Below are 57,671 nucleotides of genomic sequence, written 5' to 3'. Positions count from 1 at the left end.
CTGGCATAGTCGTATTCAGGTTTGTCGAAATCACGGGTCCAGTAGGCAGGCCTGGCTTTGCTGTTCAACACACCTTCGAGTGTTGGAACGGATCCGTTGTGGAGATAAGGTGCAGTTATCCAGATGCCGTCTAATGGTGGAGCTATGTATCCGTCAAAAGGAACAAGTCTCGCAGGATTGTCGCCGGTTGTGAACCAGCTCTTGTTGAACCAGTCTATAAACTGGGGAAAAGAGGAATTGCTCTTGAACAAGGCAGAGTCGGTCCTGATGATATTTGAGGGGATGAGCAAATTCGGATACTCACCTTTTTCGCCATAAGTGCCATGGCACTTTGAACAGTTGTCGTTGAAAAGCGCCTGGCCGCTCTCTGCAAGTTCTTTATCGATTGGCCGGTCATATTTGGGTGCCTCCAGGCTGTAGACATAAGCAAGTACATCGTTGAAGTGGCCATAAACCTCGCGGGCCTCAGATGAGTCGGAAACGGTCAGCAGGTTCGAAGCCATAAGAAACCTTGAAAAGTCGCCCCTGCCATAACCATTGTAGAACATGGCATTTTTCTTTTTGAGCAACCACCAGGCAGGAAAATCAGTAGGCACCACCTCTTTTGGGATATCCATGATAGGTTTACTGCTCCACTGGAGGGTTTGCGGATCGCGGTGTGCCACCAGCAGTGCAGCCAGTCGCCCTGCCGCATTCACTCCACGCACCTCAGTAGTCATATCCGGCGCAATCGTACGGGTAGCTTGCAAAAAACTCTTTGATGCCTGTAATTGCTTTGGGTTTAGCAGCGAAAGCATTGTATACAGGTTTCCCGCCATGCGACCCACCGACTTATTCTGCGAGAAATCAATGCTGGTATTACCCAGCCCCATCACCAATTTGCCATCAAATACCTGGGCATGGCATTGCATGCAATTGGGCGCAACCACAAGTTCACCATTGGGTGCATTTACCGCGGTGTACTCATAGCTAATTTTTTCGTTATCGCCCGTACGCTTCAGGTGATTGTCGTTGCTGGAGCCAAAACCTTTCAGAAAGAGGTTGTAAGGAATCCCGCTTTTGAGGTAATCGCCGGTAACAACGTATTCGTAGCCTTTCCCGGCATCCCCGGTTCGTTGAACCGATGGTTCGATGTGCACAGGTTTTTCGAAATCGGCAACAAATGCCAGGTAAGAAATACAGGTAGCAAGAAGAAGAAATATGATGAGCGTTTTTTTCATTATTGTTTGTTCCGGTGAAATTAGGCACTATTGTGCCCATAGTGGGGCAGCCAAATGCTAAAGGGTCTTTAAATATTCTATAACGGCATCGCGTTCGGTTTTTGAAAGCTCATCGCCAAACGTATGACCGTAGTTGCCATACCCCGGCAAATTGGTATTGTAAACCCGGTTGCCGCTGGATTGCTTCCGTACCTGGTATTTCCAGCCAAGTTTTTCATAGTCGTAATCGGTCCGGTTGAAGTTACGCGTCCAGTATTCGGGCCTGAGTTTGCTGTTCAGTACGGCCTCGATGGTAGGCACTGCGCCGTTGTGAAAATATGGAGCCGTTATCCAAACACCGTCCAGCGGTGGAGCTATGTAACCGTATTCGGGCTGAAACCAGGCTGGACCATCACCTGAACTAAACCAGCTGTTGTTGTACCACTTGGTATAACCATCCTGAACGAAATATTGTTTAGCCATCAGTGAATCTGTGCCCACAGTTGGCTGCGATACCACGATGTTGGGGTAAGATCCTGCTTTGCCGTAAGTTCCATGGCATCGCGCACAGTTATCATTAAAGAGCGCTTTGCCTTCCAAAACGAGCTTGTTGTTCACCGCTTTGGGATAGGGGGGTGGCTGTAACTGGCGGAGGTAGGCCAATACATCTTTCATTTTTTCGTGGATCCGGTTGGCCGATACGGTGTCGTTAAGGGTAAGCAGGGTTGCAGCCATGATTTGTTTTGCAAAACTGCCCCGGCCGTTTGCGTTATAATACATGGCGTTTTTCTTCTTCAGTAACCACCAGGCGGGAACGTCGGTTGGTATAACAGCTTGCTGGGTGGGGAAGTAACTGGTGTCGCCATTCCACGAGAGGGTCCGCGGATCGCGGTGTACGGCAATCACTTCGGCAATCCGTTCAGCCGGGTTGACCCCCCATGCTTCGGTAACAATAAGGGGAGACACTGCTTTACCCGCCTGCAGTATATGGCGGGAGCCTTTATAATTGCCCGAGTTTTTGCCATATATGGCTTTCACTGCAGCTTCGGCAACCCTTAGGTTAAGCGATGTGTTGGTGGTATAATAGCCAAAAGAGTTGCCAAGGCCGATGATGGTGCTATCGTTGATGATGGTGGAGTGACATTGCAGGCAACCGGGTGCTGCCAGCTTTTTCCCGTGTTCACCGGTATAAACATTGAAGTCGATCAGCATGTTCTGGCTGTATCCCATCAATTGGTAAACCGGACGTTTATCGTCGCGCATGATCCATTTGTAAAGACCCGCGGGGATACCGCTACTGATGTATTCGCCGCTTTTCAGGTATTCGAATCCTTTTACCGGATCGCCTGGGGGTTGATCGTACCGGGGAAGACTGATATATTCATCATCAGCCCGTACCGGCATTGGTGTATTTGCGAGGTCGTGTAATTGCTTACGATTTGTTTTATGCAGCATGCACGCGTAAAGAAAACACATGGCACCTAGCAGCAACAAAACTTTAAATGATTTCATGAGAGGGTTCTAACATAAATTTACGCCCATATTTTGCGGAAACGAATAGGTTGATGTATGCGTTTACATTTTCGTATGGACCTGTTCTCCGGTTTGCAATTACCCTTTTAAAGCAGGAGAAAAAGATGACCAATGGTTTGCCATTGAACTGAGCGTAGCAACGATGAAGCCATAAAAAACTTCAGCTGGTCCAAAAAGAATCCCTGCTTTCGTGAAGCGGTATCCCGTTAGAAAGCAGCAAATGTCACGACTTGGTTCCGTACACCTCGAGCATTTTCTTCAGGTCGTCGAGGGTATTAATCTCTTCAACTTTCTTGTCTTTTCGCCATTTGCTCATGCGTGGAAACCGGAGGGCAACCCCGCTTTTGTGCCGGTTACTTGCTGCAATACCTTCAAAGGCGATTTCGAATACCAGCTCGGGCTTAACAGTTCTTACGGGGCCAAACTTTTCGATGGAATTCCGTTTTACGAACGCGTCGACCTGGGCAAACTCCTTATCGGTTAAGCCGCTGTAAGCTTTGGTAAAGCTCACCAGTTTGTCGCCATCGCGAACCGCAAAAGTATAGTCGGTATACAGGTTGCTTCGTCTTCCGCTTCCCTTTTGCGCATAGATCATTACCGCATCGATTACAAGCGGATCAATTTTCCATTTCCACCAATCGCCAACTTTCCGACCAACCTGGTATGCCGACGATTTCTTTTTGATCATAAAACCTTCAGCGCCCTGCTCTCGTGATGAACGTCGCATTTCGGCAAGTTCGGTCCATGTATTAAACTGCACGACCGGCGAAAGCAACAGGATGGGTGTATTCAGCGGCTGTACAATTTCCTCGAGTTTTGTTCGGCGCTCTGAAAGGGGCCGGTTTCGCCAGTCTTCGCCTTCAAACTCCAGCAAGTCGTAAGCGAAAAAGGTAATGGGTGCATCCTGCAGTTGTTTGCGCGTAATATTCTTTCGGCCAATCCTGGTTTGAAGCAAGGCAAATGGCAGTGGTTTTTCATCAACACTTGGTATGATTTCTCCATCAATGACGGTTCCTTCGGGCAAGAGGTTGTTCAAAATGTGGTACTCCGGAAATTTATCGGTCATCAATTCTTCGCCCCGGCTCCAAACGAAGAGCTGGTTATTGCGTTTGATTACCTGGCCACGAATGCCATCCCACTTCCATTCTACCTGCCAGTCGTTGGGATCACCCAGCGTTTCGGGAGCCTCGTCGAGCGCATAAGCAAGATAAAAAGGGTAGGGGCGTGAGTGATCGATAATGCGCACGTCGTCGTCGAGAAGTTCCGCAAAGCCCACTGTTGAAGGATCCCAGTTTCCACTTATGCGATGTGCAATTACCGAGGCATCTAGCGTGGTTACCCGTGCAAGCGCGTTGACCATTGTTTTTTGCGAAACACCAATGCGAAAAGAGCCCGTAATCAGTTTATTGAAAACATACCGCTCACTTTGGTTCATCTCCTTCCAGCTATCGAGAATGAATTGTTTTCGAATGGCTTCTTCCTGTTTGTCGATTTTTATAAAGTGCTCGATATAATAGTGGAGCGGCTTTGCCGTCGAGGTCAAAGGATCATGCGTTTCGGGCAACAACAGGGAGATGGTTTCGCCAAGGTCGCCAACGGTGTGGTAACATTCGCCAAAGAGCCAGCCGGGTATATTGGCCATTTCGATACACCAGGCAATTAACTGGTTTGAGTTTACCACTCTCCGGGGACGGCGCCCGCTAAATATGGCAATTACCCAAACCTTGTCTTTATCCGGTGCGGTATTAAAATAATTGGCAAGGGCTTCGAGCTTGTCGTTGGTTTTCGTACTCGTTCCGATGACTTTTACCAGGTCAGCAAATAAGCCTATACCGGGTTCCTGTATTTCGGCATGCGCTGAGTCGACACCGGGAATTATATCGTGGCTGGGTTCAGACATTCGCTATTCAACGTTTTCGTTTATGTCTTCTACGGCTGACTCCTCCGGCTCTCCTTCTTTTACGTTTGCCGGTGCATCTTCTTCATCGTTACCGTATTCTGTTTTTACTTCCGCCGCTTCGATGCCATTTTCATTTAAGTAGCGGCTGAATGCAGCCTGGAAACCATGGGTAACAAAAACTTTCTGCGCACCTGTTGCTTTGATGGCATCCATCAATCCATACCAGTCTGCATGATCGCTCAGCGGAAAACCAGCGTCAACATTTCTGCGTCGTGCATTACCCCGCACCTGCATCCAGCCACTGCAGACACCAACGCTGTAGGGTGAAAAGCGTTTCATCCATGGGGTACCATCGGCACTGGGAGGAGCAATAATCACGCTGCCACGATAATCTTCTTTCGGGACCTCCGGGGTAACCCTGCGAACGACCGGCAGCTTCCAGCCCGCCTGAACCAGCACCTCATGGGTGTTCCAGATAGCACCGTGTACGAATATTTTATCGGTTACCTCAGCAATAGCCTGCAAAACGCGCTGGGCCTTGCCGAGGCTGTAAGCGATGATAACACTTGCCTTGTCGTCGGCCTGGTTTTTCCTGATCCAATGCTGGATGTCGGCATAAATCTCAGGCTGTGGTTTCCAGCGGTATATCGGTAACCCAAAAGTTGACTCGGTAATAAAGGTATGGCAGGGAACCGGCTCGAAAGCACTGCTAATTCCATCATTCTCGGTTTTATAGTCGCCACTTACAACCCATACTTCGCCGCGGTATTCGACCCGGATTTGTGACGAACCAATGATATGGCCCGCCGGGTGTAGCGATACGGTTACGCCATTGATAACTATCGGTTCGCCCCAGGGTAGGGTTTGATATGGATTTTCGCCCAGCCGCAATTGCAGAATAGGTTTGGTATCGGTATGGCAGAGATAATTTTTTGAACCCCACCTTGCATGATCGCTGTGCGCGTGGGTGATGATCGCATGGTCAACCGACTTCCACGGGTCAATATAGAAATTGCCCGGTGCACAATAGAGACCTTTGTCGGTGAAGTCGATGAGCGGCATGCGATTGCAGGAGTTAACAGGATTACAGTATAGCTAAAACAATAATGCCAGCCGATGGTTTGATTATCAATGGCTGACACTTTAATATAGTTGCAGTTGAATGTTCTGCTTTGCCTCTGGTTGCTAATAAACGCCTTTGAGGTTTCCTTCCTGCTTTTTTATAAAGTACAATTTTTTGTTTTCGTAATAATCTATGCTGTCCGTTCTGCCTTTTACCGGCTGAATATCGTATTCGTTAAAAACAGAAAACGACTTATCGGTTAGGTTGCTGGAAAGTTGCCCCTGGTGCTTTTGCAAAAGTTTGGTAAAATGATAAACGGCCTCGAAGCCCCGGTAAACCATATCGCTGGGGCGGCTTTTATATTTCGACTTGTAAGTGCGGGCAATATGCTGGGTGAGTTGATTCTGGTTGAAAAAGAATGGTGTTGAATAAACAATATCAACAAACCGGCAATCAGGGTTTCCCAGTTCTTTCATTCCATCCCAGGTAGGCATGCCGACAGCAGTAGTGCGGTATGCTTCATTCGCGCTCATGGTTCTTACCACACGCAAACCGAATTTTTCAAGCGGCGAGGCAACTACCACCACGTTGTTCGTCATACTATCCAGCTTCGAAATCAATTGTCTTGCAGGAAAGGAGTCGCTTAGTTCAAGCCACCTCATCCGTACCGGAACCCCAACAGCTGTTTTATTTAATTGGGTGAAAGTGTTTCTGATATAATCCTCAACGGCTCCCTTTCGCTTTACAAACAGGATATCATCGGTGGGGTGATACTTTTGCAGGTACTTGAATACTCCTTCAACATGGGTTTGAAAAGCAGAGTTGAGCAATACGAAATTCGGATTGTTGGTGACCCCTGTTGTATTTGGATAACTGGCGGAAATAACGGGGATTCCCCGTGTTGCGCCCAGTGTTGCAAAGGCGGTGAGTTCTGACCCACTAGTGATAGAGGCAATGATCAGGTTGGTATTGGCGAACCCTGCAGATGTAAAAACCTGTTCCAGTCTTTTGTAGGGGTTTTTGGTATCAAAAATGCTGATCTCAACAGAAACCCCTTCCTGGTTCAGGCTGTCTACGGCCATCATTACCCCATTATAGAATTCAAGACCGGGCAATATGTTCCTTGGCAGGCTTAATTTTCCCAGCTTGTACTCATCTCCGTCAAAGGCATCCTCCAGGTATAAAGGTGCAAAAACAGCTACTTTGAATGTTTTTAAGCTGTCGATCTGCGCAAATGCAGTTGAGCTGGTAAAAATGGTGAATAGAAAGCAGCCAAATAGTAACCTAAACGTCATGCCGGGTTGAATTTCTGACACAGCGAACAAATTTGGTGCCTATTCCCACTCGATTGTTGCGGGCGGCTTGCTGCTGATGTCGTAAACAACCCGGTTTATACCCCTTACATTATTAATGATTTCGTTGGAAACAAATGCCAGGAACTCATAAGGAAGGTGTGCCCAGTCGGCGGTCATACCGTCAACTGAGGTAACTGCGCGCAGTGCGATGGTATGTTCATACGTACGTTCATCACCCATAACACCTACACTTTTGACGGGCAGTAATATCGCGCCGGCCTGCCAGATACCGGAGTAAAGCTTGTGTTCTTTTAAAGCTCTAACGTAAATGTCGTCGGCCTTCTGCAATAAGGCAACCTTTTCGGCCGTAATCTCACCCAGGATCCTGATGGCAAGTCCGGGGCCGGGAAACGGATGCCTGAATAATTGGTCATGGGGTATGCCAAGTTCGAGTCCTACTTTGCGAACTTCATCCTTAAACAGGAAGCGTAGGGGCTCCACCAGCTTCAGGTGCATTTTCTCGGGAAGGCCCCCGACGTTATGGTGTGATTTTATGGTTGCGGAAGGGCCGTGCACACTTATGCTTTCGATTACATCAGGATAGATGGTACCCTGCCCCAAAAAGTCAATTCCTGATAACTGGTTTGCTTCATCCTGGAAAACGTCGATAAAAAGGCCTCCGATAATTTTCCGTTTTCTTTCCGGGTCGGCGTGCCCGTGAAGCGCCTTATAAAAAAGGTCTTTTTTATCCACCCCTTTTACATTCAGGCCTATTTCGCCGTAGGTCTCCAGTACCTGTTCAAATTCGTCTTTCCTAAGCACACCGTTGTCAACAAAAATACCGTGCAACCTGTCGCCGATCGCCCGGCTGATGAGGGTTGCGGCAACAGTGCTGTCGACCCCGCCACTTAATGCCATGATCACGTGCCCGTCGCCAATCTTTGCTTTTAAGTCGGCAATGGTCTCCTGTACAAAAGCTGCAGGTGTCCAATCCTGCGAACAATGACAGATATTGACGAGGAAGTTCTGAATGATTTTTTTGCCTTCCGTAGAATGGTACACTTCGGGGTGAAACTGAAGTGCGAGCAAAGGCTTGTTGATGGGTTCAACCTGTTTGAATGCCGCAATCGGTATGCTTTCGGTGGTTGCCAATACTTCAAATCCTTCCGGCAATTGCAGGATGGTATCGCCATGGCTCATCCAAACCTGGGAATGAGAGGAAACGTTTTCAAGCAATGGATCGTTTTGCACCACCTGTAGTGTTGCCCGGCCATATTCGCGGGTGTTGCTTTTTTCAACCTTGCCACCAAACATTTTCGCGGTAAGTTGCGCGCCATAACACACGCCAAGCACCGGAACTTCCCTGGTAAATGCAGGAATGTCAACAACCGGAGCCTTTTCATCGTTTACGGAAAATGGCGAACCACTAAGGATAATTCCTTTTATACCTGCCTCCAGGGTGAATGATTTATTGTAAGGGATAATTTCACAAAAAACGTTTGCCTCACGAACTGCACGTGCAATCAACTGGGTATACTGGCTGCCAAAGTCGAGGATCAGAATCTTTTCGGTCATATCGTTGTTGGCGATTAGGGGTAGGTAAAATTGCTGCGAAGGTAATTGAATCGGATATTACTGGTACAAAGCAAACCCCTGTTGCCCAATTAGCCATTGCAGTCGTGTTGTAAAACAAAAAAGCCGCTCCCCCAGGAAACGGCTTTCTTATATGCATGAAGCAACTATTGAACTATAATCGAACTAATTCCGGTTTGGCTTTGTGTTTCGCCAACCACTTTTAAAAGGTAAGTGCCGCGTGCGAGATTTTTAGGCAGGCTATAATTCTGAACCTGCATTTTTCCTGCTATTGAAATTTGCCTGGAGTCAATCAGCTGGCCGCCGATATCCAGCAGCTGCAGGGTGTATCTACCGGCTGCTTGGTTAGAGAAGGAAACCCGCACATCGCTTCCGGACCTTGCAGGGTTCGGGTACACACTAAATGCGGTACGTTGTAGTTTGTTGGTAATGCGCTCTTCTGCGATTACCGGAATGCTAAGCTGTTCAGGCGCTTTGTTGTCCTTTTTTTCTGCAGTTGCGAGTGCGCTGCCGGCAAGATCGGATGCATTGAAAACGGTACCGTCGTTATTGATTTTCTCTGCCTGCAGTGTAACAAGGTCGAAACGATAATATCCTTCGGTTGAGTTTGCACTGCTTACAATGATGCTGGTCCCTTTTTCCACTGTTGCACCGTTGGTGCTAAAGCCCCGGGGCAAACCGGTAATTGCTCCTTTATAGGTTGCTTTTAAAGCCCGAACATCGATTTTAAAAACCGCCCTGTTTGCGGTTATCACATACAGGTCGCCTTTTTCATCTGCGATCATATCGCCACCATGGCTCATGGAGCTGCTGATCGAGTGGGTGTCGTCGGCTTCATCATCCGCGATCGCCCCCAGGTCGGTGATCTCAGCTCTTTTGTTAGTGGTGAAGCGCAGGAGGTGAGCCGCATTATTACTAAGTGCATAGCCGATGCCATCAACAATAACCATCCTTGTTACCTGGTTTTTTACATCCCATTGTCCGGATACAACACCAAAGGGTTCGTCTTCAAAGTAATAAACGGTGGGTGTTTTTGCTTTCAGGTCAATATACCTGAGCTGGTTGATGCCCATAGGCGTAAAGTAGAGCCGATCGTGTTTTTTGTCGTAGGCACATGCCGCAGAATTTGTAGAAAACGGTTTGTCCATTTTTACCGGTGCATAACGATGATATACCTTCCGCTCCATGTATATCGGCCGGCTTTGCGCTCCCTGGGCAGGTGTTCCGTCGCTCTGAATAGGGTTCCGGTAGATGACTATTCTCTTTGTCTCAGGTTCCGCAGCAATTGTCTGGTCTTTTTTCACAACGGGCTTTCCTGTTCGTGCGTTTAAGATTTCGGGGTTATCGGCAGAGCTGAACACCCGTTTAAGCTCCTGCCCCGTGTTCAGGTCGATTAGTCGGACCTCGTTCCACGAGGAATTTCCTTTTTCCGATGCAGTTAGTGCGTATGCTGTTGTTTGTTGGTGCCGCTGGGCGTTAAGTTGCAAGCTGGCAATGGTTAAAACAGAGAGTAGAATTTTACTTTTCATAGCCTTAAATTTTTTTTTCACTTTTAAATTACAATGAATTTCGTAGTAATTAAAAAAATGTTAATGCCAGAGAAAGATTATATTATGAGCGGTAAGTTGATCGGGATGTTGTATAAGTTCGGTGCTAGCTAACGTGTTAGTTGATATAACAAAAAGACCGGCCTGCAAGACCGGTCAGTTTTTAGAAGGGATTATCTGTGCCCTTTACTTCAAGATCTTCTTTGGGATCAACCAATCCTTTTAACTCGGTTAAGTTTGGATCTGATTGTTGCTGTTTTTCTTCTGTTGGCTTTACAGCGTTTTCCTCTTTTTTCTGCTCATCTTTTTTTGGGTCTGGAAACTGGTTCATAGCTATGTTTTAACATCGGGTAAAACAACCATACCACGGCTAAGCATTACAATAAATGGTAATGGCTGCGCTAGTTTGTATGAAAATGGGCCTGTACACCTATGCAGTCAGGATTAAAAATGAGCTGTTTAAGTTTGCCACGTATGGAATTATTATATTAGCGGCCAAATAAAAAAGTTATGGAGATCGACGAGTTTAAGAAGCTTTCAATGGAAGAGAAATTATCTGAGCTTAAATACAATGGCGAACTGCTCGGACCATATGAAAGAAATAACGAACACAACAACTCTAAAACACCGGGCGACATATACGAATTGTACGATTTCTGGGTTTACCTGAGTGAAGACGAAAAAATAATTGTTCCATCGCGGCGAAACCCGCTTGAAGTATCATAAGCGTCAGTAATCAACGTGGCATTTGGCTTCAGGGACATACGGTAGTGTTTACCTGATTGCTATATATACAAAGAGGCTGTCTTTCATCGAAGACAGCCTCTTTTTTATGGTGACGAATTACGCACCATCAGGATTTCGTACCGAACTTACGGCGTTGCGGTGTTCCAGTTTCTTGAGAAAACCTTTTGAAGCAATGCGGTGGATCTTGCATTTGCGTCGTTACGTACCAGGGTTTCTTTTTCTGCGATCTTCCTGAACATGGCTTCAGTTACAAGTCCCGCCATCAGTTGCGAAAGGTCTACGTTCAGCTTGTTCCCAACAATCGCCTGTACAGGTTTTGTTATGGAGTTCCACTGGTCGTTCAGCTTGTATTGTTCAAGCGCATTCAACATAATGGGTTTTACCGCGCGTCTTACACTATCGCCGGTTTCTACACGCAGGTAGTCGGTTGCAGCAGTACCGCTGTTGCGAATGATACGCATCGCATCGTTAAACTTCATATTGTTGATGCTGTTGATGAAAACGGGGATCGAAGCAGTGGCAGTCTGTTCTGCTGCGCTGCTAAGGGTGGTGGTAAAACGGTCAACCTCATTGGTCAGACCAAGCGTATTGAGCGTGTTCAATGCCCTTTTTACCGGCTCCGGAAACAGGGTCGAAAGTATCTGGTCTTTGCTAAATGCACCTGTAATGCCGTTGTCTTTAGCACCAAGTTCAAGTAGTTGCCTGATGGCCGCAGCGGCATCTCTTTCGTTTAATGAATAGCCGGCCAAACGCGAACTTCCGCAAGACCAGGTAAGGGGTAATAAACAAACCAGGAGCAGGGGAAGAAAAACTTTTTTCATAACAATTTTTTTAGGGGTTGCACCACAATATGTAGGTGCTTGTGGCTAAGAAAATAGCTTGCCGGATTTGTAAATCAATTTGTTAAAGTGCCCATACGGTACTCGTGCGCAGATGTTGAATCATTTTGATACCAACAGTCGAGGGCATGGCAGCGATGGTTGCGACGCTCCGTTCAACGGCATAACCTTGTTGAGCCAGTTAAAACCTGCATACAACATGACAAGCACAAAAACTTAAAACCATAAACAGCAGGATACGAACACTGCAAAATGGAAGGGTAAACCTGGAGAGCAGGAGAAGATTTGTGCAAGCATAAACTGTAACATGCTACAGGTAAAACAACTAAGCCTGCTGTCGGTTGCAGCAGCTGTTAACAATAGAAAGGTATTAAAACTTAGGGCAGGGAAGACCTTTGGTTCCTGGAGCCTTGCGGGTATAAATAAGGGAGATTTCCATTCCTCCACGTCCACCGGCAGCAGTTTTTAATGAAGATATGGTGGCGTCGTAAGTAGCACCAAGCCGAAAATCGCCCCATTCCAAACCTACATAAGGTATTACTGCATCATTAACGCGGAGCCAGCTTCCTACATAAACACTGGTAGGGTTTTCTGTTTCTGTTGCTACAACAAGCTCCAGAGCACCGCCAAGCACCGTTTCACTTGTTTTAGCCTGGGTGCTGAATAAGCCGCTAAGGTGTAACCTGTTTGTAGCACCTACCGGGAAATAGCCACCTGCATGAAAGGTTGTACGCGGGTTAAGCAGGAACAAGGCGCCGGTAAATTGTTGTTTAGGCCGGTTGATGTGGTACATCGAAATACCCGCATAGTAGTTATTGTCGTCGCTTGTACTGCCGGAATATAGTAAGCCGGCATTAAGGTCGAAGTAACTGTTTTTTAGAACGGTGTTGTTGAAGATTTCGGATGTTACCCCGGTGAATCCTGAAGAAGTAAGCTGGTCGGCAAACTTTAGGTTCATCACGTTGATCATCATGTTCGAGTAAGTGCCCTGGAACGCAGCACCAATCTGGTGGTAACCATCCTCATCCAAACCTTTATGAAAGGCCGTTGAGGCCGTCAGATAATTGAACTTTACTGCGCTGTTTGCACTCTGGTCGGAATAGCCCATTACACCCACACCCCAGGTGTCGTTTTCTGCAATCAGGTTTTGCATAACCGGGAGATCAACTGAAACCGTTGTAGTGGTATAAGCACGGTTGATTGTGGGCCATTGGTTGCGGTAATTTCCGGCAACACGGATGTTGCCATTGAACTTACCCGTAAGTGCCGGGTTAAGCGTGAGCGGCGAGGCAAAAAACTGGGAGAAATGCGGATCCTGACCGTAAACGCAACAAGTAAGTGTACAAATAAGAGCAGTGAATATAATTCTTCGCATCACGATCAGTTAAAAAATAGTTAGACAGAAAGTTAACGAAATCTGTTGCATAAAATTGTAAATTCTACATCTGAACTTTCGAGCCAAAGGCAAGGTCGCCTGCGTCACCAATGCCTGGAACGATGTAGCCTTTAGCAGTAAGTTCGTCATCGATCTCGCCGCACCAGATCTTTACATCAGGTTGCTCGCGGTGTACATACTCGATCCCAACCGTGCAGGCGATGGCCACAACAATGTGTATCTGTGAGGGGGCACCTTCTGCCTTCATATTATGAATTGTCTTCACCAGCGACGAGCCTGTTGCAAGCATAGGGTCCGTGATAATCACGATCCGACCCTCAAGCGGTGGAAAACTCATGTACTCCAGTTGTATCTCAAAGGTTCCGTCGATGTGGTGTTTGCGGTAAGCCGAAATAAAAGCATTATCTGCCCGGTCGAAGTAATTCAGAATACCGTTGTGCATGGGAAGGCCGGCTCTCAGGATCGTTGCAACAACGGGTTGTTCTCTCAACACCTTGGTTGAAGCGGTGCCCAGGGGTGTTTGTATCTCTACTTCCTGCCAGGGAAGTTCCTTGCTTATCTCATAAGCGGCTATCTCGCCGATCCTTTCAAGGTTGCGGCGGAAACGCATACGATCACCCTGCACTTCAACATTTCTTAATTCCCCCACCCAATTACTTACCAGGCTGTGTTGTTCGCTTAAATTGATGACCATATTGACGTTGCAGATTTCAGTAGCTTGCGGCTTGAAAATTACAGTAAATCTTGGATGTGACACGGCCTGGTTTCCTTTTATTTTATTGTCGTCGTTATTGGGTTGCTATGCTAATCTATACCGGAAGTAACCTTTACCCGGCGGATATGCTCCGCCTGCCCTAATCATCAAACCCCCTTAAATAAAACAATATGACGTATCGGGTGATCGGAATAATGAGTGGCTCTTCACTGGATGGTCTCGACATTGCCTTTATCGAATTCAATGAGAGTGGTGGTAAATGGGCCTATGAAATTTTGCATGCAGCCTGCCTGCCGTACTCCGATGAATGGGTGCAAAAACTTGCCAGTGCCACCTCGCTTTCGGCCTACGAATACCTGTTGCTGCACGCCGCTTACGGAAAGTATATTGGAGAACGGGTTAACGAATTTATAGGGCAATATGCACTCGAACACCGGGTACAGCTGATCTCTTCGCATGGACACACTACCTTTCATGCACCTGAACTCGGCATGACTGCCCAGCTTGGCGATGGTGCAGCCATAGCAGCCGCAACCCAGATAAATGTAGTATCAGATCTGAGGGCGTTGGATGTAGCGTTTGGCGGGCAGGGGGCACCTATTGTACCTATTGGGGAGAAACTGCTCTTGCCCGAATATGATTTTTACCTAAACCTGGGTGGAATTGCCAACATAGCGTATATGACGGAAGCCGGTTATGTGGCTTACGACATTTGTCCCGCCAACAGGGTACTCAACATGATCATTGAAAAGGAGGGACAAAAATTTGATGAGGGTGGAAGGCTCGCAGCCTCGGGTAATATCGATCATGGCCTGCTCTCCAGGCTGAAAGCATTTGCTTATTACGATAAACCTTACCCAAAGTCACTTGCAAATGATTTTGGCACCACCGAAATTTTTCCGTTAATCGAGTCAACAAAAAGAGCTCCCGCTGATGCCCTGCGCACCTATGTTGAACATATTGCCATGCAGGTGGTCTCCTCGATACAAAAGGATACGAACCTACCCGCCGGACCCGGAAAGTTGTTGGTAACAGGTGGCGGGGGATTTAATCACTTTCTTATACAACGGCTTTCGCAGCTTTTATCGGCCATCAATATCGAAGTGGTTTTACCCGACGAAATGCTCATCAATTATAAGGAAGCCCTGGTAATGGGCCTTATCGGCGTACTCAGGTGGCGCGAAGAGTATAATGTAATAAGTACGGTGACGGGAGCAAAAAGAGCCTCGATTGGCGGAGCCGTTTGGATCGGGCAGGAAGGTTAATTGTAATCCTGCTGTTCGGTATCCGCAGTTTGCTTTACGATATCTTTAATTACCATGTCAAGCCGTTCGGCCGAAGCATGAATGTACTGCAGCAATTGCTGGTTGCCAGGATCCGCAAAGTTGTAGTGGTCGATGGCCTCAATAAGGCCAAGCAGATTTGCCAACGGTGCTCTAACGGAGTGTGAAGTAAAGCTTGCAATCTCCCTAAGCTTTTTGTTTTGCTCCTCTATTCGTTTCTCGTACCTGCGTCGCTGGGTAATATCGTGTAAGTGGCAACCAACCCCGATAATGGTTTTTTTGTCGTTGTAAATCGGGTTGAAACTAATTGTTGTCGTTTTGTTCAGAATGTCCATGTCGTAGGTAAACTTTTCACCCGACAATGCCCTTTGATATAAGCCCCGCCATAACCTGATGTGCTCATTTCCGCGTGCCTGGTTAAGCGCAGTTTTACCTACGTATATTTCCTCTTTAAACAGGTATTTGTAATTTGTTTCGTAGGCGTAATTATATGTGAAATACCTGAAGTCGTAATCAACTCCCCAGATCAGGTCATCAGTGTTATTGATGAGCGCATTTAAGTTTCTTTCATTTTGCAGCATCTTCCTTTTGCTCTCGCGTTCGGCAGTAATATCCCTGAAGAAAACCAATAGTCCGTGCTCAAATGGATATCCCGAAATCCGGAACCAAATATCCTTTCGATCGTAATAGCTCTCAAAGTGCACCGAGTGCTGGGTACGCATAGCTGTAAAAAATTTCTGCGTACCAGGGAAATCAGGTGTATGGACAAACAGGTCGGTAAGTTTTTTTCCCACGATTTCATCGGGGCCAATTTCGGCCAGTTCCTTTAGTTGATTGTTGCTTTTTATAACCCTGAAATCTTTACTGATAATAAAAAAGCCATCGGTTATGCTATTGATCAGGGTATTAAGTTCACTGTTTGTTTGTGAGAGCTTTTGTTCAAGTTGGTTCTTTTCCGTTATGTCGTGTGCCATCACCAATCTACACGACAGATCTCTAAATTCGAGCTCGTGCGTTACAATCTGTACCATCATCGTACTGCCGTTTTTCTTCCGGTGTTTCCATACGCCTGAACTGAATTTATCAGTAATCAGTTTTTGAAGATGTTGATCCATTTTAACCAATTCTTCCAGTGGTCTGAGGTCCCGAATGGTCATTGCAAGAAACTCTGCTTCACTGTAACCATAGTTTTCGATCGCGGATTTATTTACGGTTTGAATAGTGAGTGTATCTATATCGTAGATCCACATCGGTATAGGGTTGTTCGCAAACAGCTGAAGATAATCGAGTTCTGTTTTACGGGCCTCCTTGTTCGAGTGAAGAATAAGCACATATATAAGACAGGTAACTGCTGAAATAAAAGCGACCCCTTTATAGGTCTGAAATGCAGTAAGCGACTCAGGTGTAAAATCGGTGGAAAGTAGTAGAACTTTGTCGCTTAAGATGATCCATGCTATAGCCGTCAGCATAAAAATCAGGCTGATCTTAACTTCTGGTCTTTTTAGAATTTGCATGGTATTAAAGCCTGGGCGGTAGACGGGTTAAATGTAAGCGTTATTTAACATGTCGTTGGTGTAGTAGTGGTTGTTTGTTGTAGCCGTTTATACAAAAAAAATCAACCTACGCGTTTCGTAGCAGAAATACGATTGATTCCTTTCGGAAACTTACGCCCTGTCGTCTCATGACTCGTAAAAGCGAAAATGATCGCCGTCAAACAGACCCAGGTCGCTGAGCTTTATATGTGGTATCACAAGTAAAGCCATAAACGACAGCGTCATAAAAGGAGATTTTAGATTGGATCCCATGGCCTTGGCCATTACATCAATTGCCGTATACTTTGCGGCAACCTGGTACCCATCTTCGGTACTCATTAAACCCGCTACCGGTAGTGGTAGTAATAGTTCCTGATCATTGTTAACACAACTCACTCCACCTTTTGCGGTTATCAGCAGGTTCACCGCCCTTGCAATACTTCCTTCATCAACTCCAACAGCTATAATATTATGACTGTCGTGTGCCACAGTAGATGCAATTGCCCCGTGGGTCAGGCCGAAGTTCCTCGTCCATGCTGTTGTAACCGGAGCATTTGTGTAACGGTTTACAACCGTCATTTTCAATAAATCACAATTCGGGTTGCTATACAGGTACCCATTCGCATTTACCAACTTATCGTACGGTAACTGCAGCTTATTTGTGATCAATTGTCCATCGAGCGCTTCAATTACTTCCAGCGTTGCCTGCAGGTTTGCAGGTGCAGGGGTTAGAAAGTCTTCCGGCTTTTTCTGCCCGCAGTCAAACTGGTTTATCGGGCTTGCGGCAATACTAACGATATTACTTTTACCGCTTTGTGCCACCAGTTCCCCGCGCACGTACGTTTGGTATACCTTAAAAGAGTTCACGTCTTCCAACAAGACAAAGTCGGCTGCATCGCCCTCCCTTAACAAACCAATGTCGAGCTGGTAGTGCTTCACCGGATTGACGCAGGCTGCCTGGAGTATTTTAAACAGGTCTATTCCTTGCGCAGCAGCTCTTGCACAAAGTTGATTGATGTGGCCATCAACAAGGCTGTCGGGATGCTTATCGTCGCTGCAAAACATAATGCGTTCCGGGTAGTCGTTGAGCAGGCCAATGAGCGCATCAAAATTTCTTGCAGCACTTCCTTCCCTGATGAGGATTTTCATGCCGTAGCGAAGTTTTTCCAGGGCCTCTTCACGCGTAAAACATTCATGATCGGTCGAAATTCCTGCGTCGATATATTGTTTAATCTGCTCGCCTACAAGGCCAGGTGCATGCCCGTCAACGGGTTTGTCGAGGCGATGTGCAGTCTCTATCTTTCTCATCACCTGGTCGTCTTTAGAAAGTACGCCGGGAAAGTTCATCATTTCGCTTAAGTATCTGATCTCCGGCCTAAGCAGCAATGCTTCCACATCACCCGGATCCAGCGCAGCACCCGCCGTTTCAAACACAGTTGCGGGAACACAACTCGGTGCTCCAAAATTGAAATGAAAAGGCACCTGCTTTCCATTGTCAATCATAAATTCAACACCCTGCAAACCGCACACATTTGCAATTTCATGCGGATCGCTAACCGTGCCCACCGTGCCATGTACTACGGCTAAACGTGCAAATTCGCTGGGCACCAACATACTGCTCTCTATATGTACGTGGCTGTCTATAAAACCCGGTACGATAAAATGACCAGCTGCCTCTTCATCGTTAACCTGCTTTATTGAAGCAATCTTTCCCTTTTCAACCGTTACTTCCGCGGCATAAACCAACTTTTTCCACATGTCGACAAGTTTGCCAGTCACAATCAATGATCCGGGAGAACGCTCCATAGTATACAATTATAAATAAGTTATAAACTTCAACGGCTTTTGTTCTATTGCCTTACCGACGTTTATATTTGAAAACTAATACAAAAGACAGCATGAAACGATTTACGTTGCTTACACTTTCTTTGGTTTTGACGGTTGCGGTATCTGCGCAAACCGCTGACGAAGTAGTGAACAAATTTATAGAAGCTTCCGGTGGTAAAGAGAAATTAAATGCGATCAGAACCTTACACTATAACCAGCTTATAAAGTTTAAGTCACCTATGGGGGACCTTGATTTTCCGCTTCAATTCTTTAAGGAAAAGCACAAACTTTATCGAATGCAGGCTTCGCTGCAACTTGGCCCCCAGTCGATAAATATGTTTGTACTGCTCAAGGACACTGCCGGCTATGTGATGCTTCCGGCAAATCCTATGACGGGATCCGAAGGCGGTATTCAAAAGCTGGAGCAAAAAGATCTGCAGGACCAGGCATTCCAATCTGACCCATCCGGCATGTTTGCTTCACTTGTTGATTATGCAGCAAAGGGACATAAAGTGGAGCTGCTGGAAAGCGAAAAAGTCGACGACCAGGATAGTTACAAATTAAAACACACCCTTGGTTCGGGACAGTCGTTAACTTATTTCATCAGTAAGGCTAACAATCTTGTTAACAGGGTAGATGCAAAAGGTTCTATCGCTGCTAATATGAGTGGTTTTGGATCGATGATGGGTGGAATGGCAGGGGGCAACAGTGTTGAAAAAATGGAGATTACCACGCTATACGGCGACTATAAATCGGTGGACGGAATTAAATTTCCGACAAGAGTAGTTTATAAAACCCACATGGGTGACTCCGAAAGCGAGGTGACCAATATTGAGATCAATAAGGCAATTGATCCGAAGTGGTACCTGCCGAACTAATCGTCTTACTTATACAATTGTCAAAGGTGTCGCGCAAGCGACACCTTTTTTTGTGCCAAAGGGCAGGGCAGTTTTGCCGTTGCTTAAACATCATTACTAATTTTAAGTACGCAACGAATTGGTTTAAGGCTTCAACTATATTGCGTGAAAAAACCGGTTTGCTAAAATGGTCCATCGTGGCCTCAACAGAAACGATATGAAAATGCTGTTCTTGCTTTCATCAGTGGTTTTGTTTTGCAATGTTTTCGGACAAACGACTATACGGAATGTGGGCAAAAAGGAGGCGGATGCCGATTCTTTGTACTATTCAAAAGTTAAGTATAGGTTGTTAGGACCATGGCGGGGTGGACGCAGCGCGGCAGTTGCGGGAAGCTACAAGGACAGAAATACTTTCTACTTCGGCGCTACCGGAGGTGGTGTTTGGAAAACCAGTGATGGTGGTAGTAACTGGAAAAATATATCTGACAAATATTTTGGTGGCACAATTGGCGCAGTGGCGGTAGCGCCCAGTGATGAAAGTGTTATTTATGTGGGAGAGGGTGAGAATACCATGCGTGGAAACGTAGCCGAAGGCTTTGGCATTTGGCGCAGTGATGATGGTGGCCGGAATTGGAAAAATATGGGTTTAAGAGATACCCGCCATATAACCAGGATCATCATTCACCCGCGCAATCCTGATATAGTATGGGTAGCGGCTTCGGGTCACCTGTTTGGACCCAATGATGAACGCGGAGTTTATAAAACGATCAATGGAGGTAAAACCTGGCAACGTGTACTATTTGCTAACAAACAGGCCGGTGCTATTGATCTCGTTATGGAACCGGGTAACCCGCAAAACCTATATGCAAGCACATGGCGGGTAATACGAACTCCGTATAGCCTTGAGAGTGGCGGGGAAGGTTCTGCCCTATGGAAAAGCACTGATGGGGGAACAACCTGGATGAACCTGATGGATAAAAAAGGGATGCCGAAGAAAGAACCCATCGGTATTATCGGGGTTACGGTTAGCCCCGCAAATCCTGATCGTGTTTGGGCGATTATAGAGGCGAAAAGCGGCGGCCTGTTCCGGAGCGACGACGGTGGAGAAACCTGGAGCAGGCAATCGGATGATGCCAACATCCGTCAGCGTGCATGGTACTATAATAAAATCTTTGCGGACCCGAAAAATGAAAACGTGGTATATGCACTCAACGTTGGGTTTTACCGGAGCCGCGATGGTGGCAAGACCTTTCAATCCATACCAACCCCGCACAGCGATCACCACGACCTCTGGATCGATCCGCAGGATCCAAACAGGATGATTGTAGCCGATGATGGCGGTGCGCAGGTGAGTTTTGATGCTGGCGGAAACTGGAGTACGCTCAATAACCAGCCGACCGCACAACTATACCGTGTAACAACCGATAACCATTTTCCATATAGGGTGCTGGCTGCACAACAGGATAACTCTACCCTGCGTATTTTAAGCCGCACAAACGGAGCTGCAATTACAGACCGTGACTGGGAGCCGACAGCCGGGGCTGAAAGCGGGTATGTTGTTGCTGACCCACTGAACCCCGACATTGTTTATGGTGGAAACTATGGCGGCTATCTATCACGTCTTGACCACAAAACAGGCGAAAACAGGGCGGTAAGTGTATGGCCGGATAATCCAATGGGTGCAGGAGCTGACGTGCTTAAGTATCGTTTCCAATGGAACTTCCCGGTTTTCTTTTCCCCGCACAACCCCAAGAAATTGTACGCTGGAGGAAATCACCTGTTCGCCACAGAAAATGAAGGGCAGCAGTGGACAGAGATAAGTCACGACCTGACGACAAACGACAAAACAAAGCAGGTATCAAGTGGTGGCCCCATAACAAAAGACAACACAAGTGTTGAGTACTATTGCACGATTTTCACCGCAACCGAGTCTTCTTTGGAGAAGGACCTGTTGTGGACCGGGAGCGACGACGGGCTTATACATGTTAGTAGAAACGCAGGCAAGGATTGGCAAAACGTTACCCCGCCTGCCGCAGGAAAGTGGATGATGTGGAACTGTGTTGAAACAGATCCTTTTACGAAAGGAGGAGCGTATTTTGTGGGAACCCGTTATAAAAGCGACGACTTTGCACCATATATCTTCCGCACCTCTGACTATGGTAAAACATGGAAGAAGATAACTACTGGGATACCCTCGATACACTTTACACGGGCATTACGTGCAGACAAAAAAGTACCCGGTTTGTTGTATTGCGGAACGGAATATGGCATGTACATCAGTTACGACAATGGCGATAACTGGAAACCATTCCAACTGAACCTGCCGGTTGTTTCGATCACCGACCTCACCATTAAAGAAAATGACCTCGTTGTGGGAACACAGGGGCGAAGCATATATATACTGGACGATCTCAGCCTGGTGCAACAGAAGAATGGATGGCGTCCTACAACAAACCTGCATGTTTTTAAGGTAAATGACGCTTACAGGACAGAAGGTTCACAAAACCTTACCATACGCAATGCAGGAATGAACCCACCAAATGGGGTTGTTTTCAATTACTACCTCAGGAATGCTGCTGATAGCTCGAATGTTTCGATAACGATTTACGACAAAAAAGGAAAGGAAATTAAGACGTTTAGCCGGAATGCTAAAGAGAACACCGATAAGCTTGAATTTGAGAACGGGATGAACAGGTTTGTTTGGAACATGATGTATCCTGCTCCCGAACGCATTGAGGGAATGATATTATGGAACGGAAGTCCATCTGCTGCTAAAGCTGCACCTGGAAATTACAAGGCGAGGTTTAGGTTTGGAAAAGACAGTGTTGAAACTGCCTTCCTGATTAAACCGGATCCAAATTATAAAATGACCGAAGCTGATTATGATGAACAGGTTTCGTTTTTATTAAACGTTAGCGAGAAGTTTAGCGAAATTCAAAAAGCAATTAAGGACATCCGCCTGGTACGTTCACAACTGGCTGATTTCACCGGCCGGTTAGACACCGCAAATAGCCGCGAGCTAAAGAAGCTTGCCGATACCATTCAGAAGAAGGTGACGAGGGTAGAGGAAGCGCTGTACCAGACAAATGCAAAAAGCGGGCAGGATGTACTGAACTTCCCGATACGGCTGAACGACAAGATCTCAGGCGTTTTCGACTACGCCAATAGCGGATACAATGTTCCGGGGAAACAGGCCAGGGAGGCTTTTCAATTTTTAAGTGCACAGGCCGACCGGCACCTTGCGGAGCTAAAGGCTGTACTAGGAAACGAAGTTGTACAATTTAATAAGCTGGTTCACGAGAAACAGGTCCCTGTAATCGGTGTGAAGCGTTAATAAAAGAGATCACAAGCGTGATTGCGCTTGTGCCCGTAACTGGCATTCTCAAGTCAATTAAGAAGCAACGTTTATAGCACCAAAAGACACAAAAAAGTCTCTCATAATCGAGAGACTTTATTTTTTAAGGTTTCCCAGAGAAGAATGGAGCGGTTCAATAGGATATTGAATAAGGCGCAGTACACGCGGTCGGTTAGCAACGACGGTTCTACTTTACAAATCTCTTTCCAAACATGTTAGAAAATAAGACTATTTGTGATTACGCTCAAAAAAGACAATTTTGTTGATTTTGGTTAGTTGTTACACAATAAAGCCAGGTGGAGATAAAAGCAGTAAAGCGGGCTGGAACAACAGGAGAAGCATTGGCCCGAACCACTGTTCTCAACACTGTACATTGAACATGAAAACGAAAGTGGCGAAGCATAAAAAAATCCCGTATGAATGCGGGATTAATTTTTTTTGTTCCTTTAACCAGATACGGTCGCCGGAATTTGCTTCATGCGATCTGCTTTTTATAGGATTGTTGGATTGTCTAGTTTTTCGAATATCCGGATTATAAAACGGGGGCCTTCAGCAAGTGAATCTTCTTAGGGTATGGATTATTGTCTTTCAAAGATACGCCAGTTTGTAATCGGTATGGTGCTACAGAAGACTTTGATATGCCCCAATCCGACAGAATTTTTTGATTTTATGTGTGATAGGATTGTAGCTGTTATCTGTTTTTGTACGCAGGCCTGTACCCTCGGATATGCACCGGCAGTTAGCAAATCAACAAACTACAGGCGTTTTATTGCTGCAAGTTGGTTGAGGATCATAGAGAAATGAAGAGTCCTTCTGCTGTCAAACTAATGTAAGCAGTTCCGCCATTGCTGCGGCTGCGGTTTGATGAAACCCGTTTGTTGAAATTCAATCAATCATTTTGCAAGAGGTCAGGGCGCCTGTTTTTGGTACGCAATAGTGACTGTTCATGCCGCCAATCATCTACTTTTTTAGGATCGCCTTGCAGAAGTACATCGGGTACTTTCCAACCTTTGAATTCAGCCGGGCGGGTATACACGGGTGGTGCGAGCAGGTTGTCCTGGAAAGAGTCGAATAGGGCAGAGGTCTCGTTGTTTAAAACCCCTGGAATAAGGCGGCCAACGGCATCAACAATAACGGCGGCTGCCAATTCTCCCCCGCTTAAAACGAAATCGCCAATGGAAATTTCCATTGTTATATAGTGTTCCCTGATGCGTTCATCAATGCCTTTGTAATGCCCACATATAATCAACAGGTTTTCTTTCATTGACAGCCTGTTGGCCATCTGTTGATTAAAGGTGGTTCCATCGGGTGTCATGTAAATGATATCGTCGTAGCGGGTGGTTTGCTGTAAATGGTCTATTGCGTTTGCTAGTGGTTCGGCCATCATAACCATTCCTGCACCCCCACCATATTGATAGTCGTCTACCTGTTTTTGTTTGTTGGTACTGAAGTCGCGAAGATTTACCACGTTAACGTTTAGGAGTCCGCGTTCATTGGCACGTTTTAAAATTGAGTGGGAAAACGGGCTATCAAGAAGCGCAGGAACAACACTGATAATGTCGATTTTCATATCACAAACTTAACGCGCTTATCGGCCAACCTGGAAAATGATGTTTTGTATCGCCTGGTAGAGCACCTTTTTACCATTTTGTTCGGCCGGTATCCACTTGGGTCCTGCCTTGATGACGCGTTCGGCTTCTGCTGCCAGTTTAGGATGGATAGCACCAACGTTAACTGTTTTTACGTTCGATATGGAGCCATCGGTGTTTACAAGGAACTGAACAACGGCCGTTTGTTGAGCCCCAGCTTCTTTTCGTTTAACCCGGATGTATTTGCTCGCCAGGCTGGCCCTGAGGTTGTGTTCAAGATACTTTTGCCACCCGGTTGCTCCACCCGGGAACCTCGCTTCTTTGTCTACCTTAGCAAAGCTGCTATCTGGTGACCGCGCAGCAGAATCTGTTACTTGAGCATTGCCATAGTTGGCGCATGCCAGGGCTGATATAAAAAAGAAAATTTTTGCTAAGCCCATAGTTCTTGTTTGTTTAGCCAGGCACCCGTTAATCGTCTTCCGAAGTAAATTCATCAAGGTCGCGGCGTTCTTTTTTGGTGGGTCGACCAATTTTACTCAGTCGCTTACCTGTATGGAATGCTGCTGCCGAAACTTTTGCTGTTTCAAGGTCTTCCGTTGGTGTAAGATCGATATAATGGTTGACTGCTTCGCTGTATTGTACCCGGTTGTGCAGCAGTGCGGTAACTTTTATCACCCACTTCCTTGCTTCAGTTTTTATCTCGTACTCGTCGCCAACATTTACCGGCTTTGATGCTTTAACTCCATTCGTTTGAAACCGCACCTTGCCTTTATCGCACGCCTCGCTTGCGAGGCTACGTGTTTTGAAGATGCGGATTGCCCATAGGTATTTGTCAATTCTAAGTTTCTCTTTCTGTTCTGCCATCACGGATCATTTGAACAATATGCATTCCTGGAAAGCTGCCTTCTTATCGTATTCAAGAAGCAACTATGCTACCCTAATGTACAAAAAAATGTTGCCATGTTTTTTGCTGTTGAACGGAGCGTCGCAAGCAAAGCCTCATCAAAGTATCTGCTGCCGGTACCAAAAAAACGCGCGTTCGTGTATCTACTATGTTGTTTGCTTGAGCTCGGCAAAGTACTTATGGAAATACGGAATTGTTTCGATGCCTTTGTAAAAGTTTGCCAGGTCGTATTTTTCGTTAGGACTATGCAGGTTATCGCTGTCGAGACCAAACCCTAGAAAAACGGTTTTTAGTCCAAGTTCACTTTCGAATAAGGCCGTAATCGGGATGCTGCCACCGCCACGGACCGGTATTGGGGACTTGCCGAAAGCCGTTTCAATTGCTTTTGCTGCTGCCTGGTATTCGATGCTGTCGACAGGAGTAAGATAAGGATCGCCCCCGTGGTGCTCAGCTGCTTTGATGGTTACATAAGGTGGGGCAATCTTATTCAGGTGATTGATCAGCAATTCGGTGATGTCAGCACTTTTTTGATTGGGCACCAGCCGGCAACTGATTTTTGCAAATGCCTTTGATGGCAGAACCGTTTTTGCACCCTCACCTGTATAGCCTCCCCATATGCCATTAACTTCAAGGGTTGGCCGGATGCCCGTTCTTTCATTTGTTGTGTAACCCTTTTCGCCCCACAGTTCATTTACACCAAGGTCTTTTTTATATTCTTCTTCATCGTAGGGTGCTTTAGCCATTTCGGCACGTTCGGCATCGCTGGACGTAACGACATCGTCGTAAAATCCCGGAATGGTGATGTGGTTGTTTTCGTCGTGCAGGCTGGCGATGAGCTTTGCCAGGATAGTAATTGGATTAGCTACTGCACCGCCGTATACGCCACTGTGCAGGTCCCGGTTTGGCCCGGTCACTTCAACTTCAATATAGGTGAGGCCGCGAACTCCCACGTCGATACTTGGGTTTTCCAGGCTGAGCATGGCGGTATCGCTGATAAGAATAACATCGGCTGCAAGTAATGCTTTGTTCTCCCTGATGAAGTCGCCCAGGTTAGGACTCCCTACTTCCTCTTCGCCTTCGATGATGAACTTAACATTTGTTGGCAACGAGTTGGTCTGAACCATCGTTTCAACCGCCTTGATGTGCATGTAGAACTGCCCTTTGTCGTCGCAGGCGCCGCGAGCATAAATTTTTCCGTCTTTAATTACCGGCTCGAAAGGTCCGCTGTGCCATAGCTCAAGGGGATCTGCTGGTTGCACGTCGTAATGCCCGTACACGAGCACGGTTGGCTTCGAGGAGTCGTAAACACGCTCGCCGTAAACAATGGGATGTCCTGCTGTTTGAAAAATCTCAACCTTATCGATACCGGCGTGCTGTAATCGTTCTTTTACCGCATCCGCACACCTGATCATATCTTCTTTATGCTCGCTCCTGGCGCTAATGCTGGGAATGCGCAGCAACTTTAAGAGCTCGTCTAAAAACCGTTCTTTATTGCGGGTTTGGTATTCCGTCCAGGCTTGCATAGTTGAATATTTAAGTAAAAATGTTACCGGCGAATATAGTCACAAATGGATAGCATTTTTGCCCGCGGGGTCACTATATAAACAGCATGAGCTGCCAGCCTTGTGATTTTTTTAATGTTGAAGTAAAAACTCTGGTCTAAATTCGTGAGGATTAATACTTTTATTATGAACAGTATCTTTCAAAAGTTAAGTCTGGTTGCCGGATGCAGCATGCTTCTTTTTACCAACTGCAAAAAAGATGAAACGACAGGTTCTAACGACTTTCAGCCACTGACAACTGGTAGCACGTGGACTTATCAAAATACACCAGGCGGTACTTCGGTGCTAACCATGACGGGGAGAGACACTGTTGCCCAGGGCAAAACTTACCGGGTGTTGAGCAATTCGAATGGTGTAAACAATTATTTCCGGAAGGACGGAAATGACTATTACCGATTTGGCGTCCTTCAGGCACTTGGTAATGCAACCATTGAAGAGCTTTATTTAAAAGGTGATCAGAAGGTCGGCGATACCTGGACCACAACGCAAAATCTTCCGTACCTGGGCCAGTTGGTTCCGGCCACCCTCACGTATACAATCCAGGCAAAAGGGATCGAACAAACCGTAAGCGGAAAAAATTATAAGAATGTTGTGCATGTAAAGTTTTCGGCTGGCGCCCTTGCTTTTAAGATCGGTCAGGGCGACTTTTACTATGCCGGTGGTATCGGTTTAATAAAAGGGGACCTCATTGTTACACCTCCCGGAGCTGCAGACATTGTGCAAAGCCAGGTGCTTACAGACTATAGCATAAAATAGTAGTTAAAAGAATAATAAGTTTGCTTTCTGTTAACAACACATTAGCGCGAGTTTGCTACTTTCGCTGCAAGATTGCGCCTTAGCCATCCATCAGCCTCTGCTTATTTTCGTTTTGGGAATATGGCAGAGGCTGAGCCAATTATAGACCTTACGTTGTGGAAACAAGATGTTGCCTTGGCTAACAAATTATCAGTCAGACGCTGATAGACTGGGTGCCATAGGGGCGTATTTGCCTTTCAACGATATTCGGCGGCTCTCGTTGCGCCTTCCTATCATTGTGGATCTATGTATTGGCGGTTTTACGTTGCCTGAAGTTGCTGAGGTAGGTTTTGAACTGCTTGAACGTACGATGATAAAATTCCTGGTTAAACAACTGCGAATCCCTCATGGCCTTGTAGGTAAGGAAGATACCAATAGGAATTAACACCGCAGTGGATAGCCACATTCCCGCAAAAGGGGTCATGACGTTCTCTTTTACAAACTTTTCCCCGAAAGTGTTGAAAAGGTGGAATATCACGAAGAAGATAACCGCAAAAACCAATGGAGTTCCCAGGCCGCCTTTACGGATGATTGAGCCAAGCGGGGCGCCAATCAGGAACAGTACAATACATGCTACCGATAGGGTGAGTTTCCGGTGTCGTTCAATCAGGTAATAACGAAAGTCTTTTTGCTTAACCTTATAGTCTTCTGCAAGCATGTCGACGTTTGACCGGGCAGAATTGATTTGCGAGAGTGCCCTGTCGTAGATATAGGATTCTACGGAGTCTGGCAAAACTTGGTCGAAACTTTTTACCTGCTTTAGTGACCTGGTGTTTATTTTGGTCCAACCGGTATCCTGGTATTTTGCAAAGCCAAAGTAAGGTGAGACTTCCTGCTTTGCCCTTGTTTTATAAACCCGGCTGAAGTTATCTAATGAGTCAATTGCTTTGTTCAGTTGCCGGAGACTTAGCATCTTGAAATTATCTTTGAACACACTATCCGAAGTTTTATTCATCTTAAAACTGCTCAGGTCAAGTACTTTCTTGTATTCTTTAAAACCCAGCCGTATGAATTCGGTATTTGTTGTTTGGCGATTACCTTTCTCCTGGTAGCGCCAGCCATTTTTTAAATTAAACTCCAGGAAGCGCTTATCGGCGGTTACGCTCATCGTTCCACTTTCAGCAAGAAGGCTGTAATCCTGCAACCCGTAATTTTTCTCGTAAATGACCACATTACGAATGGTGCTGCCATCCTTGTCTTTTTTGCCAATCTTGATTACATAACCTTCTATACGGTCGTAAAAAACACCTTCCTTAATATCGAAAGCCGGCTTTGAAACGATGATATCGTATTTAAGGGTATTCAGTTTCAGGTTGGCAACAGGTATAATGTTATTGGCAAACAGGAAGGCGACGCCTGCGATCAGGATAGCAACAATCAGGAGCGGTCGCATAAACCTGAGCAGGGGTATGCCAGCTGATTTAATGGCAACAAGTTCGAAGCTCTCGCCCAGGTTTCCGAAAGTCATAATAGAGGACAATAGCAACGACAAAGGCAACGCAAGTGGAACCGCTGTGGCGGCTACAAAACCAGTGAGTTTTGCAATGGTTAAAAAGTCAAGTCCTTTACCAACGAGGTCGTCGATGTAAAGCCAGAAAAATTGCATGACCAATACAAACAGCGAGATGAGGAAGGTTGCAAGGAAAGGACCAATGAAAGAACGTATAATTAAAGAGTCGAGTTTTTTAATCACTTTGCAGGCTGTTTACCACATAGGCGGTGCTAACTTAAACAAAAGTAATGCTTTCAAAATACGAATTGGAGCTGGTCACAAACAGCGAAGTTATTTTAACAAAGAACCGCATCATTCAAAAAGTGTATGCACTTTTCGGCGAACTGAGTGAACGATACGGCTGCGAGCTGGCCGGAACATCCTCCGAACTGGTTGCGATATCCCCCAAAATATCGAGGGGTGAAAATTACCTGGGTTTACCTTATGTAATGCTTGATCAGCCGAGGATATTCTCCCGTTTGGATGTATGCGCAATACGAACATTTTTCTGGTGGGGCAATTTCTTCAGCATTACACTGCAATTGTCAGGAGAACACCTAGATAAGTATTACCCGGTACTAAAGTCGATGGTGGAGGCGGGTGAGTTCGAAGGTTGGTTTATATCGAACGGAGCAGGGGAGTGGGACCACCATTTTGGTCAGGAAAATTATACGGAAATTAAGCAAGGGTTCCCGATTGATGAACAGGCTCGATTCCTGAAAATCGCAACCAAATTATCATTGGACCAGTGGATTGAAGCGGAGCATTTCCTGTTTACGGCGTTTAAAAAGCTATTGATCGTGCTTAATAAAGACTAACTGCCTATCCGGTGAAAAAGATCTTTTACCTGGTATTCCCATAATTGACTTTGATCGGCGATTTCTTTCTTCTCAGCAAAATCTTTTATAATTAGGATAGTCTGGTTGGTGACTTCTGATTTTTGAATTTCAAATTCAAAATATTCTTCTTTAGGAGCATGTAACCAGTGAAAGCGTACAAATTTGTCTTCCAGTTTTTCGACGAGCTGTGCTTTTTCTTCTGTACCGTTCCAGTTAAAACTGAAAATATGTTCTTTATTTTCATCCACTTTATCAGCAAACCACTCACCAAGGCCGGCAGGAGTTGAGAGAAACTCAAATAAGATGCTGGGTGAACACCTTACCGGATATTCCAAAGTGTATAACTGCTTTTTACTCATACAGATTCATTTGACTCCAAATCGAAGTCTGCAATGATATAAAAATATTTATACCGAAAAATATTTTTTTATCGCTGCTAAGCACGGTTTAGGAAAGTTGATCATCCGGCTTAGAAAATTAGAAAATTTAGGGCTGAATTTTTATGCGAGAAATAGATAAATTATAAAGGCTTTCTACTGTGTACTTTACGACAATCTACCATTTTTCCAAATTGGGAAAATTTTTTGGCTTTAGTTCAAGTATTGCTTAAATTGCTAAGCAAATTTGCGAATACCTCGCAAGACCAATACTTCGTGTAAACAAAACTACCCTATAACCACCCAAAACCAGCCATTATGAGTATGCGTCAGCTTAAAATCACGAAATCAATTACCAATCGTGAGTCTCAAAGCCTGGAAAAGTACCTGCAGGAAATTGGTAAAGTTGACCTGATCACACCCGAAGAAGAAGTACTGCTAGCAGTTAGAATTAAGTTAGGCGATCAACTTGCGCTGGATCGGCTAACAAAAGCAAATCTCCGCTTTGTTGTTTCTGTAGCAAAGCAATATCAAAACCAGGGCCTTACCCTTCCTGACCTGATCAATGAAGGAAACCTTGGCTTGATTAAAGCCGCACAACGTTTCGATGAAACACGCGGATTTAAATTTATTTCTTATGCTGTTTGGTGGATTCGCCAAAGTATACTTCAGGCGCTTGCTGAACAAAGCAGGATTGTTCGCCTGCCTTTAAATAAGGTAGGGCTCACCAATCGCATCAGTAAAGCTTACCAGCAGCTTGAACAGGAATTTGAGCGTGAGCCAACAACCGAAGAACTGGCTGATCTCCTTGAAATTCCGATCGAAGAAGTTGCGGCCTCCCTTCACATGTCTACCCGCCACATCAGCATGGATAGCCCCCTGGCTGATGGTGAAGAAAATACGCTCATCGACATCCTCACCAATCCGAACGCTGAGAAAACTGATGTAAAGCTTGAATACTTCGAGTCGCTGCGCCAGGAAATTGAGCGATCATTATGTACCTTAACCGAACGCCAAAAAGAGGTGCTATGCTACTTCTTTGGCATTGGAGTCGATCATCCGCTGAGCCTTGAAGACATTGGCGCACGTTTCAACCTGACCCGTGAACGCGTACGTCAAATAAAAGATAAGGCGATCACCAAGCTTCGTAATACGTCACGCTGCAAACAGCTTAAGGTTTATCTGGGATAACACCTGGCTTGAAGCAATCGCGAAACCACGCAGTTTTTGGTGACAAACTTATGTTCGTTGTGGTACATTGTTCTCCGTCCTAATGAACCCTGTTCGGACGGGTGTCACTCACTTGTAGTTTCCATCTTTAGGCAGCGATAATGCCTGACCAAGTCCTAAAAACCCGGGAGGCCAATCTGATCACAGAGCATGGTTTGCAATGCCGTTGTTCTCCGTGTCAGTTGGCGGCGTGCCTAACCCTTCCGGGATTTAACCTCGTTCAATAAATCTTTTTCGTTCGCTTGGAATGAACGAGAAGTATTTAATTTTGTTTCCCTGGTTTGTCCTGGAGCATAGGACAGCCTTCATTATTCCTTAATTAAGTAAACAGAGCTATAGATGTTTGAATCACTCAGTGATCGGTTGGATACCGCCTTTAAGAATCTAAAAGGCGAAGCGAAGATTACAGAACTTAATGTGGCTGCAACGATCAAAGAGATCCGTAGAGCCCTGGTCGACGCCGATGTAAACTACAAGATTGCAAAGGAGTTTACTGACAAAGTAAAAGAGATTGCCCTTGGCACCAAGGTGATTAATGCGGTTAGCCCAAGCCAGTTGATGGTTAAAATCGTAAAAGACGAGTTAACCGAACTCATGGGCGGCACCGAAAGCGAGTTCAATACAAAGGGTAGTCCTGCTGTGGTGCTTATTGCCGGGTTACAGGGAAGTGGTAAAACAACCTTTAGCGGTAAACTCGCTAGTTTTTTAAAAGCAAAGGGAAAAAGCCCTTTACTGGTTGCGTGCGACATCTACCGTCCAGCGGCGATTGACCAGCTTATGGTCCTCGGCGGCCAGGTAGGCGTTGATGTTTATACTGAACGCGAAAACAAAGATGCCGTTTCAATTGCACTCAATGCAATAAAGGAGGCAAAGGCGAAAAACAAAAATATTGTCATCATCGATACCGCGGGCCGTTTGGCAATTGATGAAGCGATGATGAACGAGGTGGCAAACATAAAGGCTGCCGTAAACCCGAACGAAATTCTGTTCGTGGTGGACAGTATGACCGGGCAGGACGCGGTAAATACGGCGAAAGCTTTCAACGAACGACTCGACTTCAGTGGAGTGGTGCTAACAAAACTTGATGGTGACACAAGGGGCGGAGCGGCACTATCGATCAAATACACGGTAGAGAAGCCAATCAAGTTCGTAAGCAGTGGCGAAAAGCTTGATACACTCGATGTGTTTTACCCTGAGCGTATGGCCCAAAGGATTTTGGGAATGGGAGACATTACTACCCTGGTTGAAAAAGCACAGGCACAATACGATGAGGTAGAAGCAAAAAGACTCGAAAAGAAGATTCGGAAAAACCAGTTCGATTTCCAGGACTTCCTCGATCAACTGCAACAGATCAAAAGGATGGGTAATCTTAAAGACCTCATGGGAATGATCCCGGGTATCGGAAAGGCAATTAAAGATGTTGATATCAGTGACGACGCGTTCAAAGGGATTGAGGCAATCATCAAAAGTATGACCCCGTACGAAAGGAGCAACCCCGATGATATTGGAACAAGCCGTAAGAACAGGATTGCAAAAGGTTCAGGCAAGAGCCTTGAAGATGTTAACGCATTTATGAAGCAATTTGATCAAATGCGTGAAATGATGAAGATGATGAATAAGATGCCTATGGGTATGGGTAAAATGCCCGGCATGAGAAGATAATGTCCTTTGTTTTATAAAAAAGCCCCGACCTGTTTGGATCGGGGCTTTTTTATTTGTCTTGCTTCGTCCTAAGCCAACGGCTTATTTGCCGGCAGGGAGAGAGATGGTGTAAGACTTGCCAGCCGGAACCGAAAGTGAGCGGTTGCGTAACCATGGGTTCAGCAATTTGACCATTTTGTAAGTTGTACCTTTATCAATTGCCCATTGTGCGAGGTTCGAAATCGAAGATGTAACAACAACCTGGCGAGTCTCAATAGTACGGTAGCCATTATCGTCGGTAACCATATACCCCATTTGTTTGGCATTGCTCATCAGCTCTTTAAAGCTAAGGATACGGAAGATGTATTTATTGGTCTCTTCAGGTAGTTGTAAATCGTAGTAATACTTGGATTGCTGAAAAGTTGCCTGTGCATTATAGCCTCCCATGCCACAGTTGTATGATGCAGCAGCTGCGGTCCAGCTTCCAAACCGGTCATAAGCCTGTTTCAGGTATTTGCAGGCTGCATCAGTTGACTTGCGCACTTCGTAACGCTCGTCCACGTCTTCACTGATTTGGAGATTGTAGCCGGGGCCGGTGGTTTTCATAAACTGCCAAAATCCGGTTGCCCCCACTTTTGAGATCAGGTTTTGCAGGTTGCTTTCTGCAACACATAGATACTTAAAGTCATCGGGGATGTTATTGGCTTTAAGCCGCTCTTCAATTAGCGGAAAATACCGTTTAGACAGCTTGAGAATGTAACTGATGTGCCCGGGATTATTGTAGTTGTAAATCAGTTCGCGGTCAAATGCCTCATGAACTTCCCAGCGGTCCAGCGGAACACTTTCACCGGCAAAACTGGCTTGTTTTGGAACTTCAGGCAAATACAATTTCGGTAACACCTGGGCCTGGTATTTTGTGGTACCGGATTGTTCATCGTCTTTGAAAGCACATTGAGCGATCAGGAACATGCCGAAGAGCGTTCCAACTGAAAAAACAACAATAGATCTGAATTTTGACGTCATAAGAAGTGCAATTATTGAAGTTACCGGTAAAAGTAAAGCGTTTAAATAGTATAATAATCGCTCAACTATTTATTAGGCGGTCTTTTTGCCAGGCCGGATAAACACGTTTTTGCCGTAGACACAGCAGATTTGAATTTTGTAATTTATCCTTGTTTGAACCTCATTGACTTAGGTGTGCAACCATTGCCGGAACGGATTGCATGTGGATAAAGGCAACCTCCCGAAAACTTTTACAGTCATTACTGATGCGGAAGCGCAGAATGTGGAGACATGTATTCTTTAAGCGGTCCTACGCCGATTAGCGCGGCGAACCGGGCTTAAAACATGGGTGTATATTTGAGCGGAGCATATATTTGGAAACGTAGGTGTTCCGGATTCGAAACAGCTAACGAGCTTAAGGTTAAACAAATTCTTTAAGAGCCGTTTTGGCTAAAATTCACATGGAAATCTCTTTGGAATTTCCATCGGGATCCTTTACTTTTGCCTTCCGAAAAACCAATTTAATAACCGCATTTAAATTTTTATTTAAGATGCCAGTAAAAATGAGACTGCAGAGACACGGCAGCAAAAAAAGACCATTTTATTTTATCGTGGTTGCTGATGCCCGTGCTCCAAGAGATGGTAAGTTCATCCAGAAGATTGGAACTTACAATCCATTAACTGTACCCGCTACAGTGCAATTAGACCGCCAAAAAGCTTTGGATTGGTTGCATAAAGGTGCTCAGCCTACAGATACCGTTCGTAGAATTTTGTCCTTTAAGGGTGTTCTCTTCCTGAAACACTTGTTACGTGGGGTAGGGCTTGGTCTTTTCGACGAAGCTACCGCGATGGAAAAGTTCCAGGTATGGCACACTGAACATGAAGCACAGGTTCGCAAGCGTACTGAAGAAAATCGTCGAAACCAGCGTAATCGTCGTACTCCGCCAATGGTTCGTCGTACTGATAAAGGAAATGCTGCTGCACCACCTGCCGCAGGAGAAGCCACCGCTTCCTAACCAGTTCTATAAACAATATTTAAAATAGTCTCCAATTTGGAGACTATTTTAGTTTAATTCATCCGGAAGCGGATTTAATTTATACGTGAAGGCATGAAAGACTATTTCAGTGTAGGTAAAATTGTTGCCACTTATGGTTTGGCCGGCGAAGTGGTATTAGCACATGCTCTTGGTAAGCAAACGGACCTTAAAGGTCTTGAAACCATATTTGTTGAAGAGCGGAAAGACAGCTTTTTGCCATACTTCGTTGAAAGTACAAAGCTGAAGAATCATACGGAAGTATACCTGAAACTTGAGGGTTTTAACAGCAAAGAAAGTGCACGCCGGATGATTCAGAAAGAGGTTTGGCTGCTTAAAACAGATTTCAACAAGTTTGCCGGATCCGCTTCCCCAATCTCGCTGCTTGGCTATACCATGATCAACGAAGGGAAACCCATTGGTGAAGTAATAGAAGTTATAGAGCAGCCAATGCAGGTACTATGTAAGGTAATGATTAACGGTGTTGAAGCACTGATACCTATCCACGGGGAGAGCCTGCTAAAAATCGATAAGAAAAAGTTGCAGGTTCACGTTCAATTACCTGATGGGCTGCTCGAGATCTACACCAATCCCTGACTCCGTCCCCGATTAGGCGCGACGCAATAACCTCGCATTAGAGTAGCCTGCTATGGCAGTTTGTGCTTGTTTAATGTGCCGCTCATTGTGCGCCACGAAAAACATGAACACATCGCCCAATTTAAGTTTTATAAATCTGGCTATGGAAATTGGAACCTTCACTGCATTAAGGTCTGTTGTTTTCGCCCGTTCCAGCAGGTTGAGCAATTGTTGTTGCTGTTCACGGAACTCGTTGATTACAGCCTCGCCATCAAGGTTCAACCCTGGCTGATGTCCTTTCGGTGCCTGCATCTTTTTCAGTTTTCCATCCGCCTTTGGACGCATGCTCCTCGTAAAATAGTCGCCAAGCCATCCAGGGGTAAAGTCCGCTGTAGAAGTCGCTCCCGGTTTTGTTGAAGCCATAGCTTTTTCGATTTCGGGAAGGTAATAACGTCCATAGCTGTTTAGGTGTTCAAGACATTAAAGTGCATTCCATTTACCCTGTCCAGGTGAAAATTCGAGTGAGCCCGAAGGAAGCTTGAGCCATTCGGTTTCGACTTCTTTTAGTAATTGGGAGGTTGTAGCCGAAAGATCGGCCAGCAGGTATGAGGTTTTATAAACTTGCATAATTTTTATTTTGAAACAAATCTGCACCGGTTTATCCAGCTAAATCTTGGCCTGCACCAACATTTTTACGCTGGCCTGAATCCGAACTAACGTATTCTACCCTTACAGAAAAGACCCAACGTAATCCTGGTTGTACCCCTGTGCTTAAACATACCTCCTGATGCTGGTAGCTTCATCAATGATCAGATCCTAAGCGTTAACGGCCCGTTTAGTCACCCGGCAGTTCGCGGTGGCTTGCATTACAGCCGTACGCTACCCAGCAGCTTGCTAAAAGTTGTGGCGTCTAATCCCAGGTAAGAAGCCAGGTATTTATGCGGGATAAGGTTAAGCACATGTGGGCTCCGCTTTAACAGTACCCTGAATTTTTCTTCCGCCGAAAAACACTGGAGCTCAATTTGGCGTTCGAGCACACCTGCGAGGGTATAACTCACGGCCATCCTGATACAACGTTCAATCCGCTGATGTTTGTTCATCAACTCGTCAAGCTGTAGAAAGGTGGTGCGGAGAAAGGAACTTTGCGTAAGTGTTTCGAGATAATATTTTGAGGGTTGTTGCAAAAGAAAACTATCCGCAACTCCCGAAAAAGAACCTGCATACGAAAAGACCAGCGTTGCTTCTTTATCGTCGTTCTTCAGGTAAAATGCCCTTTGTACCCCTTCCAACACATAGTAAAGGTGTTTTTCCGTATCGCCTGCAGCAGTCAAAATCAGCTTTCGCTTCGCTGTAAATGGCTGCCATATCGCTGCAAAATCATACCATTCCTCTGCAGATAATTCCTGGAAGAAATTTACCAGCTTCTGTAATTTGTAAAGTGGGTCGTCGGCAGTCATGTTTTGGCTTAAAACTAAAATAGCTAAAACAGGAGGAATGAAAAAAACAAATTGGATTTGGTAAATTCGTTTCCGATGCAGACACCCCAACGGTATATTGCCCACTTCGACCTGGACAGTTTTTTTGTTTCCGTTGAGGTTTTGAATAATCCAGCTCTCAAAGGTAAACCAGTGCTTGTTGGCGGCCACAGTGAACGGGGCGTAGTAGCAGCATGTAGTTACGAGGCCCGCAAGTTTGGTATTCACAGTGCAATGCCAATGAAGAAGGCTATGCAACTTTGCCCCCATGCAATTGTAACAAATGTTAGCCGGAGTGATTACAGCCGGTACTCCCGGATTGTTACTGAAATAATCGCTGCAAAAGCACCGCTGTTCGAAAAAGCATCAATCGATGAATTCTACCTTGATTTATCCGGTATGGATAAATATTTCGATCCTTTTCAGTGGACCATTAACCTGAGGGAAGAGATTACCGCAAAAACCAATCTGCCAATTTCATTTGGGCTCGCCAGCAACAAAATGGTCGCGAAAATGGCTACAAACGAAGCAAAACCGAATGGCTACCTGCAAGTACCGCCCGGTTTCGAGCAGGAATTTCTTGCACCATTGAGCGTAGATAAGATACCTGGTGTCGGCGATCACACCTATCAAACCCTTCTTGGCATCGGTGTCCGTACGATCAGGGATGTAAGTGACCGGGGCAGGGAGGAACTCGAACGGTTACTTGGGAAATATGGTCCGGAACTTTGGCTAAAGTCGCAGGGAAAGCATTTCAGCCCGGTATCGCCTTACCATGAAGCGAAATCAATTTCTACGGAAAACACTTTTGAAGAAAATACCGCTGATTTATCCTTTCTGCTGTCAGAGTTGGTACGGATGACCGAACGTGTAGGTTATGAACTCCGGCAGGATGATAAGCTTGCCGGCTGTATTGCCGTCAAGCTCCGCTATCCCGACTTTACAACCGTGTCAAAACAAATGGCCATCGATTATACATTGCGCGACGATGAGCTGATCAGGTTTGCAAAAGACCTGTTTACTAAGCTGTATAAGAAAGGAACACCGGTGCGATTGCTTGGTGTAAGATTAAGTGAGCTCACCAACCAGCCAATACAGGCAAACTTGTTTGAAGATGTTGAGCGAAAAACGGAACTGTATAGGGCGATCGACGACGTCAAAAACAAGTTCGGGAAGAATCTATTAAAGAAAGCACGGACCATATAACCGTCCGATTTTTTACAATTAAATTACGCAATACTCTACTTATTTAGTAGGATATTAATACCTTCGCACAGCGATTATAAACCTTTAAAACTACATTATGAGTTTACGTTTAGGAGATATTGCTCCAAATTTCAAAGCGAACACTTCTATTGGCGAAATCGATTTCTACGAATATCTTGGCGACGGCTGGGGTGTTCTGTTTTCGCACCCTGCCGATTATACCCCGGTTTGTACCACTGAATTGGGCAAAACTGCAGCGCTACAGGGGGAATTTGCAAAGCGTAATGTAAAAGTTCTTGCACTCAGTGTAGATCCTATCGATAAGCATCATGGCTGGATCAACGACATCAATGAAACACAAAATGTAAATGTGGAGTTCCCGATTATCGCTGACCAGGATAAAAGCATTGCCAATCTCTATGGTATGATTCACCCAAATGCTTCTGAAACAACCACGGTGCGTTCACTTTTCGTGATTGGACCCGATAAAAAAGTAAAACTGACCATTACTTATCCGGCAAGCACCGGCCGTAATTTCTTTGAAGTGCTGAGGGTGATAGATAGTCTTCAGCTCACCGCTACCCATAGTGTGGCTACACCAGCCGACTGGAAAGATGGGGAGGATGTTATTGTTGTAAATTCCATCAGCACAGAAGACGCTGAGAAGCGTTTTCCAAAGGGGGTTAAGGTAGTGAAACCCTACCTGCGGTATACTCCCCAACCAAACAAGTAAAGCTTTTCATTTTTGTTTTTTTTACGGCCCGGGCTTTCCAGCCCGGGTTTATTGTTTTACCTCCTGCCCAAACTAAACTGATGTATTTGCGCTATGGCTGTGTTTTCTCAGCTGTTGCAGCAAAGCTTTAAGATCTTTTGCAAGCGGTGCCTCAATCTCAAGAGGGATGCCATGTTCATCATTAAACTTTAGCAGACGTGAGTGGAGTGCAAGCCTGTTCATGATCGGTCTTTCTTCAAATTCGTTCTTACTTAGCTTAAATTTGCGTTTGATAGAAGAAAGCAGGATGGGCTTCCCGTCGCCATACAGCTCGTCGCACACAATCGGGTTGCCAAGGTACTGCATATGCACCCTGATCTGGTGGGTACGACCGGTGTGTATGCGAAAATCAACAAATGAATAACCGCCAAATTCTTCAATAACCTTGTAGTCAGTCAACGACGGTTTGCCTTTTTTGTGGATGATCATCTTTGTCTGCTTTCCTGGATGCTCCATGATCGAGGCGTCTATACTTCCTTCCTTATTCATCAACGTCCCGTTAACCACGCCGGTATAGTATTTCTCTACATCACGGCCTTCAAAGATCTTTGAAAGGTGCTTATGGCTTTCTTCAGTTTTTGCAAAAACGATTACTCCACTGGTGTCTTTGTCCAGGCGATGAACCGTAAACACTTTACCAAGGCTATCCTGCAAAAGTGTTTTTAACGACACTTCCTGGCCCATTCGATTGGGAATTGACAGGAGTCCCGAGGGTTTGTTTACAGCAATAATACTATCGTTTTCAAAAAGAATTTCTGGCTTCATTTCAATGTAATCACCGGTTGAATTAATGGCAACCGGGTGGCTTTTGATTATAATTAATGGGAGATACGCATGCTGGAAAAAATCAGGCAATGCAGTTTATGGAAAGATAAATGTGAGCAGGTCCCAACGATGTAACTACTACTTAGTCTTTGCTTTTAACAAAAGACTGGTTCATGAACTTCAGTATACGCAATTCTTTTTCCGACAGAAAACGCCACTTGCCGCGTTGAACATTTTTTTTCGTTAGCCCGGCATACATCACCCGGTCAAGTCCTTTTACATCATACTTCAGGTGCTCGAACATGCGTCGAACAATACGGTTGCGCCCACTGTGAATTTCTATTCCAATAATGCTTTTGTCATTTGCATCAGCGTAGGCAATTGCATCAGGAGCAACAAATCCATCTTCAAGCGTTATACCACCGGCAAGTTTGTCGAAATCACCTTTTGTGAGCACACGATCAAGCCGGACTTCATAAACTTTCTTTACTTCGTGCTTGGGATGCGACAGTTTTTGGGCGAGTTCTCCGTCATTAGTAAGCAACAGTACACCCGAGGTATTCCTGTCCAGCCGGCCAACAGGGTAAACCCGTTCAGTAGTAGCATGTTTAACCAGGTCAAGAACCGTTCTCCGGCCCTGAGGGTCTTCAGCTGTAGTAATGTAGTCTTTTGGTTTATTGAGCAGGATATAAACGTTGTTACGCGATGGGGTTATCTTCTTTCCTTCGACTTTAACAACGTCATGGTCGAGGATCTTTACACCGGGCTCAGAAATCAACTTGTCATTAACCGTCACTTTCTGGTTCTTGATCAACTCTATTGCATCCCGCCGCGAGCAAATACCGCTATGCGCAATATATTTGTTTAGAGGCATGCTTTCGAGGGGCTTGGCTTCTTTCGAAACCGGGGTTACACTAGCTTTCTCCTGCCTTGTGCCTTTTTTATCCTGGGCCGGTTTTTCGGCGGACTTTGGTTTTACCGGTTGTCCCTGTTGGGCAAGACGCTGTTCCCTCTTACGGGCGTAGTGCTCCTCAATGGCTGCTGCGCGCTCTTTTTTTTCTTTTCTTTTTTCCTGGCGTAGTTTTTCTTTAACAGCTCCCGCTTTGGGTTGCTTTACAAACTTCTGGAAGTTATCGGTACGTTGCATGAGTGAAATTTTGCTTGCTGTTTTCCAACAGTAAATAGATTGACCGCCGAAGTTAAACTAAAAACGGCAGACACAAGGCCTGCCGCTCAGTATTAACGGTTTGTAAATTATAAAGCTTTTGCTTTCCTGTCATCCTTCAAAGACTCCATTTTCTCTTTTTGCTCACTGGTAAGTATGCCCGAAACTTCCTGCTTGTGTTGGCTTCTAAGCGTTTGAAGTTGGGTTTTCTTTTGTTCCTTCGTCAATGCCTGGTCTTGTTGAATACTTCTTGCCCTGGTTCTCATGCTTTCATTCAGGGTTTTCATTTTCACCTGTTGATCAGCAGAAAGGTTAAGTTCAGAGCCGGCTAAATCTTTTCGGCCACCTTTTACTTTGTGTGCTTTTCCACCTTTATGGGGCTTCGCTTCAGTAAGTTTTGCTTTTTGCTCAGCAGTCAGTAGCTTCTCAACATTTGCACGATGTTCTTTTGCCAGTGCTTCTCTACGCTCGCGTTGCTCCTTTACAGTAATTGCGTCGTTATTTTTCAACTCCAGCATTTTCTTCTTGTAATCTTCGTTCAAGCTCTTCATCTCCTGTTGCTGGGCTGCCGTAAGGTTTAGTTCCTTAAACTTGCCTGCCATTTCCTGGTGTTTGCCACGGTGGCCTTTTAATTCAGTTTTTTCCTTTTTCGCCAGGCCTTTATCTGTTTGGGCCATAGCCGAAAATCCCATTACTGTCATTGCCATCAGGCTTAAAAATACTTTTTTCATAATTGCTTATTTGCAGGATAGACGCCGGCAGTTATCAGGGGTTTAAAGCAGATGAACGCTGACCCTGTTAAGATATTTACAAAGTGAAAACGGGTAGGATAAGGCTTTTCTAAAGAAAATAAATAGGTTGGTCATCCTGGAACAATAGGGGGAATACTTTTAAGACACAAAAAACCCTCATGTGTCTCTGGCAACATGAGGGTCGGAATAAGTTTGTGCCTTATCATTACTTAAGCATCTACACCAATCGAGTTTTTATTTGCGAGTTGTCCGCAGGCAGCATCAATATCTTTTCCACGGCTTCGTCTCAGTCGCGCATTCACCCGGTTTTTCGAAAGATGATTCATGAAGCGTTCTGTTGCTTCCTGGGTGGGCTTTTCAAATTTCGCCGCGTCGATCGGGTTGTACTCAATAATGTTTACGAGGTCGGCGGGTACCTGCCGGTAAATCTTGATCAGCTCCTCTGCATCTTTAACACTGTCGTTGAAGTCCTTGAAGAGGATGTATTCGAAGGTAATTTCGTTTTTCGTTTTCTCGTAGAAGTAGTTAAGCGCGGCAATAAGCTCTTTTATGTTATTGCTCTCATTAATCGGCATGATCTCATTTCGCTTCAGATCATTTGCAGCATGCAGGCTCAACGCAAGGTTAAAACGTACCTGGTCATCGCCAAGTTGCCGTATCATTTTAGCCACTCCGGCAGTTGAAACCGTTATTCTTCTCGGACTCATGCCCAGTCCATCCGGTGAACTAATCCTCTCTACAGCCCTGAGCACATTTTTATAGTTCAGCAAGGGCTCACCCATACCCATAAAAACTATGTTTGTTAACTTCTTGCTATAAACCCGCTGGGCTTGTTGATTGATCAGTACTACCTCATCGTAAATCTCGTCAAAATCAAGGTTTCGTTTGCGCTCGATATAGCCCGTTGCGCAGAACTTACAATTCAGGCTACAGCCGATCTGCGACGACACACATGCTGTCTGGCGTTCATCATTGGGAATAAGCACACCTTCTACCGCAAAACCCTCGACCGTTTTGAACCGGCTTTTAACCGTGCCATCCTCGCTGTATTGTGTCGTCTCAATCTGTAGTGCCGGTAAAGTAAAGTGTTCTGCAAGTTTAATCCTGAGTTCTTTACTCAGGTTGGTCATTGCTTCAAATGAATGCGCATGTCTTAGCCAGAGCCATTCGAACACCTGTTTAGCCCTAAACTTTTTTTCACCCATTTGCTCAAAGTATTGAGTCAACTCATCAAGGGTTAAATGACGAATGTTCTTTGCTGATTTCATAAATGCAAAAGTAGTGTGTAATCTGCAGGGAACGTAGCGCGAACCCCTAAAGCCGATTTAAAGTTTCCCCGGTCGGGCCAATTGTACACAAAGTTTGTTTTTCAAGGTTAGAGTGTTAAAATTGGTACAAAGAAGGCCTGCTGCACTAATCTGTCTGCGACGAGGTTCGAACTTGCACATTGGTTGCAAAATGTTTTAAAAGCCGTTCACCTGCGGATAGTCGTCACGAACAATATTCATTTCAGCCCGGTCCACATAGGGGGTTCGTGCTTAATGTTTAATTTCGACCCGGGTGGTTTTTGCGATTCTATACAATTGAAACATCAGCACAGCTAAGCCAATTATGCACACTGCCTACATTATCGATGCTATCCGGACGCCAATTGGCAAATATGGGGGTGCCCTAAGTGCTTTCCGGCCCGACGATCTGCTTGCGAAAGTCATTAGCAGCCTGGTACAACGCAACCCCGGTGTCGACGTAAACGACATTGAGGACGTAATTGCCGGAGCTGCCAACCAGGCGGGGGAGGACAACCGGAACGTTGCCCGTATGGCTGCATTACTCGCGGGGTTGCCCGTCTCCGTCGCCGGCACCACCGTTAACAGGTTATGCGCCTCCGGCTTACAGGCGATTATGGATGCTTCCCGTGCAATCGCGTGCGGCGATGGCGACCTGTACATTGCCAGCGGGGTTGAAAGTATGACCCGGGCACCGTTCGTCATGGCTAAAAGCGATGGTGCTTTTTCGAGAAAGACCGAAATGTTTGATACTACACTCGGTTGGCGTTTCCTCAATAAGGATCTCGCCGCTAAATTTCATCCTTACTCGATGGGCGAAACGGCAGAAAACATCGCCACCCAGTGGAAGGTGGGTCGGGAAGAACAGGACCATTTTGCATTGCGCTCCCAGGAGAAATATTTTGCTGCCCTGGAAGCCGGAAAGTGGCATCATGAGATCCTTCCCGTCGCTATGGGTTCAGATCAGGAGAAACTGGTACAGACTGACGAACATCCGCGAATGTCAACCCTGGCGAAACTTGCTGCTCTGCAGCCCGCCTTTGTAAAAGATGGAACCGTAACTGCCGGTAATTCTTCCGGCATCAACGACGGCGCAGCAGCAATGTTGCTTGCCTCGGCCGACGCCGTAAAAAGATATGGTTTAAAACCCCGCGCGCGCATTGTGGGTATGGCAGTTGCCGGGGTTGACCCTGCTACCATGGGTATTGGTCCGGTGCCGGCCACCCGTAAAGTGTTAGCACGCGCCGGCTTATCCATCAACGATATTGAGCTCGTAGAACTAAATGAAGCATTTGCATCGCAGTCAATTGCCTGCTTAAAAGAACTTGGTATCGATCCAGCAATCGCAAACGTCAATGGGGGCGCAATTGCGCTGGGGCACCCCCTCGGGTGCAGCGGAGTTCGTATTTCTACAACTTTACTGTACGAAATGCAAAGACGCAGGGCAAAGTATGGGCTTGCAACAATGTGCATCGGGGTAGGGCAGGGCGCGGCGGTTATATTTGAAAACCTCGACACCTAGAAAAAACGGGTTTCCCTATGTTTTTTATGGACCTGGCAGAAACGCTTTGGGCGTCATCGTTGCCCGCCCGGCTGAAGCCATTCGGACGCGGCGTCGCACTACTTTCATCGGCAACACACTATTCATCTTAGTTATGTTGGTGATAATAAGACGGGTTTACCATCAGCTCCAGTCAAAGTCCACCAACCCTGCGTGTGCTAATATTTGCTGGCTGCCTTGTTTCAACGACTTTACAACACAGGTTTCATTCGCAAGCTCCTCGCTGCCTATGATCACCGCGTAAGGAATGTCTTTTTTGTCGGCATATTTAAACTGTTTATCAAACTTAACCTGGTCGGGATATATCTCAGCAGCAATGCCTTTCTCCCTCAACGTTTGCATCAGGCTGAATGCTGCTTTTGCTTCCTCTTCGCCCATATTAAAGAAAAGCACTTTTGTTCCCGTTGCCACATTTTCAGGAAACAGTTTTAGTTCATCAAGTACATCGTAAATGCGGTCTACCCCAAAACTTATACCTACACCTGGCACATTCGGCACACCAAATAAGCCGGTAAGGTCATCGTAACGGCCACCACCCCCGATGCTCCCAATTTGAACATCGATTGCTTTTACTTCAAAGATTACCCCGGTATAATAATTCAATCCACGTGCAAGTGTAAAGTCGGTTACCAAGGTGTCTGTAACGGTCGCGGGCAAAAACTGCAGCAGGAATTCCAACTCGCGAATGCCGTGTATCCCAAGGTCGTTTTCGCCAATGAGGGCCTTTAGTTCAGCAAGCCGTTCTGTGTTAGAACCTGAAATCAATAAATAACGCTCGATAATCGTAACCTGTTCCGGGTTGAGCCCCCTGTCTGCCAGCTCCTCCTTCACCTTGTCCAAACCAATTTTGTCGAGTTTGTCAATTGCAATGGTAATGTCCATCATTTTGTCTGGCCCTCCGCAAACTACTGCAAGTGCACCCAAAATTTTCCTGCTGTTTATCTTTATTTCAACGGGTACCCGAAGCTGCTTAAATACGGAATGGTAAATGTTGGCGAGTTCGGCTTCGATAAGCAGGCTTTTGCTGCCAACTACATCCGCGTCGCATTGGTAAAACTCACGATATCTACCTTTCTGCGGTCTGTCCGCCCGCCAGACCGGTTGTATTTGATACCTTTTGAAAGGCATAGTAAGTTGACCGAAGTTGGTGGCAATATACCTTGCAAATGGAATAGTCAGGTCGTACCGAAGGGCCCGCTCAGTAAATGATTTAACCGATTTGCCCTCAAGCACTTTCTCAAGATCGTTACGGGCAGCCTCATGTTTGGCGGGGTTATCAAGTCCATTGTTAAGTATCTTGAAGATAAGTTTATCTCCTTCCTCGCCGTATTTACCCATCAGGGTTTCGAGATTTTCCATAGCAGGGGTTTCGAGTGGCTGGAAGCCGTAGGTCTCGAAAACATTCCGGATACTATTGAAAATGTAAGCACGCTTTCGAACCGTCTCCGACGCAAAATCTCTTGTTCCCTGGGGTAGTCCCGGTTTTGCCATTAAAATCCTTTAAGTAGTTGGTAAAAATTTGCCGCTGCAAGTAGGCATATGGCTGTTAGAGGTACTATTCAGCGTATCTTTCAACAATACGACTGCAGGCCTCGTCAATCATCTTGTAAACATCATGATAGTCGCGTTCCTGGCCATACCATGGGTCGGGTACACTCTTGTTTTTGCCTGGCTCTACTTCGTTCAGCAATAGGCTCACCTTTGATTCATCCCAAAGATTGCCACTGATCTTTTTCACTTGCTGGTAGTTTTCGCGATCCATTACATAGATCTTATCAAAGCGAAGCATGTCTTCCCGAACAAACTGACGGCAGCACTGGTCACAAATGTCTATCCCGTTTTGCAGTGCAACCTTTTGAGACAAATGATGCGGCGGCTCTCCCGTTTGATAATGATTCGTTCCGGCACTATCTACTTCCCAGTCGAGGTTTGCTTCTGCAATTTTGTTCCACATAATTCCCTGTGCAAGGGGACTTCTGCAAATATTACCGAGGCAAACCATTAAAATTTTCATAATGGCAAAGATAGTATTGAAACATCAACAGCGTAATCTTACCCCATTTCGTAGAAAAGCACTTCAAGGGAAGGCAAACGAATTAACTGCAATTTCAGTCCTGTGTTCATTAGGGTCATTCGACATTGGGGCGTGCTCCTTAAGATGGATGCAATTGCCGGATTGGTTTGTCATACCTCCATCCTGCATATTCCAATTTAACATTTACCTCAAACAAACTATTGTGGAATTGAAATAATCCCGGCATCTAAAATCAAAATGGGCTTGCAACGACGTTTTGCGTTAAGCCGTCCTAAATGTTAAGCACTGTTTTTTCATCAACAATTCCCGGTATTACAATCCGTAAACATTTTCAATTTTATCTATCTTGCCGACCCCTATACTTGCTGAAATGGAAAATGAATATAGAGAGAAGAGAAACAAGCGTTACGCTAATATGCGTGCCATTATCGACTTCGGAATGGGAGTTCTTTATTTAGCAGTCGCTTTCCTGATGTTTTTTGCCGAAAAGATTGGTTTTGATTGGATTGGCTTTGATATGATATTCCGTTATATCTTCGGCGGGATCTGTTTGTTATATGGCGGATGGAGAATATACCGCGGCATAAAGAAAGACTACTTTTGAGTGATGAAGATCTTATCCATATTATTCCTGGTTGTAATTGTAGCAGGGTGCAACAATTCGACAAAACCGGTTGAAAAACAGGAGACTGCTGTCAGTGGTACCATTAATATCAGCGTCGACGAAAGCTTTCAACCAGTGATAAGTGAGCAGCTAAAAGTTTTTCTTTCCTCATACCCTAAAGCAAACATCAAAGCCAATTATAAGTCTGAAGCGGATTGTTTAAGGGATCTCCAGAGCGATAGCACCAGGCTTGTAATCATATCCCGTGGATTGAACGACGAGGAACTGGGTTATTACAGATCAAAACTTGAATTTAAGCCATTGTACGATTTGCTGGCGTATGATGCTATTGCAGTGATTGTAAATCGATCGAATACCGACTCATCGTTCACGCTGGCAGATCTGAAAGACATGCTTTCGGGTAAAAGAAATGCAAATGTGGTGGTGGATGGCAAAAATGCAACCAGTACGGTAAGATATTTGATTGATTCAGTGCTCCGTGGAACGCCGCTTGGGAAAAATGTTACTGCTGCTTACAATAGCGAAGACGTGGTAAAGTATGTTGCCAATAATGCTGGTTCGGTTGGCTTTGTTGGCGTGAGCTGGTTAAGTGAAACTGACGATCCGCAGAAAGCTGCGATTATATCAAAAGTAAGAATGGCGCTTATTGAATGTCAGGACTGCGAGGAAGGGCTTTATGCAAGACCGTCACAGGAAACCATTATGCAGGGCCAGTATCCTCTGGTACGTGGATTGCATTATATTTTAAAGGAAAACTGGTCGGGTTTGGGTACAGGCTTCATCAACTTCATGACAATAGAAAGGGGCCAGTTAATTTTCAGGAGGTCATACCTGGTGCCAGGTAAGATGCAGTTTAAGCGTCGTAAGACCCGAATACCTGCGTAGAGAAAAGTGAATAATCAAACAACATAAACACAAACACATGAAGAAAATCACGTTTTTAATTTTAGCCGTTTTGTTTGCCGGAAAGTTGTTGCAAGCACAGAATATTGATGAGGGGAGAAAGTTTTTGTATTATGATCGCTTTACCAGCGCTAAAAATACTTTTAATAAATTAATCTCCTCGAATGCAAAGAATGCTGAGGCAATCTACTGGCTTGGGCAAACACATCTCCGGCAGGATGATGTTGCAGGAGCTGCAGCACTGTACCAGAAGGCGCTCCAGGATGGTGTAAACGAACCGCTAATCTGGATTGGAATGGGCCATGTAGAATTGTTGCAAGGCAAAAAAGACCAGGCTAAACAAAGGTTTGAACAGGCGATTACTGCCACTAAAACCAAAAAAGGCGATAATCCGGATATCCTTAATGCGATCGGCCGCGCAAACGCGGATGGTCCATCTACTGTGGGCGACCCTGCTTATGGTATCGAAAAGTTAAAGATAGCTGCAGAACGTAATCCAAAAGATCCGGATATTTTCATCAACATGGGTATCAATTACCTGAAACTTGGTAACGACCGTGGCGGTGATGCGTATGAAGCATTCAACAACGCTTTGAGGATTGATCCAAACAATGCTCGTGCAAAATATCGTTTGGGAAGGATTTTCTTAAGCCAGGGTAATGTTCCAAAGTTTGAAGAATACTTTACAGGAGCAACTACATCCGATGCTGCTTTTGCACCTGCATATCTTGAGCTTTATAACTATTATGCTAATCGTGATGTAAATAAAGCGAGAGAATACCTTGACAAATATGTTGCTAACACCGATAAGGACTGCACAGTTGATTACTTTTCTGCTGAATACCTTTTCCGTGCTGGTAAATACCAGGAGTCTTTAAATGCAGCCAAGGCTATGGAAACTGGTGCGTGTAAAGATTTTCCGCGTTTGAAAGTTTTGTATGCTTATAACTACGACAGGCTTGGCGACAGCCTTCAGGCAAAATCTAACATTGACGCGTTTATGAGCACTGCTGCTGCTGAAAAAATTCAGTCTACTGACTACCTTTTTGCAGCAACCGCTTCTAAAAAAGTAAAAGGTAGTGAGCAGGACGCGATCAAATACCTTACAAGAGCAATCGAACTTGATACGGTTAGAGCTAATCGCATCCAATACCTCGATACTATTGCATTCTTGTACAGGAACCTGGGTCAGCATGATATGAGGCTTCAGTACCTAATTCAGAGCTACAACCTGAACCCTGCACCTTCTGATTTTGACCTTTACAATACAGCCGACGCCGCAATCAGTGCAGCACAGTATAAAATGGCTGATAGTCTTGCAAACATCTACATTCAAAGGAAGCCTGAACAGGAGTTTGGCTACTCCCTTAAGGTACGGGCTGCTAAACTTGCTGACGTGGACTCAACTGGAACTGCCTTCCCTGCAGTTGAACAATACATCGACTTCCTGGCTAAGGATACTGCCAAGAACATGTCTAAGATCAAGTCGCAATATTATTATATGGCTTCTTTAGCTTCAGACAAGATGAAGGATTATCCAAAAGCGATAGAGATCCTTAAGAAAGTGCAAACAGTAGATCCTAATGATGAGTTTGCTTTAAAAGCAATTCCTGTTCTACAAAATGCAATAAACCCGAAGCCAGCTAAAGCAGCAGCCGCTAAGCCAACCGCTAAGCCAGGTGCTAAAGCGCCTGCTAAGAAGAAGTAGGCTATTGAAAGGAGTAATTCTCCATGATTACAATATAAAGCTCCCCTGCATTCATTTGCAGGGGAGCTTTTTTATTATATGGTTTGTATGCATGACCGCCTTATTTTTGCCGGGTAAATTTTGCCCATGTTTTTACTCCAAGCTGCCGCCGGTGTTGATGAGGTTAATTCAGCCGCAAACTATTTTCCGATTGGCCTCCAACTGTTCTGTGCCATCGGTTTTGTTGCCTTGATGATGGGACTTACCCACCTGCTTGGCCCCAAAAGGAACACCAGCGATAAATTAGAAAACTTTGAGAGTGGTATCGAGGCAGTCGGAAATGCAAGGCAGCCGATGGCTGTGAAGTACTTTCTGGTGGCCATTTTATTTGTGCTCTTTGATGTGGAGGTTATTTTCTTCTATCCTTACGCGGTCAATTTCAGGGAATTGGGATGGTCTGGATTCGGAGCAGTCGCGATGTTTGTAGGATTTTTCCTGGCAGGCTTCTACTACATTATCAAGAGAGGAGCACTAACCTGGGAAGACTAGTTTGTTTTGAGGTTGCATCGTTCAGACTTGCTGGTGCAAAGGGGTAGCTTCAACGAAGGATAATCATTTCGGTTTTAAAAAATTACCCCTTTCGTTCAGGTGTTAACTAACAAAGTTGCACGACCGGTTGTTGTAGGTATAGGGTGCGGCTGTGTTCAGAATAATGTTTCTCCATGGTCGTGTTTAATTTAAGAGTTTGCTATCAAGCTGGCACGGGTTTTTGAGCTTATTTTGCATATACAAAATCGGAGGAATTATGGAACGTCCAGTTAGGTTTAATACAAAGGTGAAGGAGCTTGAAGCTCCGGAAGGTTACATGGGGGAAGGGTTTATGGCAACATCGTTCGATAAAGTAATTGGTCTTGCACGTAAGAACTCAATGTGGCCCTTGCCTTTTGCAACAAGTTGCTGTGGAATCGAATTCATGGCTACCATGGGCTCTCATTACGATCTATCGCGTTTTGGTGCAGAGCGACTTGGATTTTCGCCTCGCCAGTGTGACCTATTGATGGTTATGGGAACAATTGCGAAGAAAATGGGCCCAATTGTGCGGCAGGTATATCTTCAAATGGCAGAACCACGTTGGGTGATGGCTGTCGGTGCTTGTGCCTGTTCCGGGGGAATATTCGATACTTATAGTGTTTTACAGGGTATCGACCAGGTTGTACCCGTTGATGTATATGTTCCGGGTTGTCCGCCCAGGCCTGAAGCGATCTTAGAAGGATTTATGCAGATCCAGGAATTGGTTGGTAACGAAAGCCTCAGAAGGCGTAACGGTGAGAAGTATAAAGAACTATTAGGGGCATACGGTATACAATAACAAACCAAAATGTTGGTTTGTGTAGGTAGTGGTGCGAGAAGCTAAAATAAGTTTAATCAAAGGCGATAAATGGCGTTAACTAACGAGTATATTATGCAGCGCCTGCTGGAAAAGTTTCCGGAGCAGGTATCAAATTTTGAAGAACCCTATGGCTTTTTAACCTTTGCTGCGCCAAAAGAATTAAACCTGAAGGTCATTCAGTTTTTATACGATGATCCTGAATTACGCTTTCAGTTCCTTACCGACCTCTGTGCTGTTCACTACCCGGAAAGGGTAGGAGAAGAGCTGGCCATTGTTTATCACCTGCACAATCTCGCAGATAACATCCGGGTTCGGTTCAAAGTATATACCAATATCGAAGAGCCCGATGTATTTACGCTTACCAACATTTATGAGGCTGCTAACTGGCTCGAGCGTGAAACCTACGACTACTATGGGGTGAATTTTGTTGGCCATCCGAACTTAAGGAGAATCTTGAACGTTGAGGAGATGGATTACTTTCCTATGCGAAAAGAATTTCCGTTGGAAGACCAAACAAGGATCGATAAAGATGACGAAATGTTTGGTCGTGGATCAAGGTTAGATTTCGGGAACACCAGGGATGATCGCTCTGACTCAACTATACCTGAAAGTGAGAAAGGACATGATCATAATTACCCGGTTTAGCTTTATAAACGGTTTGTGATGCTGACCAGGACCATTGGATTAATACGGCGCCGAAACGGCGATTAAATAAAATTTTTTAAATGTCTCTTGTAGAACATCAAAAAAATCACGTGCGGCTTCCTGATGGGAGCATTGAAAAGCAGACAACGACCCTAAACCTGGGACCTACACACCCGGCGACACACGGGGTTTTTCAAAATATACTTGAGCTCGATGGTGAACGCATTGTGGACGCGGAGCAAACCGTCGGATATATACATCGGGCATTTGAGAAAATAGCCGAACGCCGGCCACTCTACCAGATCACCCCACTCACCGACCGCTTAAATTATTGCAGCAGCCCAATCAACAATATGGGCTGGCACCTCACCTGCGAAAAGCTATTGGGTATAAAAACACCTAAGCGGGTTGATTATCTCCGTATCATTATCATGGAGCTTGCACGCATCTCCGACCACCTCATCTGCAACTCAGTTGTGGGGGTTGATACCGGTGCTTTTACCGGCTTCTTGTATGTGATGCAATACCGCGAGTTGATTTATGAAATATACGAAGAGGTTTGTGGCTCAAGGTTGACGACCAACATAGGCAGGATTGGGGGCTTTGAGAGAAACTTCAATGATGTTGCATTCCGCAAGTTGGAGAAATTCCTGAAAGAGTATCCAAAGGTTTTGAAGGAGTTTGAGAACCTGTTTAGCCGTAACCGGATTTTTATGGATCGAACCCAGGGGGTTGGTGGAATTAGCGCTGAAAGAGCACTGAACTACGGCTTTACGGGTCCTAACCTGCGTTCTGCAGGAGTGGATTACGATGTACGCGTTCATTCGCCCTATAGCAGTTACGAGGACATGAACTTTACTATCCCGGTTGGTAAGTCCGGTGACTGTTATGACAAGTTTCTTGTTAGAAACGAAGAGATGTGGCAGAGCCTGAACATTATTCAGCAGGCTTATCAAAAAGTACAGGAGTTCAAGGGAGCTGAAGCTGACGTTTTCCATGCTGATGTTCCGGAATATTACCTGCCTGAAAAAAAAGACGTTTACACCAAAATGGAAGCCCTAATCTGGCATTTCAAAATCATCATGGGTGAAATTGACATGCCGGCAGGTGAAGTATACAACGCAGTTGAAGGCGGAAACGGTGAACTTGGGTTTTACCTGATAAGCGATGGCGGGCGTGCTCCATTCCGTTGCCGGTTCCGCAGGCCATGTTTTATATACTACCAGGCATATACCGAACTGGTAAAAGGAAGTATGTTAAGTGATGCAATCATCACCTTAAGTTCGCTCAACCTGATAGCAGGTGAAATGGATGGCTAATTCAGCTGTTCATTTTTGTAGCCTTAACACCCGGATGGACCGTGACAACTTAGACGTCTTCTGTTGTCGCATTTGAACTTATTTCAATCCGGTTGAACATGAAGTATTGTACAGTACATCGTACCTTTTTGAATATTAGAAATCATATTAATGGCATTGCAATTCTCACAACTGCAACTCGACAAGGTGCAGGAAATCATACAACGTTATCCTGAAGGGCGCCAAAAAAGTGCCTTAATTCCGGTGTTGCATATTGCTCAGGAGGAATTTGGTGGTTGGCTGGATGTTCCTGTGATGGATTATGTGGCAGAGTTGCTTGGAATTACACCCATAGAAGTGTATGAAGTAGCCAGCTTTTACAGCATGTATAATCTTAAGCCGGTTGGCAAATTCGTGTTCGAAGTATGCCAGACCGGACCTTGCATGGTGAGGGGGAGTGATGGCATAATTGACTATATCAAGAATAAGCTGGGCATTGATGTTGGCGGTACAACCCAGGACGGGTTATTTACTTTAAAGACCGTGGAGTGTCTGGGAGCTTGCGGGTATGCTCCAATGATGCAGCTGGGCAAACATTACAAAGAGCATTTGACGCCCGAACGGGTTGATGCAATCATCGAAGAATGTCGAAACTTTTCAGCCATAAACAATTAATTGCAATTATGAAAGCATGTTTTTTATCGATACTCCTGTTTGCCGTAGTTAATGTTACGCTTGCACAGTCGGCTGATGAGAAAGCGGTTTGGGCCCGCGTTGAAGCCTTGAATGATGCTGTTTTCGGTACCAAGGACGAAGCTACGATCCGCGAACTTGTAAGCACTAAACTCACTTATGGACATAGTGCAGGCAATATTGAGGATCAGCAAACGATGATCCAAAATGCTTCCAAAAGCAAGGCCGTTTACAACAATAAGTCAACTGAGCGCCTGGGGCTCTTTTTCGTTGACAAAACCGCAATCGTCCGTTATATATTTCGTGCTACTTCAGTTGAAAACGGCAACGAAGCACCCCTGAATATTAGCTTGTTGCAGGTTTGGGCAAAAGAAAAAAACAAATGGAAGCTGGTAGCCCGGCAGGCAGTGAGAGTAAGCCCAAAGTAGTCCTGCAATAGCCATTGCACTAGCCTTACACCTTCTTAGATCAAAACATTCGTTCAAAATACATTCATATGCAACTTACACCTTACATACACTTTGCAGGCAACGCGCGGGAAGCACTCGACTTTTATGCCGGGGCACTTGGCGGCGAGGTACTCGATGTTCAACAGTATGGCGACAGTCCTGTACCAGCAGATGAGGATTATAAAGACAAGATTATGCATGCAAGGTTGAGTTTTGATAACAACCTGATCATGATTTCCGATGTATTCAAAGGCCAACCAGTGTCGACCGAAGGAAATGTTCATCTTTCGCTGGATGTTGATGACCAGGATAAAATCGACGCGCTTTTTAGCAAATTAGCTGAAGGTGGAGCCATAATGATGCCGCTGGAAAACACATTTTGGGGAGCAAGGTTTGGAATGTTAAAGGACAAGTTTGGTGTTCACTGGATGTTGAATCACCAGTTGAAGCCCAATCCCACCCATTAATACAACACGGGTGTACTAATTACAGGAAAAGGTTAGCATCAAGCTGATCCAACCTCGGTTAAAGAAGGCCCATCGATAGCTCAAAAACGAAAATCACGCAGGAGCCGCTTTAAATTACGTGCATTTTAACGGGTTCGATAGCCGGGCATTGCGGCTTTCTGTTGAACTTCGCATATTGATTGAATATACAACATGGGTATAAAATTATTATTGGCAAACGATCATATTGAAGGTATCCGTTTTTACGACGCGTACCGGAAAAATGGTGGCTACTCAGCAGCCGAAAAAGCGCTGAAGTTGGCTGCGGGCGATATTGTGGAAGAGGTAAAAAAGAGTGGCTTGCGTGGACGGGGTGGAGCGGGCTTTCCAACAGGGTTGAAATGGAGTTTTCTTGCTAAGCCGGAAGGTGTTCCCCGTTACCTGGTGTGTAATGCTGATGAAAGTGAACCGGGAACTTTTAAGGATCGCTATCTTATGGAGTTCATTCCTCACTTGCTGATTGAAGGCATGATCATCGCCTCTTATGCACTGGGCAGTAATCGTGCTTACATATACATTCGTGGTGAATACGCCTGGATCGTTGATATACTTGAACAGGCAATTGCAGAAGCCAACCAAAATGGCTTCCTGGGTAAGAACATCCTGGGAACTGGCTTCGATTGCCAGATCTATGTTCAACGTGGTGCCGGCGCCTATATCTGCGGTGAGGAAACAGCATTGATCGAAAGTCTTGAAGGCAAGAGGGGTAATCCACGAATCAAACCGCCCTTTCCGGCGGTTAAGGGTTTATGGGACTCTCCAACCGTGGTGAATAACGTTGAAACACTGGCCGCGGTAGTGCCGATCATGAATATGGGTGGTACCGAATACGCCAGGATTGGTGTAGGAAAGTCTACCGGAACAAAGCTCATTAGTGCCTGCGGAAACATCAATAAGCCTGGTGTGTACGAAATCGACATGACCATAAGTGTCGAAGAGTTCATTTATAGCGATGAGTATTGTGGCGGCATTGCCAATGGTAAGCAGCTTAAAGCATGTATACCGGGTGGCTCGTCTGTACCCATTCTCCCGGCCAACTTACTGCTGAAAACAGCTAAAGGTGAACCCCGGATGATGAATTATGAAAGTTTATCTGATGGTGGTTTCGCAACCGGTTCGATGATGGGTTCGGGTGGTTTTGAAGTGCTGGACGAGGATCAGTGTATTGTTCGTCATACCCTGTCACTGGCGAGGTTCTATCATCATGAAAGCTGTGGACAGTGCTCACCGTGTCGTGAAGGCACCGGCTGGATGAAGCGCATCCTGCACAATATCGAATATGGAAAGGGCAAAATGAGTGACATCGATTTGTTGTGGGATATTCAACGGAACATCGAAGGCAATACCATTTGCCCGTTGGGTGATGCCGCCGCCTGGCCCGTAGCTGCCGCAATACGTCACTTCCGGGATGAATTCGAATGGCATGTCTTGAACCCCGAGGATTGCCTTAAAAGCAACTATGGTATAGGAAGGTATGCGGAGCCGCTGGAAACAGCGTAGAAAATGTAAAATGAAAAATGCAAAATGAAAAAATTGAGACGGTTCAGGAAGGTGAAAAGCCTTACAATATCCGCCATCGGTGTTTTCACTTTTCAAAAGAAATTATTCATTTTATAAGAAGTTGTAGATACGAACCATTATACCACTCCATGTTCGATCAATTGCTCAGGAGTTCAACTTCGATTGGAGCCAATATGGTTGAAGGGGGTGCCGAAAGTAGCCATAAGGACTTCGTTAACTTTATGCATATTAGTTTGAAGTCAGCAAACGAAACAAAATATTGGTTATGCCTGATAAAAGATACGTTAGATGTAAATGAAAAGAAGGTGATGGAGTTGATAAGTGAGGCAAACGAAATTTCAAAGATCATTGCAAGTATCCTGATCAGGGCAAAAAACTAATATTTTACATTTTACATTTTACATTTTTCATTATAAATGGAAGAAACTAAAAAGGACCCTCCCCAGTTTTTTAAAGTCACCATCGACAACATTACGGTTGAGGTGGCGCCGGGGACGTCGATATTAAATGCGGCACGTTCGATTGGCGGGGATGTTGCACCGCCGGCGATGTGTTACTACAGCAAGCTTGAAGGTAGCGGCGGTAAATGTCGTACCTGCCTGGTGGAAGTTGCAGCAGGTTCTACGGCTGATCCCAGGCCGATGCCTAAACTCGTGGCAAGCTGCCGCACGAATGTGATGGACGGGATGATTGTAAAAAATATCACCAGTGAAAAGGTGATTGATGCCAGGAAGCACATTGTTGAATTTCTATTGCTGAACCATCCGCTTGATTGCCCCATATGCGACCAGGCCGGTGAATGCAGCCTGCAGGATTTGAGTTATGGCCACGGGGATATCGGAACACGGTACGAATTTCAACGCCGGCTTTTTGAACGTGAAGACATCGGACCCTATATCCAGCTCCATATGACGCGTTGCATTTTGTGCTACCGTTGTACTTATGTTGCCGACCAGCTGACCGATAAACGTGTACATGGTATACTGGATCGCGGAGAACACGCCGAAATCTCAACCTATATCTCAAAAGCAATTGATAACGACTTTAGCGGCAACATGATTGACGTTTGCCCCGTTGGTGCATTAACAGACCGTACGTTCCGGTTTAAAAACAGGGTGTGGTTCCTAAAACCACTCGATGCCCACCGCGATTGTGATAAATGTTGTGGAAAGGTAACCCTTTGGAACCGTGGGGAAGAAGTGTACAGGGTCACTT

Annotated in this window: 53 protein-coding genes and 2 pseudogenes (2 of these 55 cut by a window edge); 26 read left to right on the top strand and 29 right to left on the bottom strand. The window is 45.4% G+C overall.

The features are described 5' to 3' along the window. The 8 genes from EXU57_RS12710 to EXU57_RS25115 all read right to left on the bottom strand — a co-directional run. Positions 1 to 1,220, bottom strand: partial view of a c-type cytochrome gene (locus EXU57_RS12710; RefSeq protein ID WP_133268594.1) — the 5' portion only. It extends 151 nt beyond the left edge of the window; the window shows 1,220 of its 1,371 coding nt (coding positions 1-1,220); the start codon lies at positions 1,218 to 1,220; its stop codon lies beyond the left edge, outside the window. 57 nt (positions 1,221 to 1,277) lie between these two features. Beyond that, complete coding sequence (locus EXU57_RS12705) at positions 1,278 to 2,711, bottom strand: c-type cytochrome (protein ID WP_133268593.1); 1,434 nt, start codon at positions 2,709 to 2,711, stop codon at positions 1,278 to 1,280. 244 nt (positions 2,712 to 2,955) lie between these two features. Beyond that, on the bottom strand, positions 2,956 to 4,632 hold the full coding sequence (locus EXU57_RS12700; RefSeq protein ID WP_243745586.1) for an ATP-dependent DNA ligase: 1,677 nt from the start codon (positions 4,630 to 4,632) through the stop codon (positions 2,956 to 2,958). A gap of 3 nt (positions 4,633 to 4,635) precedes the next feature. Further along, the gene (locus EXU57_RS12695) at positions 4,636 to 5,694 is read right to left on the bottom strand and encodes a ligase-associated DNA damage response exonuclease (protein ID WP_133268592.1); all 1,059 of its coding nucleotides are present in this window, start codon (positions 5,692 to 5,694) and stop codon (positions 4,636 to 4,638) included. Positions 5,695 to 5,817: 123 nt separating this feature from the next. Next, a complete protein-coding gene (locus EXU57_RS12690) occupies positions 5,818 to 7,011 on the bottom strand; it encodes an ABC transporter substrate-binding protein (RefSeq protein ID WP_133268591.1) in 1,194 nt (397 codons plus the stop codon). Between the two features lie 18 nt (positions 7,012 to 7,029). Further along, positions 7,030 to 8,565: a glutamine-hydrolyzing GMP synthase gene (gene guaA / locus EXU57_RS12685; protein WP_133268590.1), complete on the bottom strand. Its 1,536-nt coding sequence runs from the start codon at positions 8,563 to 8,565 to the stop codon at positions 7,030 to 7,032. Between the two features lie 164 nt (positions 8,566 to 8,729). Further along, positions 8,730 to 10,112 carry a T9SS type A sorting domain-containing protein gene (locus tag EXU57_RS12680; protein WP_133268589.1) on the bottom strand — a complete coding sequence of 461 codons (1,383 nt, stop codon included), beginning with the start codon at positions 10,110 to 10,112 and terminating at the stop codon, positions 8,730 to 8,732. A gap of 181 nt (positions 10,113 to 10,293) precedes the next feature. Then, positions 10,294 to 10,461 (bottom strand): hypothetical protein, encoded by a 168-nt coding sequence (locus tag EXU57_RS25115; protein ID WP_165958125.1) that lies wholly within the window; start codon positions 10,459 to 10,461, stop codon positions 10,294 to 10,296. A 179-nt stretch (positions 10,462 to 10,640) separates the two neighbouring features. On the opposite strand from EXU57_RS25115, the gene EXU57_RS12675 reads away from it, so the two are divergent. After that, positions 10,641 to 10,856 (top strand): hypothetical protein, encoded by a 216-nt coding sequence (locus EXU57_RS12675; protein ID WP_133268588.1) that lies wholly within the window; start codon positions 10,641 to 10,643, stop codon positions 10,854 to 10,856. A 146-nt stretch (positions 10,857 to 11,002) separates the two neighbouring features. Here the strand turns inward: EXU57_RS12675 and EXU57_RS12670 are convergent, their stop codons facing one another. The 3 genes from EXU57_RS12670 to upp all read right to left on the bottom strand — a co-directional run bounded on the left by EXU57_RS12670 (position 11,003) and on the right by upp (position 13,806). Continuing rightward, positions 11,003 to 11,698, bottom strand: a complete 696-nt coding sequence (locus tag EXU57_RS12670; RefSeq protein ID WP_133268587.1) for a DUF4197 domain-containing protein — start codon at positions 11,696 to 11,698, stop codon at positions 11,003 to 11,005. A gap of 388 nt (positions 11,699 to 12,086) precedes the next feature. Then, the gene (locus EXU57_RS12665; RefSeq protein ID WP_133268586.1) at positions 12,087 to 13,091 is read right to left on the bottom strand and encodes a PorP/SprF family type IX secretion system membrane protein; all 1,005 of its coding nucleotides are present in this window, start codon (positions 13,089 to 13,091) and stop codon (positions 12,087 to 12,089) included. Between the two features lie 64 nt (positions 13,092 to 13,155). Then, positions 13,156 to 13,806, bottom strand: coding sequence for a uracil phosphoribosyltransferase (upp, locus tag EXU57_RS12660; protein ID WP_133268585.1), 651 nt, complete (start codon positions 13,804 to 13,806; stop codon positions 13,156 to 13,158). Between the two features lie 191 nt (positions 13,807 to 13,997). Here upp and EXU57_RS12655 point away from each other — a divergent pair, with 191 nt between their 5' ends. After that, positions 13,998 to 15,092, top strand: a complete 1,095-nt coding sequence (locus EXU57_RS12655) for an anhydro-N-acetylmuramic acid kinase (protein WP_133268584.1) — start codon at positions 13,998 to 14,000, stop codon at positions 15,090 to 15,092. Here the strand turns inward: EXU57_RS12655 and EXU57_RS12650 are convergent. Together EXU57_RS12650 and ade are read right to left on the bottom strand one after the other, a co-directional pair. Further along, complete coding sequence (locus tag EXU57_RS12650; RefSeq protein ID WP_133268583.1) at positions 15,089 to 16,624, bottom strand: PAS domain S-box protein; 1,536 nt, start codon at positions 16,622 to 16,624, stop codon at positions 15,089 to 15,091. The genes EXU57_RS12655 and EXU57_RS12650 overlap by 4 nt on opposite strands. Before the next feature lie 165 nt (positions 16,625 to 16,789). Beyond that, entirely contained in the window at positions 16,790 to 18,448 is a 1,659-nt protein-coding gene (gene ade / locus EXU57_RS12645; RefSeq protein ID WP_133268582.1) for an adenine deaminase, read from the bottom strand. A 92-nt stretch (positions 18,449 to 18,540) separates the two neighbouring features. Here ade and EXU57_RS12640 point away from each other — a divergent pair, with 92 nt between their 5' ends. Both EXU57_RS12640 and EXU57_RS12635 read left to right on the top strand, forming a co-directional pair. After that, on the top strand, positions 18,541 to 19,347 hold the full coding sequence (locus EXU57_RS12640) for a hypothetical protein (protein ID WP_133268581.1): 807 nt from the start codon (positions 18,541 to 18,543) through the stop codon (positions 19,345 to 19,347). A 196-nt stretch (positions 19,348 to 19,543) separates the two neighbouring features. After that, positions 19,544 to 22,660 (top strand): WD40/YVTN/BNR-like repeat-containing protein, encoded by a 3,117-nt coding sequence (locus EXU57_RS12635; RefSeq protein WP_133268580.1) that lies wholly within the window; start codon positions 19,544 to 19,546, stop codon positions 22,658 to 22,660. 910 nt (positions 22,661 to 23,570) lie between these two features. Here the strand turns inward: EXU57_RS12635 and trmD are convergent. The 4 genes from trmD to EXU57_RS12615 form a co-directional block, all read right to left on the bottom strand. Then, positions 23,571 to 24,251, bottom strand: coding sequence for a tRNA (guanosine(37)-N1)-methyltransferase TrmD (gene trmD / locus EXU57_RS12630; RefSeq protein WP_133268579.1), 681 nt, complete (start codon positions 24,249 to 24,251; stop codon positions 23,571 to 23,573). A gap of 18 nt (positions 24,252 to 24,269) precedes the next feature. Next, on the bottom strand, positions 24,270 to 24,710 hold the full coding sequence (locus tag EXU57_RS12625) for an energy transducer TonB (protein ID WP_133268578.1): 441 nt from the start codon (positions 24,708 to 24,710) through the stop codon (positions 24,270 to 24,272). 28 nt (positions 24,711 to 24,738) lie between these two features. Then, positions 24,739 to 25,134: an RNA-binding S4 domain-containing protein gene (locus tag EXU57_RS12620; RefSeq protein WP_133268577.1), complete on the bottom strand. Its 396-nt coding sequence runs from the start codon at positions 25,132 to 25,134 to the stop codon at positions 24,739 to 24,741. A gap of 186 nt (positions 25,135 to 25,320) precedes the next feature. Continuing rightward, positions 25,321 to 26,697 (bottom strand): dipeptidase, encoded by a 1,377-nt coding sequence (locus EXU57_RS12615; RefSeq protein ID WP_133268576.1) that lies wholly within the window; start codon positions 26,695 to 26,697, stop codon positions 25,321 to 25,323. Between the two features lie 165 nt (positions 26,698 to 26,862). Between EXU57_RS12615 and EXU57_RS12610 the strand changes: the two genes are divergently transcribed. Next, on the top strand, positions 26,863 to 27,492 hold the full coding sequence (locus tag EXU57_RS12610) for a hypothetical protein (RefSeq protein ID WP_133268575.1): 630 nt from the start codon (positions 26,863 to 26,865) through the stop codon (positions 27,490 to 27,492). A 283-nt stretch (positions 27,493 to 27,775) separates the two neighbouring features. Here the strand turns inward: EXU57_RS12610 and EXU57_RS12605 are convergent, their stop codons facing one another. Next, on the bottom strand, positions 27,776 to 29,224 hold the full coding sequence (locus tag EXU57_RS12605; protein WP_133268574.1) for an LptF/LptG family permease: 1,449 nt from the start codon (positions 29,222 to 29,224) through the stop codon (positions 27,776 to 27,778). Positions 29,225 to 29,271: 47 nt separating this feature from the next. On the opposite strand from EXU57_RS12605, the gene EXU57_RS12600 reads away from it, so the two are divergent. Beyond that, positions 29,272 to 29,841, top strand: coding sequence for a hypothetical protein (locus EXU57_RS12600; RefSeq protein WP_133268573.1), 570 nt, complete (start codon positions 29,272 to 29,274; stop codon positions 29,839 to 29,841). On the opposite strand, the gene EXU57_RS12595 is transcribed toward EXU57_RS12600, so the two are convergent. Beyond that, on the bottom strand, positions 29,838 to 30,221 hold the full coding sequence (locus tag EXU57_RS12595) for an START-like domain-containing protein (protein ID WP_133268572.1): 384 nt from the start codon (positions 30,219 to 30,221) through the stop codon (positions 29,838 to 29,840). The two genes, EXU57_RS12600 and EXU57_RS12595, sit on opposite strands and share 4 nt — an antisense overlap. Positions 30,222 to 30,557: 336 nt before the next feature. Between EXU57_RS12595 and EXU57_RS12590 the strand changes: the two genes are divergently transcribed. Continuing rightward, a complete protein-coding gene (locus tag EXU57_RS12590; protein WP_207955471.1) occupies positions 30,558 to 31,430 on the top strand; it encodes an RNA polymerase sigma factor RpoD/SigA in 873 nt (290 codons plus the stop codon). 378 nt (positions 31,431 to 31,808) lie between these two features. After that, positions 31,809 to 33,131 carry a signal recognition particle protein gene (ffh, locus tag EXU57_RS12585; protein ID WP_133268571.1) on the top strand — a complete coding sequence of 441 codons (1,323 nt, stop codon included), beginning with the start codon at positions 31,809 to 31,811 and terminating at the stop codon, positions 33,129 to 33,131. A gap of 81 nt (positions 33,132 to 33,212) precedes the next feature. Here the strand turns inward: ffh and EXU57_RS12580 are convergent, their stop codons facing one another. Then, positions 33,213 to 34,133, bottom strand: a complete 921-nt coding sequence (locus EXU57_RS12580; RefSeq protein ID WP_133268570.1) for a lytic transglycosylase domain-containing protein — start codon at positions 34,131 to 34,133, stop codon at positions 33,213 to 33,215. A 530-nt stretch (positions 34,134 to 34,663) separates the two neighbouring features. On the opposite strand from EXU57_RS12580, the pseudogene rpsP reads away from it, so the two are divergent. Both rpsP and rimM read left to right on the top strand, forming a co-directional pair. After that, positions 34,664 to 34,903 (top strand): annotated as a pseudogene (rpsP, locus tag EXU57_RS25885) (30S ribosomal protein S16); the annotation flags it as partial. A gap of 318 nt (positions 34,904 to 35,221) precedes the next feature. Next, a complete protein-coding gene (gene rimM / locus EXU57_RS12570) occupies positions 35,222 to 35,743 on the top strand; it encodes a ribosome maturation factor RimM (protein WP_133268569.1) in 522 nt (173 codons plus the stop codon). A 12-nt stretch (positions 35,744 to 35,755) separates the two neighbouring features. Here rimM and EXU57_RS12565 read toward each other — a convergent pair. The 3 genes and pseudogenes from EXU57_RS12565 to EXU57_RS12560 all read right to left on the bottom strand — a co-directional run. Continuing rightward, positions 35,756 to 36,190, bottom strand: a pseudogene (locus EXU57_RS12565) (DinB family protein); the annotation flags it as partial. 12 nt (positions 36,191 to 36,202) lie between these two features. Next, positions 36,203 to 36,349 carry a hypothetical protein gene (locus EXU57_RS25110; protein WP_165958124.1) on the bottom strand — a complete coding sequence of 49 codons (147 nt, stop codon included), beginning with the start codon at positions 36,347 to 36,349 and terminating at the stop codon, positions 36,203 to 36,205. A 239-nt stretch (positions 36,350 to 36,588) separates the two neighbouring features. Beyond that, positions 36,589 to 37,179: a Crp/Fnr family transcriptional regulator gene (locus EXU57_RS12560; RefSeq protein WP_133268567.1), complete on the bottom strand. Its 591-nt coding sequence runs from the start codon at positions 37,177 to 37,179 to the stop codon at positions 36,589 to 36,591. A gap of 75 nt (positions 37,180 to 37,254) precedes the next feature. On the opposite strand from EXU57_RS12560, the gene dinB reads away from it, so the two are divergent. Both dinB and EXU57_RS12550 read left to right on the top strand, forming a co-directional pair. Further along, positions 37,255 to 38,403 (top strand): DNA polymerase IV, encoded by a 1,149-nt coding sequence (gene dinB / locus EXU57_RS12555; RefSeq protein ID WP_133268566.1) that lies wholly within the window; start codon positions 37,255 to 37,257, stop codon positions 38,401 to 38,403. A gap of 97 nt (positions 38,404 to 38,500) precedes the next feature. Further along, complete coding sequence (locus EXU57_RS12550) at positions 38,501 to 39,136, top strand: peroxiredoxin (RefSeq protein ID WP_133268565.1); 636 nt, start codon at positions 38,501 to 38,503, stop codon at positions 39,134 to 39,136. A gap of 72 nt (positions 39,137 to 39,208) precedes the next feature. Here the strand turns inward: EXU57_RS12550 and EXU57_RS12545 are convergent, their stop codons facing one another. The 4 genes from EXU57_RS12545 to rlmN all read right to left on the bottom strand — a co-directional run bounded on the left by EXU57_RS12545 (position 39,209) and on the right by rlmN (position 43,125). Continuing rightward, positions 39,209 to 39,940 (bottom strand): RluA family pseudouridine synthase, encoded by a 732-nt coding sequence (locus EXU57_RS12545; protein WP_133268564.1) that lies wholly within the window; start codon positions 39,938 to 39,940, stop codon positions 39,209 to 39,211. A 142-nt stretch (positions 39,941 to 40,082) separates the two neighbouring features. Further along, positions 40,083 to 41,087, bottom strand: a complete 1,005-nt coding sequence (locus tag EXU57_RS12540) for a pseudouridine synthase (protein ID WP_133268563.1) — start codon at positions 41,085 to 41,087, stop codon at positions 40,083 to 40,085. 107 nt (positions 41,088 to 41,194) lie between these two features. Beyond that, positions 41,195 to 41,836 (bottom strand): hypothetical protein, encoded by a 642-nt coding sequence (locus EXU57_RS12535; protein ID WP_133268562.1) that lies wholly within the window; start codon positions 41,834 to 41,836, stop codon positions 41,195 to 41,197. A 230-nt stretch (positions 41,837 to 42,066) separates the two neighbouring features. Further along, positions 42,067 to 43,125 carry a 23S rRNA (adenine(2503)-C(2))-methyltransferase RlmN gene (rlmN, locus tag EXU57_RS12530; RefSeq protein ID WP_133268561.1) on the bottom strand — a complete coding sequence of 353 codons (1,059 nt, stop codon included), beginning with the start codon at positions 43,123 to 43,125 and terminating at the stop codon, positions 42,067 to 42,069. Positions 43,126 to 43,468: 343 nt separating this feature from the next. On the opposite strand from rlmN, the gene EXU57_RS12525 reads away from it, so the two are divergent. Next, a complete protein-coding gene (locus tag EXU57_RS12525) occupies positions 43,469 to 44,665 on the top strand; it encodes an acetyl-CoA C-acyltransferase (RefSeq protein WP_133268560.1) in 1,197 nt (398 codons plus the stop codon). A 162-nt stretch (positions 44,666 to 44,827) separates the two neighbouring features. On the opposite strand, the gene hisS is transcribed toward EXU57_RS12525, so the two are convergent. Further along, a complete protein-coding gene (gene hisS / locus EXU57_RS12520; protein WP_133268559.1) occupies positions 44,828 to 46,195 on the bottom strand; it encodes a histidine--tRNA ligase in 1,368 nt (455 codons plus the stop codon). Between the two features lie 64 nt (positions 46,196 to 46,259). Further along, positions 46,260 to 46,718: a low molecular weight protein-tyrosine-phosphatase gene (locus EXU57_RS12515; protein ID WP_133268558.1), complete on the bottom strand. Its 459-nt coding sequence runs from the start codon at positions 46,716 to 46,718 to the stop codon at positions 46,260 to 46,262. A 367-nt stretch (positions 46,719 to 47,085) separates the two neighbouring features. Between EXU57_RS12515 and EXU57_RS12510 the strand changes: the two genes are divergently transcribed. From EXU57_RS12510 to EXU57_RS12450, 13 genes are all read left to right on the top strand, one after another. After that, a complete protein-coding gene (locus EXU57_RS12510; RefSeq protein ID WP_133268557.1) occupies positions 47,086 to 47,343 on the top strand; it encodes a hypothetical protein in 258 nt (85 codons plus the stop codon). 3 nt (positions 47,344 to 47,346) lie between these two features. Continuing rightward, positions 47,347 to 48,249, top strand: coding sequence for a PstS family phosphate ABC transporter substrate-binding protein (locus tag EXU57_RS12505; RefSeq protein ID WP_133268556.1), 903 nt, complete (start codon positions 47,347 to 47,349; stop codon positions 48,247 to 48,249). Between the two features lie 37 nt (positions 48,250 to 48,286). Continuing rightward, complete coding sequence (locus EXU57_RS12500) at positions 48,287 to 49,975, top strand: tetratricopeptide repeat protein (protein ID WP_133268555.1); 1,689 nt, start codon at positions 48,287 to 48,289, stop codon at positions 49,973 to 49,975. A 126-nt stretch (positions 49,976 to 50,101) separates the two neighbouring features. Then, positions 50,102 to 50,503, top strand: a complete 402-nt coding sequence (locus tag EXU57_RS12495; protein ID WP_133268554.1) for an NADH-quinone oxidoreductase subunit A — start codon at positions 50,102 to 50,104, stop codon at positions 50,501 to 50,503. 256 nt (positions 50,504 to 50,759) lie between these two features. Beyond that, positions 50,760 to 51,323: an NADH-quinone oxidoreductase subunit B gene (locus tag EXU57_RS12490; RefSeq protein WP_133268553.1), complete on the top strand. Its 564-nt coding sequence runs from the start codon at positions 50,760 to 50,762 to the stop codon at positions 51,321 to 51,323. Between the two features lie 69 nt (positions 51,324 to 51,392). Next, the gene (locus EXU57_RS12485) at positions 51,393 to 51,989 is read left to right on the top strand and encodes an NADH-quinone oxidoreductase subunit C (protein ID WP_133268552.1); all 597 of its coding nucleotides are present in this window, start codon (positions 51,393 to 51,395) and stop codon (positions 51,987 to 51,989) included. An 80-nt stretch (positions 51,990 to 52,069) separates the two neighbouring features. Beyond that, on the top strand, positions 52,070 to 53,308 hold the full coding sequence (locus tag EXU57_RS12480) for an NADH-quinone oxidoreductase subunit D (protein WP_133268551.1): 1,239 nt from the start codon (positions 52,070 to 52,072) through the stop codon (positions 53,306 to 53,308). Between the two features lie 150 nt (positions 53,309 to 53,458). Beyond that, positions 53,459 to 53,962 (top strand): complex I 24 kDa subunit family protein, encoded by a 504-nt coding sequence (gene nuoE / locus EXU57_RS12475; protein ID WP_133268550.1) that lies wholly within the window; start codon positions 53,459 to 53,461, stop codon positions 53,960 to 53,962. An 8-nt stretch (positions 53,963 to 53,970) separates the two neighbouring features. Continuing rightward, on the top strand, positions 53,971 to 54,408 hold the full coding sequence (locus EXU57_RS12470; protein WP_165958123.1) for a nuclear transport factor 2 family protein: 438 nt from the start codon (positions 53,971 to 53,973) through the stop codon (positions 54,406 to 54,408). Positions 54,409 to 54,476: 68 nt separating this feature from the next. After that, on the top strand, positions 54,477 to 54,896 hold the full coding sequence (locus EXU57_RS12465; protein WP_133268548.1) for a VOC family protein: 420 nt from the start codon (positions 54,477 to 54,479) through the stop codon (positions 54,894 to 54,896). A 192-nt stretch (positions 54,897 to 55,088) separates the two neighbouring features. After that, the gene (gene nuoF / locus EXU57_RS12460) at positions 55,089 to 56,435 is read left to right on the top strand and encodes an NADH-quinone oxidoreductase subunit NuoF (RefSeq protein ID WP_133268547.1); all 1,347 of its coding nucleotides are present in this window, start codon (positions 55,089 to 55,091) and stop codon (positions 56,433 to 56,435) included. A gap of 17 nt (positions 56,436 to 56,452) precedes the next feature. After that, entirely contained in the window at positions 56,453 to 56,836 is a 384-nt protein-coding gene (locus EXU57_RS12455; RefSeq protein ID WP_133268546.1) for a four helix bundle protein, read from the top strand. Between the two features lie 36 nt (positions 56,837 to 56,872). Further along, on the top strand, positions 56,873 to 57,671 hold the 5' portion of the coding sequence (locus tag EXU57_RS12450) for a 2Fe-2S iron-sulfur cluster-binding protein (protein ID WP_133268545.1). 335 nt of this gene lie beyond the right edge of the window; the window shows 799 of its 1,134 coding nt (coding positions 1-799); it begins with the start codon at positions 56,873 to 56,875; its stop codon lies beyond the right edge, outside the window.

Source organism: Segetibacter sp. 3557_3 (assembly GCF_004354985.1).
In the GTDB taxonomy this organism is placed as follows: domain Bacteria; phylum Bacteroidota; class Bacteroidia; order Chitinophagales; family Chitinophagaceae; genus Segetibacter.
This window is presented reverse-complemented; position numbering and strand designations above follow the sequence as displayed.

Excerpts from the sequence above, each read along its gene's own strand:
- EXU57_RS12705 (WP_133268593.1), bottom strand. The coding sequence starts at position 2,711 with ATGAAATCATTTAAAGTTTTGTTGCTGCTAGGTGCCATGTGTTTTCTT.
- EXU57_RS12700 (WP_243745586.1), bottom strand. The coding sequence starts at position 4,632 with ATGTCTGAACCCAGCCACGATATAATTCCCGGTGTCGACTCAGCGCAT.
- EXU57_RS12695 (WP_133268592.1), bottom strand. The coding sequence starts at position 5,694 with ATGCCGCTCATCGACTTCACCGACAAAGGTCTCTATTGTGCACCGGGC.
- guaA (WP_133268590.1), bottom strand. The coding sequence starts at position 8,565 with ATGACCGAAAAGATTCTGATCCTCGACTTTGGCAGCCAGTATACCCAG.
- EXU57_RS12680 (WP_133268589.1), bottom strand. The coding sequence starts at position 10,112 with ATGAAAAGTAAAATTCTACTCTCTGTTTTAACCATTGCCAGCTTGCAA.
- EXU57_RS25115 (WP_165958125.1), bottom strand. The coding sequence starts at position 10,461 with ATGAACCAGTTTCCAGACCCAAAAAAAGATGAGCAGAAAAAAGAGGAA.
- EXU57_RS12675 (WP_133268588.1), top strand. The coding sequence starts at position 10,641 with ATGGAGATCGACGAGTTTAAGAAGCTTTCAATGGAAGAGAAATTATCT.
- EXU57_RS12670 (WP_133268587.1), bottom strand. The coding sequence starts at position 11,698 with ATGAAAAAAGTTTTTCTTCCCCTGCTCCTGGTTTGTTTATTACCCCTT.
- EXU57_RS12665 (WP_133268586.1), bottom strand. The coding sequence starts at position 13,091 with ATGCGAAGAATTATATTCACTGCTCTTATTTGTACACTTACTTGTTGC.
- upp (WP_133268585.1), bottom strand. The coding sequence starts at position 13,806 with ATGGTCATCAATTTAAGCGAACAACACAGCCTGGTAAGTAATTGGGTG.
- EXU57_RS12655 (WP_133268584.1), top strand. The coding sequence starts at position 13,998 with ATGACGTATCGGGTGATCGGAATAATGAGTGGCTCTTCACTGGATGGT.
- EXU57_RS12650 (WP_133268583.1), bottom strand. The coding sequence starts at position 16,624 with ATGCAAATTCTAAAAAGACCAGAAGTTAAGATCAGCCTGATTTTTATG.
- ade (WP_133268582.1), bottom strand. The coding sequence starts at position 18,448 with ATGGAGCGTTCTCCCGGATCATTGATTGTGACTGGCAAACTTGTCGAC.
- EXU57_RS12640 (WP_133268581.1), top strand. The coding sequence starts at position 18,541 with ATGAAACGATTTACGTTGCTTACACTTTCTTTGGTTTTGACGGTTGCG.
- EXU57_RS12635 (WP_133268580.1), top strand. The coding sequence starts at position 19,544 with ATGAAAATGCTGTTCTTGCTTTCATCAGTGGTTTTGTTTTGCAATGTT.
- trmD (WP_133268579.1), bottom strand. The coding sequence starts at position 24,251 with ATGAAAATCGACATTATCAGTGTTGTTCCTGCGCTTCTTGATAGCCCG.
- EXU57_RS12625 (WP_133268578.1), bottom strand. The coding sequence starts at position 24,710 with ATGGGCTTAGCAAAAATTTTCTTTTTTATATCAGCCCTGGCATGCGCC.
- EXU57_RS12620 (WP_133268577.1), bottom strand. The coding sequence starts at position 25,134 with ATGGCAGAACAGAAAGAGAAACTTAGAATTGACAAATACCTATGGGCA.
- EXU57_RS12615 (WP_133268576.1), bottom strand. The coding sequence starts at position 26,697 with ATGCAAGCCTGGACGGAATACCAAACCCGCAATAAAGAACGGTTTTTA.
- EXU57_RS12610 (WP_133268575.1), top strand. The coding sequence starts at position 26,863 with ATGAACAGTATCTTTCAAAAGTTAAGTCTGGTTGCCGGATGCAGCATG.
- EXU57_RS12600 (WP_133268573.1), top strand. The coding sequence starts at position 29,272 with ATGCTTTCAAAATACGAATTGGAGCTGGTCACAAACAGCGAAGTTATT.
- EXU57_RS12595 (WP_133268572.1), bottom strand. The coding sequence starts at position 30,221 with ATGAGTAAAAAGCAGTTATACACTTTGGAATATCCGGTAAGGTGTTCA.
- EXU57_RS12590 (WP_207955471.1), top strand. The coding sequence starts at position 30,558 with ATGAGTATGCGTCAGCTTAAAATCACGAAATCAATTACCAATCGTGAG.
- ffh (WP_133268571.1), top strand. The coding sequence starts at position 31,809 with ATGTTTGAATCACTCAGTGATCGGTTGGATACCGCCTTTAAGAATCTA.
- EXU57_RS12580 (WP_133268570.1), bottom strand. The coding sequence starts at position 34,133 with ATGACGTCAAAATTCAGATCTATTGTTGTTTTTTCAGTTGGAACGCTC.
- rimM (WP_133268569.1), top strand. The coding sequence starts at position 35,222 with ATGAAAGACTATTTCAGTGTAGGTAAAATTGTTGCCACTTATGGTTTG.
- EXU57_RS25110 (WP_165958124.1), bottom strand. The coding sequence starts at position 36,349 with ATGCAAGTTTATAAAACCTCATACCTGCTGGCCGATCTTTCGGCTACA.
- EXU57_RS12560 (WP_133268567.1), bottom strand. The coding sequence starts at position 37,179 with ATGACTGCCGACGACCCACTTTACAAATTACAGAAGCTGGTAAATTTC.
- dinB (WP_133268566.1), top strand. The coding sequence starts at position 37,255 with ATGCAGACACCCCAACGGTATATTGCCCACTTCGACCTGGACAGTTTT.
- EXU57_RS12550 (WP_133268565.1), top strand. The coding sequence starts at position 38,501 with ATGAGTTTACGTTTAGGAGATATTGCTCCAAATTTCAAAGCGAACACT.
- EXU57_RS12545 (WP_133268564.1), bottom strand. The coding sequence starts at position 39,940 with ATGAAGCCAGAAATTCTTTTTGAAAACGATAGTATTATTGCTGTAAAC.
- EXU57_RS12540 (WP_133268563.1), bottom strand. The coding sequence starts at position 41,087 with ATGCAACGTACCGATAACTTCCAGAAGTTTGTAAAGCAACCCAAAGCG.
- EXU57_RS12535 (WP_133268562.1), bottom strand. The coding sequence starts at position 41,836 with ATGAAAAAAGTATTTTTAAGCCTGATGGCAATGACAGTAATGGGATTT.
- rlmN (WP_133268561.1), bottom strand. The coding sequence starts at position 43,125 with ATGAAATCAGCAAAGAACATTCGTCATTTAACCCTTGATGAGTTGACT.
- EXU57_RS12525 (WP_133268560.1), top strand. The coding sequence starts at position 43,469 with ATGCACACTGCCTACATTATCGATGCTATCCGGACGCCAATTGGCAAA.
- hisS (WP_133268559.1), bottom strand. The coding sequence starts at position 46,195 with ATGGCAAAACCGGGACTACCCCAGGGAACAAGAGATTTTGCGTCGGAG.
- EXU57_RS12515 (WP_133268558.1), bottom strand. The coding sequence starts at position 46,718 with ATGAAAATTTTAATGGTTTGCCTCGGTAATATTTGCAGAAGTCCCCTT.
- EXU57_RS12505 (WP_133268556.1), top strand. The coding sequence starts at position 47,347 with ATGAAGATCTTATCCATATTATTCCTGGTTGTAATTGTAGCAGGGTGC.
- EXU57_RS12500 (WP_133268555.1), top strand. The coding sequence starts at position 48,287 with ATGAAGAAAATCACGTTTTTAATTTTAGCCGTTTTGTTTGCCGGAAAG.
- EXU57_RS12495 (WP_133268554.1), top strand. The coding sequence starts at position 50,102 with ATGTTTTTACTCCAAGCTGCCGCCGGTGTTGATGAGGTTAATTCAGCC.
- EXU57_RS12490 (WP_133268553.1), top strand. The coding sequence starts at position 50,760 with ATGGAACGTCCAGTTAGGTTTAATACAAAGGTGAAGGAGCTTGAAGCT.
- EXU57_RS12485 (WP_133268552.1), top strand. The coding sequence starts at position 51,393 with ATGGCGTTAACTAACGAGTATATTATGCAGCGCCTGCTGGAAAAGTTT.
- EXU57_RS12480 (WP_133268551.1), top strand. The coding sequence starts at position 52,070 with ATGTCTCTTGTAGAACATCAAAAAAATCACGTGCGGCTTCCTGATGGG.
- nuoE (WP_133268550.1), top strand. The coding sequence starts at position 53,459 with ATGGCATTGCAATTCTCACAACTGCAACTCGACAAGGTGCAGGAAATC.
- EXU57_RS12470 (WP_165958123.1), top strand. The coding sequence starts at position 53,971 with ATGAAAGCATGTTTTTTATCGATACTCCTGTTTGCCGTAGTTAATGTT.
- EXU57_RS12465 (WP_133268548.1), top strand. The coding sequence starts at position 54,477 with ATGCAACTTACACCTTACATACACTTTGCAGGCAACGCGCGGGAAGCA.
- nuoF (WP_133268547.1), top strand. The coding sequence starts at position 55,089 with ATGGGTATAAAATTATTATTGGCAAACGATCATATTGAAGGTATCCGT.
- EXU57_RS12455 (WP_133268546.1), top strand. The coding sequence starts at position 56,453 with ATGCAAAATGAAAAAATTGAGACGGTTCAGGAAGGTGAAAAGCCTTAC.